This is a genomic window from Nesterenkonia sp. AN1 (assembly GCF_000582475.1).
Taxonomy (GTDB): Bacteria; Actinomycetota; Actinomycetes; order Actinomycetales; family Micrococcaceae; genus Nesterenkonia; species Nesterenkonia aurantiaca.
In genome coordinates this window covers 280,549-337,655 of record NZ_JEMO01000001.1, presented here as the reverse complement: position 1 = coordinate 337,655, position 57,107 = coordinate 280,549, and the positions used below count along the sequence as shown (strand labels likewise).

Below are 57,107 nucleotides of genomic sequence, written 5' to 3'. Positions count from 1 at the left end.
AGTTTCGAGACGAATACCCTCTTCTTCGTAGCCCGAGTGAGAGGCCTCCTGGTGAGTGAGCCGCCACTCAGACGCCCGCGATCCGACGTTCAGCAGGGATAACAACGACCGCTGAAGGACAGGAGGATAAGCTACGGCGCTCTAAGCCGACCGCTGTTCGGAGAAATCGCAGACCTTTACCTCGGGCCTTCCACCCGTGAGCGGCTATCAGACATCTACACTGTGCAATCCGGGTCACGGTGCAGGATCCAGACCGCGGAGGTACACGAGATCAACCGATCCGACGGATGAGCCTCCAGCTCACCGAAAGCGCTGAGAACTCGCCCAGGCCCCGCTCTCCGCGGCAGAGCAGAGATCGCGGCCTGGGGTCACGATCACCGCCCAGACTCAGTCGGCGGTGAAGAAGTCCGTGAGCTCCGCGTCGCGACCATCGAGCTCAGCCCACGGCTTGTGCACCTGGAACCGGGCGAGACCGGCCGGCGGCCAGGACCCGGCCATCTGGATCACCGGATCCTCTTGGGAGTGCGCAGAGGCCAGGTCCATGCTCAGCTCCTGGACCCCCGGCATATGAGCGACCACCAACAACGTGCGCACTGTCTCGGGAACCTCGTTGATGATCGAAAGCATCGAACGCGGCGCCGCCAGGTAGAGCCGGGAGTCCAGGTACGGCGTCGGCGACTTCTCGCCCAGCTCATGATTGACCCAGATACAGGTCTGCCGGGTGCGCATCGCGTCGGAGCAGACCGTGTTATCCGGCAGATTCCCCGAGCTCACGAGCCAGCGGCCGACGGCGCGCGCCTGTTGCTGCCCGTGGCGCGTGAGGGTGCGGCCGTGGTCGTCCCCGGAGAAGGAGTGCCCAGATTCCCCGTGGCGCAGGATCAGCAGTTCAGGCACGGACGGCTCAGATCGAGTATTCCGGGGCCGCCCAGACGGTGACCTCGGGGTGCTCGTAGAAGCGGTAGCCCTGTCCGCGGACCGTGCGCACGGTGTTCGCCAGGCGTCCCAGCTTGGAGCGCAGCCGGCGGATATGCACGTCGATGGTGCGCTCGTTGGGCATCTGATCGGGATCCACGCTGCGCCAGAGTGTCTGCAGCAGCTCTTCGCGTCCCACGGTGCGAGACCCGTTGTCCACCAGGTAGTTCAACAGCTCGAACTCCTTGAAGGTCAGGTTCAGGCCTTCGCCGTCGAGGCGAACCTCACGGCGGGACAGATCGATCAGCACACCGGAGCTGGTCGGCGCCGGCGGGGCGCTGATCGGAACCTCGATGCCGCGGTGGGTGACGGTAGGATCGCCCAGCGCCTGCCGAACGACCTCCAGGTTGCTGCCCTCATGGGCGGCCGAGGCCAGAGCCATCGCGATGTGCACCTGGGCATCGGCGGCGATGTGCTCCACGTAGTCGCGCAGCTCCGTGGCAATCTTGTGCAGCGAGGTTCCCGCCGCGCTGGCCGCGTCCTCGTCGAGGCCGACATAGACGACGAAGCCGCGGGTCACGATATCGGGCTGGACCATCTGCGGCCCTCCGCCGTTCTGCGCCACCACCGGGACCGGGGCGGTGCGCGGATGGGCACCGCTGGAGTCGTCGGTGGCGTTGGCCGCGCGGATGCGGCGCGCCATCTCGGCACGGCGGGCGGCGTTGCGCACCGAGACATGGACGTAGCCGGGATTCTGTGGCTGACTCAGGTGTGCGGACATCGGTAGCAACTCCCCCGCTGCAGGTGGATTGGCGTATCCATTACAGCGTGTGCGTCACATTTGGAATCCGCAAGTAACAAAAGGGGGGATCTTCCACATAATGAGACGAGTAGACCATTTTGTGACCGGGATCACATGGATTCGTCTCGCGAAAGCCTTGCCTGTTCCCCAGAAGAGATGCAAAGGCACACGGCTGGAGGTGCCGTGAGGGCCTCCGAGGCCTACTGGGCCAGGCCGTAGAGCCGGTCGCCGGCGTCGCCGAGCCCGGGGACGATGTAGGACTTTTCGTTGAGCTTCTCGTCGATGGCGGCGAGATAGAGCTCCACCTCGATGTCACCGACCTTCTCGCGCAGCCGCTCGATGCCCTCAGGAGCCGCCAGCAGGCAGATGCAGGTGATCTTCGCGGCGTTGGCCTTCTTCAGGAACCGGATGGCCTCGGCGAGGGTGCCGCCGGTGGCGAGCATCGGGTCCAGCACGAAGACGTGGCGCCCGGTGAGGTCATCGGGAAGCCGCTCGGCGTAGGTGATGATGTCCAGGGTCTCTTCGTTCCGGGCCATCCCGAGGAAACCGACCTCGGCAGTGGGGACCATGGCGGTCATTCCGTCGAGCATGCCGAGTCCGGCGCGCAGAATCGGCACCACCAGCGGTTTGGGGTCCGCCAGCTGGGTGCCGGTCATGGTGGCCACGGGAGTCTGGATCTCTACCGGCTCGGTGGCGATGGAACCGCTGGCCTCGTAGGAGAGCAGCATGACCAGCTCGCGAGTCAGTTCACGGAACTGGTTCGAGGCGGTCTCCACCCGTCGGAGCTGAGTGAGTTTATGGGAGATCAGTGGGTGTTCCACAACCTGTACGCGCATGGTCTCAAAACTACCAGCAGGGTTGCAGCTCAGTCCCCGGAGGATCATGCCCCATAGGCTTGGGTGGTGACCGAAAACCTGAAGCCCCCTGCCTCGTGGTCCCCCCGGGTGCGAGCCGATCAGGAGAGCGCCATAGGGCGCTGCCTGGAGCTGGCCGCCCTGACAGGCGGCTCTGCGGACGTACCGGTGGGCGCCGTCGTGTTCTCCGCCGAGGGCCAGCGGCTCGGTGAGGGGTTCAACACCCGCGAGCGCGACGACGACCCGGCCGGTCATGCCGAGATCAACGCGCTGCGAGCCGCCGCGGCGACGCTGGGGACCTGGCGGTTGGACGGCTGCGTGCTCGCGGTGACGCTGGAGCCGTGTCCGATGTGCGCCGGTGCGATCTACCAGTCTCGAATCGGACAGGTCATCTTCGGCGCCTGGGACGAGAAGGCCGGGGCCGCCGGCTCTGTGTTCGAGATCCTTCGTGAGCCCCGGTTGAACCATTGGGTGGAGGTCCATCCCGGTGTGCGCGCCCAGGAGTGCGCGGCCGCGCTGCGGACCTTCTTCGAGCAGTTCCGCAGATAGGCTTGCGGGCGTGTTCTCACCTCCTTCTCCGCAGCTGTCCACGCCCTCGCCTGAGCGGCTGGCGCATGCCCAGTCGCTGTTCGCGGTGACCCCTGACTTTCCCGAACCAGGCGTCCTCTTCCAGGACATCTCCCCCGTGCTGGCGGATCCGGCCGCGCTGCGCACAGTGGCCGAAGGACTGCTGGCGCCCTTCGCCGGCAACTTCGACATGGTGGCCGGGATCGAAGCTCGCGGCTTCACCCTGGCAGGGATGATCGCTGCCCTGACCGGCACCGGCTTCATGCCCATCCGCAAGGCCGGGAAGCTGCCCGCACCGGCCGGACGCGTGGAGTACACCTTGGAGTACGGCACCGCCGTGATCGAGGCCCCGGATGTGCTCAAGCCAGAGCATCGCGTGCTGATCGTCGATGACGTGCTGGCCACCGGCGGCACCCTGGCCGCGACCCGGGAACTGATCGCCCAGCTGGACTGCCAGGTGGCCGGCGCCGCCGTCGTCCTGGAGATCGAAGCTCTCGGCGGACGCGAGCTCTGCGGGCAGGTGCACGCCCTGTTCCAGGGCTGAGACGATCCGCGGGGCCGGGACGTGGCACCTGCTTTTGGGTGAGCGTGAGATGTTTGCGTATACTCAACGGGCCTGGTGACGTGTCCGAGCGGCCGAAGGTGCAGCACTCGAAATGCTGTGTGCGGTTACCCCGCACCGTGGGTTCAAATCCCACCGTCACCGCCAACCGAGAACCCCGCTGATCTGCAGTTCTGCAGCCGGCGGGGTTTTCTGCATCCAGCGGCACACCGGGAGTCTCCTGCGCGGGCGCCTCGTCCCACCTCCCCCGATCGCGGGCCCAGGCCCAGGCCCAGCAACCGCGGCGGCGTAGTAGTGCTCAGCAGGCGATGAAGCCGGCACCCATGCCGAGGATCCCCGGATAGTCCCCGGTCACCGGCGAGTACAACGGTCCCTGCCAGGTTACTGTGAGCACAGACTCCTGCTCCCCCGAGCGAGTCTGTCACTCGAACTTGATGAGGTTCCCCTGATGTCACGTCCCTCCCCGGGGCAGCGCCCCCTGCCCGGAAGCGCCGCCCGCAACGATCTCACCAAGCCCAAGGCTTGGCAGAGGTTCAAGCGCCTGCCGATGATCGTGAAGATCCCGGCCATCGGCTGCGGTGGGCTCCTGGCTCTGATCGCGCTTCTGCTCGTCATCGGTCTGGTTGCAGTGGCAGTCGACCCCGACGGGGGTGAAGAACGAGCGGCCGACCGCGAGGACCAGGAGCTCGCCGTCGTGGAGTCTGCGGAACCGGAGGAGTCCGAAGAACCCTCCGAGGAGCCCACCGAGTCGGAGACACCTTCGGCGTCACCGACCCCAACGCCGACTCCAAGCCCGACTCCAAGCCCGACGCCGACCCCCACCCCGACACCGTCACCCTCGCCGACCCCGACACCGACACCGACGCCCACCCCGACCGTGGATCCGAATGAACACTCCGCCGTCGTGGTGCGCATCATCGACGGAGACACCGTGGAGCTCGATTCCGGAGACACCGTGCGGGTCAGCGGGATCGACACGCCTGAACGCGGCGAGTGCCACTTCGACACCGCCTCCGCTCGGATGAGTGAACTGGTGCTGGGCAAGACGGTCACCCTGACCCGAGATGGTGAGGACACCGATCGCTATGACCGGATCCTGCGCTATGTGGACGTCGACGGCGCCGATGCCGGAATCACGCTGATCCAGGAGGGCCTCGCCACCGCGCGCTACGACTCCCGGGACGGTTACGGCTTCCACACCCGCGAGCCGGACTACATCTCCGCCGACGACGGCGCACCGCTGCAGACCTGCGCTCCAGAGCCCGCTCCAGCCCCGGCGCCGGCCCAGCAGGGCGCGAACTGCGATCCCAACTACACCCCCTGCATCCCGGTCTTCCCGCCGGACATCAACTGTGGCGATCTCGACGTCTCGGTCCGAGTCATCGGCGTGGACGTCCATGGCCTGGACGGCGATGGCGACGGCTTCGGCTGCGAGGCCAATGGCTGAGGCACTATCGAGCTGACGTGGCACAACGGCCCACATCCAGCCAGAATCAACGCGTGGAGCAGTTCACCGCTGACCCAGCTTCGCTCGAGCGGGCCACCGGCGGAAGGTTCTGGACAGGATGGCAGAGTGCGGTCGCGATCATGGGCATCCCGCTCATCGCGTGGATGTACTTCGCCCCCCTCGGGGCTCCAGCTGACACCGGTCTGGTACCTGGTGTCCTGGTGGCGATCTTTCTCGTCGCCACCATCGCGGGACGGGTGCGTCGACGCTTCTGAGCCTCAGTCCCGTCGCATCGGCACGTGCGGGATGCCGTCTTCCAGGAACGGCGCCCCCGACCGGGCGAAGCCGAAGGACTCATACCAACCCTGCAGCGGGGCCTGCGCGTCGAGCGTCACCGAAGACTCGGCCGACTGCGCGGAGCAGAGCTCCAGCGCTCGACGCATCAGCTCGCCCGCCACCCCGGTCCCGCGCACCGCAGGACTCGCCACGACACGTCCGATCCGGAAACCCTCCGGCTCCCGGAGCACCCGCAGCGTGGCGGTCGGCGCGCCGTCGTCGTCGGCTCCCTGCTCACCAGGCGTGTCTCCGATCGCCCAGAGCATCACAGCTCCCGGCTCGAGGTCCCGGCCGTCGAGCTCCGGGTACGGGCACTGCTGCTCGACCACGAACACGTCGGTGCGCAGCTGCAGGATCCGATAGAGCGTGATGGGATCCATCTGGGCCACCGGGGCGGCGTGAAACGAGGCAGGCATGGGTTCCATCCTAGGGTTGCCGGTAGTCTCGGGCGTATGAGCATCACTGCCCTGGCCATCGGCAAGAAGCACGAGAAATGGGCCGTGGAGGGGATCGAGCGCTACTCCAAGCGGCTGCGCAAGCCCTACGACCTGGACTGGAAGCTGCTCCCGCATTCCTCCCGCGAGCATGATGCCGCCCGGCAGGAGGAGTCCGAGCGGATCCTCGCCGCGCTCAAGCCCCAGGACCACATCATCCTGCTCGATGAGCGCGGCAAGAACATCAGCTCGACCGGTTTCGCCGAGCACCTCCAGGGCAGCTTCGACGGTGGGCATCACGTCGTGGTGATCATCGGCGGGGCCTATGGGGTCACCGATGAGCTGCAGCACCGCGCCGACTTCGTCTGGTCCCTGTCCAAGCTCGTCTTCCCGCATCAGCTGGTGCGGATGCTCCTGGCCGAACAGGTCTACCGCGCCCAGGAGATCTCCGGAGGGCGGTCCTATCACCATGTCTGAGACGCCCGCGACGGTCGGGATCCTCGGGGCTGGACGCGCCGGCACAGCCTTCGCCCGGGCCCTGCTGCGCGCCGGGATCACGGTGGACATCGCTTCCACCCGACCACCCCGCGCGCTGCAGCATCATCTGAAGATCTACGCCCCCGGCGCGGTGCCGGTGTTGGCTGAGGACATCGCCGAGCGCGCGCGGGACTCCAGCGGCCTGGTGATTCTGGCTGTCCCGCAGGAGGAGCTCGATGAGGTCGACCCGGCCTGGGTGGCCGGGACCGTGCTGATCGATGCCACCAACACCTGGCAGGACGAGCTGCTCCCGAGCTGGCTGCAGGCCGCAGTGGATGAACAGCTGCCCACCTCGATGGCCCTGGCCGGCCGGTTCGGCTCCGCCCAGGTGGTCAAGGCGCTGAATCACATCGCCCACTCCGAGATCGACGACGCCGCCAGGCCCGACGCCGAGCTGTCCCAGCGCCGCGCACTCGCCGTGGCCGGAGACGACGACGCCGCCCGCGGACTGGTCATGGGGCTGCTGGTCCGCATGGGCTTCGACCCGGTCTCGCTCGGCGCGCTGGCGGCGGGACGGATCATGGAGCCCGACGGGCCGCTGTTCAACCGACCGCTGCGCCGCGAGGACCTGCTGCGCTTCGCCCGCTGAGCCGAGAGTGTTCGTGAGTGTTCTTGGTCCCCTCACCGGGGGCGACGGGTGAAGATCAGGTGCACGACTCCGCTCGGAGACGGGGTCGCCTCCATGTCGAAGCGCGCTTCGATGCCCTCCAGCCCGTCCCAGAGCCGTTCGCCGCGGCCAAGGATGATCGGCACCAGGACCAGGTGCATGAAATCGACCAGATCCGCCTCGAGGAACTGCCGCAGCGTGGCGACTCCGCCGCCGATCCGCACGTCCAGGCCCCCGGCGAGGTCGCGAGCCTGGGCCAGGGCGGAGACCGGGTCGGCGTCCACAAAGTGGAAGCTCGTGCCGCCGTCCATCTCGAGCAGCGGCCGCGGATGGTGGGTCAGCACCACCACCGGGGTATGAAAGACCGGGTCCTCACCCCACCAACCCTGCCATTGCAGGTCCTCCAGGGGCCGCGCTGCGGACCGAACTTATGCCGTCCCATGATCTCGGCACCGACCCGTGTCCCCCACTGGCTGGCGAACGCCTCGTCGACCCCGCGGGATCCCTGGGTCATCCCCGGCAGACCCATCTCCCGGAAGGTCCTGGTCTCGAAGGCCCACTCCATCAGACGCGTCCCGGCGTGGCCGAAGGGCGTCTCCAGCGCCTGGCCTTCGCCGGTGCCGAAGCCGTCCAGGGAGATCGAGAAGTTGTGCACGCGGACCAGGGACATGGAAGCCTCCGAGCTTTCTCTCGTGCGTGATCGCCTGCCGGTGATCACGGAGGATTTCTCGAGCCCCAAGCTACTCGCGGGCAGGCGCGGATGACCATGCTGGGAATGCTGGCAGATTGCGGGCAGCTCACACTGGAATGGACGCTCCGGTGAGCGCGCACTCGACCGCATCTGAACCGATCGACGTGGTGCGAGATGCGTCAGGCGATGTCCGTGGCGGCCTCTAGAGTTAGACCATGACCGCCCTGGAACCTTTCACCGAGCCCACCCGGCGCTGGTTCCAGGCATCCTTCGGGCAGCCCACGTCCGCGCAGGCCGGCGCCTGGGACGCGGTGGCGCGGGGCAAGAACGCGCTGGTGGTCGCGCCCACCGGTTCGGGCAAGACGCTCTCGGCCTTCCTGTGGTCGATCGACCAGCTCTTCGCCGCTCCCACCGCGGGCACCTCGGTGCTCTACATCTCCCCGCTGAAGGCGCTCGGCGTGGACATCGAACGGAACCTGCGCAGCCCGCTGGTCGGAATCGCACACACCGCCCGCCGGCTCGCCGCCGAGGGCGCCGCCCAGGAGCCGCCGGAGATCACGGTAGGGGTACGCACCGGTGACTCCACGCCCAAGGAGCGCCGGGACCTGGTCCGGAAGCCCCCGCAGATCCTGATCACCACACCCGAATCGCTCTACCTGATGCTCACCTCGCAGGCTCGCAGCACCCTGGCCGGGGTCAAGACCGTGATCCTGGACGAGGTGCACGCCCTGGCCGGCACCAAGCGCGGCGCCCACCTGGCGGTCTCTCTGGAGCGGCTGAACAACCTGTTGGAGACCCCGGCCCAGCGGATCGGGCTCTCCGCCACGGTGGAGCCCCGAGAAGAGGTGGCCCGCTTCCTCGGCGGCACCGCAACGGTGGAGATCGTGGCGCCGAAGTCGGAGAAGACCTGGGACATCACCGTCTCGGTCCCGGTGGAGGACCTCGCCTCCCCCAGCACCGCGCCGCCCGAGAGCGCCATGGCCGTCTCCGGCGCCGCCGCGAACGGGCGCGCAGAGCCCGAGCCCGCCACGGAGATCCCCGCCCTCGCTGCTGGAATCGACCTCCCGCCGGAGGACGCCCTGGCCAGCGACCAGCCGCTGCAGCCCAGCATCTGGCCACATGTGGAGCACCGAGTGGTGGACCTGGTCACCGAGAACCGCTCCACCATCGTCTTTGTGAACTCCCGCCGGCTCGCAGAGAAGCTCACCGGCCGGATCAACGAGATCTGGTCCGAGCGCCAGCCCCCCGCCGCTGCCCACTCCGACGCCCACGCGGAGGCCGAGGCCTCCGGGGGCGAGTCGGAGTCCCAGGAGCCGGCCCCGCTGGCCCGGTCCCACCACGGCTCGGTCTCGAAGGAACAGCGCAAGCTCACCGAGGAGGCGCTGAAGTCAGGCCAGCTGCGCTGCGTGGTCGCCACCTCCTCGCTCGAGCTCGGCATCGATATGGGCGCCGTGGATCTGGTGATCCAGGTGGAGGCACCCTTCGCGGTCTCGGCCGGCCTGCAGCGGATCGGCCGCGCCGGGCACCAGGTGGGTGAGGTCTCGGTGGGCTGGTTCTTCCCCAAGCACCGCGGAGACCTGGTGAGCACCGCCGTCATCGTGGAACGGATGCTCGCCGGCCAGATCGAAGCGCTGCACATCCCGCGCAACCCGCTGGACATCCTGGCCCAGCAGACCGTGGCCGCCGCCGCGATGGACCCGTTGGATGTGGAGTCCTGGTTCGAGACGCTGCGCCGCAGCGCCCCCTTCGCCACCCTGCCGCGCTCGGCCTACGAGGCCACCCTGGACCTGCTCGCCGGCAAGTACCCCTCCGACCGGTTCGCCGAGCTGCGCCCCCGAGTGGTCTGGGACCGCGACGCCGGCACGGTCACCGGGCGCCGGGCGCGCAGCGGATCGCGGTCACCTCCGGCGGCACCATCCCCGACCGCGGGCTCTTCGGGGTCTACCTCGCCGGCGGAGAGGACTCCGGCTCGGCCCGCTCCGGCGGTCGCCGGGTCGGGGAGCTCGATGAAGAGATGGTCTACGAGTCCAGGGTCGGTGACGTCTTCGCGCTGGGGGCCACCAGCTGGCGGATCCAGGAGATCACCTTCGACCGGGTGCTGGTCGTCCCGGCCTTCGGGCAGCCCGCCTCGCTGCCGTTCTGGCGCGGGGACGGCTTCGGCCGCCCGGCCGAACTCGGCCGCGCACTGGGCCGGTTCACCCGCGAGGTCCACGCCGGAGCCGCCGAGCCGACCGCCGAACGGCTCACCGCGCTGGGCATGGACACCTGGGCGCAGGAGAATCTGCTGCGCTACTTCACCGAGCAGCAGGAGGCCGCCGGGGTGCTCCCCAGCGACACCACCCTGGTGGTGGAGCAGACCAAGGACGAGCTCGGCGACTGGCGGATCGTGCTGCTCTCCCCCTACGGACTGCAGGTCCACGCCCCCTGGGCACTCGCGGTCGGCGAGCGCCTGCATGATCGGTTCGGCCTCGACGGCTCGGCCATGGCCAGCGACGATGGAATCGTGCTGCGGGTGCCGATGATGGACGAGGATCCGCCCGGCGCGGAGCTCTTCGCGTTCGACCCCGATGAGCTCGAGGACCTGGTCACCGGCCAGGTCAGCTCCTCGGCACTGTTCGCCGGCAGGTTCCGGGAGGCCGCCGCCCGGGCCCTGCTGCTGCCCAAGCAGAACCCCGGTCAGCGGACCCCGCTGTGGCAGCAGCGCCAGCGGTCCTCGCAGCTGCTGGAGGTCGCCTCCGGATATCCCGACTTCCCGGTGATCATGGAAGCCATGCGGGAGGTGCTGCAGGACGTCTACGACATGCCGGCGCTGCTGGAGCTGCTGCGCAGCATCGCCCAGCGCGGGGTCAAGATCGTGGAGACCACCACCTCCAAGCCCTCCCCCTTCGCCCAGTCGATCCTCTTCGGCTACATCGCCCAGTTCCTCTACGAGGGGGACTCTCCGCTGGCCGAACGCCGGGCCGCTGCGCTCTCGGTGGACCCCGCGCTGCTGGGTGAACTGCTGGGCCGGGTGGAGCTGCGCGAGTTCCTCGACGCCGCGATCATCGCGGAATCCGAGGCCTACGCCCAACGGCTCCTCCCCTCCCGGCACCTGCGCGGAGAAGAGGGCGTCGCAGACCTGCTGCGCCTGCTCGGTCCGCTGACCTCCGAGCAGCTCGCCGCCCGGCTCGAAGACGGCGAGCCCGCCGAGGATCACGCCGAGGCTCTGGTCTCGCGCCAGCGCGCCTTCCGGGTCATGTGGCGCACCGGCACAGCCGAGGTCGGGGGGTCCCAACAGGACCAGACCGAGCAGCGCTACGCCGCGATCGAGGACGCCTCCAGACTGCGCGACGGGCTGGGCACCCCGATGCCGGTCGGCATCCCCTACGCGTTCCTCGATCCGGTGGAGGACCCGCTCGGGGATCTCGTCGGCCGCTACGCCCGCACCCACGGCCCCTTCCTGGTGGAGGAGGCGGCCGCCGAGCTGGGGCTCAGCCGCGCCGTCGTGGTGGACACACTGAACCGCCTGGTCCGTGAGCATCGGGTGGTGGAGGGGTTGTTCCGGCCCGACCGGGTCATCCCCGCCGACGCCCGGCCCGGCACGGTGGAGTACTGCGACACCGAGATGCTGCGCAGGATCCGACGCCGCTCCCTGGCGGCCCTGCGCGCCCAGGTGGAGCCGGTGCCCACCCCCGCCTACGCCCAGTTCCTGCTCGAGTGGCAGGGCATCACCGCCGCCCGGGGGAAGGGCTCCTCGGCCTCGGGCGTCTCCGCGGTGGCGGAATCTCTGGCCCAACTCTCTGGTGCCGCAGCCCCGGCCAGCGCCTGGGAGTCCTATATCCTCCCGGCCCGGATCCCCGACTACCGCCCGGGAATGCTCGATGAGCTGCTCTCCGCCGGGGAGTTCCTCGCCGTGGGCAAGGGTGCACTCAGCGGACATGACGGTTGGCTGGCGTTCTACCCCCGCGAGGACGCCGAGGCGCTGTTGAACCAGCACGGCAGCGCAGGACTGGGCAGCAACGGTGAGGACTTCAGCCCCACCGCGCTGCAGGCCGCGATCCTCGAGGTTCTGACCCGCGGCGGCGCCTGGTTCGTCGAGGCGCTGCATGAGCAGCTCGACCCTGAGCTCACCGGCTCTCGAGAGAGCACCAAGAACGCGCTGTGGGAGCTGTTCTGGGCCGGTCGGGTCGCCCCCGACAGCTTCGCCGCGCTGCGCCGCTTCATGTCCACCGGGACCACCGCGCACAAGAAGCAGCCCACTCCTGCCCGGCCGAGGCACAGCTCCAGGCGGATGGCGCTGCGCCGGGCCACCGAATCCCACCGCTCCCGGATCGGCGGGTCCGCCGCCTCCGGGCCGGGCGGGGCGGGCGGCCGCTGGCAGCTGGTCCCAGCCGGTTCGGTGGACGCCACCGTCGCCGCGCACACCCGCGCTGAGATCCTGCTGGATCGCTACGGGGTGGTCACCCGCGGCTCGGTGATGTCCGAGCAGCAGTCCGGGCTCGGCGCATCCGCCAAGGGCGGTTTCGCGGCGGTCTACAAGGTGCTCTCGGCGGCCGAAGACTCCGGACAGATCCGGCGCGGCTATTTCATCGAACGGCTCGGCGCCGCCCAGTTCACCTCCTCGGCGACCATCGATCAGCTGCGCTGGATCTCCGAACGCCTCGAGGAAGCCGCCGAGCAGGCCCGCGCAGAATCGGACCCCGGGTCCACCCGTGCGGGGACCTCCGGCGCTGCGCGGTCGGGCACCGGAACCTCGGGCACCGGGAAGCAGCAGGATGCCGCCGTGGTGCTCGCGGCCACCGACCCGGCCAATCCCTACGGGGCGGCCCTGGACTGGCCGGAGCTGGAGAACTCCACGCACCGGCCCGGACGCAAGGCCGGCGCCGTCGTCGTGCTCTACCGCGGACAGCTGGTGCTCTACATGGAACGCGGAGGCCGCACCCTGCTGCTCTTCACCGAGGAGGAGTCCACCATGGACCTGATCTCCCGGGCCCTGGTGCCGGCGCTGCGCGCGGCGAAGACCGGTCGGATCGCGGTGGAGCGGGTCAATGGTGACCGGATCCTGACCCACCCGCTGGGGCAGCTGCTGCGCGACGCCGGCTTCAACTCCTCCCCCTCCGGCCTGAGATTCGCGCCATGATCACCGCCCCGGAGCACCGCCATGCCAGCTCACCCGCGCCGAGCCCGGTCACCGAGAACCCAGGATTTCCGGCTAGGCTGAAGCCATGACTCTTTGCATTCCGTTTCTGATGTTCCAGGGTCAGGCCCAAGAAGCGATCGACCACTACCTCGAGGTCTTCCCGGACGCTGAGCTGCTGGAGATCGTGCACCACCCCGAGGGCACCGAGATCTATGACCCGACCCCACCGGCCTCCGCCGAGGACCTGGGCGACGCCGAGGCACTGGACCTCGCCGAGGCGGAAGTCCCAGAGGACTCCGAGGCCGGGGAAGCAAGCCGCGCTGCAGCAGAGTCCGGGCCGATCGACACCGGGGATCTGCCCGAGCCGACCCAGCAAGACTCGGGCGAACCCGAGTCCACTGAGACCACACTGATCACGGTCGAGCATGCCGAGGCCGCGTCCGATCACGGCGAGGTCCCGATCGCTGGGGCGCCTCTCGTGGCCACCGCGCAGCTGAAGATCGGCGGGCAGGTGCTGATGATCCAGGACAGCCTGATGAAGCACCAGTTCAGCTTCACCCCCTCGATCTCGGTGGCCGTGGTGGTGGATTCCACCGCAGAGTTCCATCAGATCGTGGACAGCCTGGCTCCCGGTGGGGAGTTCCTCATGGAGCCCGGCGACTATGACTTCGCCGCCAACTTCGCCTGGATCAAGGACCGCTTCGGCATGTCCTGGCAGGTCAATCAGCCCCTGGGCCAGCCCGAACCCACCGCCCAGGCCGAGGCGCCGGTCTGGGGCTGAGCCGCCCCGGCTCGCCGACCTGCACAGACCCTGACGTGTGACGCAGAAGTCTCCTCTCCCCGTGCGCGACGGCGTCAATGCCACGCGCCTGCGGGTCCCGCTGACCGGGCCCTGGCCCACCGTCCATGACTACGTGCTGGAGACCTTCGGGCACATCGACCACGGTGGGATCACGCAGCGCTTCTACGACGGCGACGTGGTCGATGTCCATGGCGCGCCGCTGAGCACCTCCACCCCGCTGGGGGACCTCGAGTTCCTCTGGTATTACCGTTCGGTCAGCCAAGAGGTCCGGCTCCCGGTGACCGAGGAGCTGATCCATCAGGACGAACACCTGGTCGTGGTGGACAAGCCGCACTTCCTGCCCACCACGCCCGCAGGACGCTACGTCCAGGAATCGCTGCTGGTCCGGCTCCGCAACACGCTGAACCTCCCGGACCTGGTGCCGATCCACCGGCTGGACCGGGGCACCGCCGGCGTCGTGCTGTTCTCCAAGCAGCCCGACACCCGTGGGGCTTACCAGCTGCTCTTCGAGAACCGGGTGGTGCAGAAGTCCTACGAATGTGTCAGCGCCATCCCGGCAGGGATGAGCCCCGAGACCATGGCCTCACGGTTCCCTCTCACCGTGCGCAACAAGATCGAGAAGACCAAGGGCGTGGTGGTCTCCCAGCTCGCCTCCTATGCCCCGGAGCACTCCGGGAAGCGCCCGCATGACCGCACGGCCCGGCAGGGCAAGCGCCGCACCGAGGCCATTCCCGGGGCGAACTCCTCCTCCCAGATCGAGCTCCTGAGCACAGGACGCAGTCCCTCTGGGCACGACGTCGGGCATTTCCGGCTCAATCCGCATACCGGTAAGACTCATCAGCTGCGCATCCACATGGCGCTGCTCGGTCTGGGTATCCTGAATGATCGTTTCTATCCTGAGCTACTTGATGATGCCCCTGATGAGTTCGACAAGCCGCTCCAGCTGCTGGCCAAGACGCTTGACTTCACCGATCCGCTGACCGGGGTGCCCCGCAGCTTCACCTCCTCTCGAGCCCTCCAGGAGTCCCCGCAGTGACCCACCCTCCGATCGCCTTCGGCATCAATGACCTCGGCGATCCGGCGCTCTACCAGGAGTGGGGGCTGTACTACTTCGTGGTCCTGGCAGTGGCGGTGGCGTTCACCGCGATCGTGCCGCCGTTCCCCTCCGAGGTCATGGTGATCGCCTCCGGCACGATGGCCGCCGAGGAGATCTTCCCGCTCCTGATGGTCCTCGCTGTGACCTTCATCGGCTGCCTCACCGGGGACATCGGGGTCTACCTGCTCTTCCGCTATAAACTCATCCGGCTGCTCTACCGGTGGCGATGGGGACGTCGGCTGCACCGAAAGATGCTGCGGATCTCGCTGCGCGCCGGGGGCGCATCGACCTGGGCGGGCCTGCTGCTCATCCGAGGAATCCCTGGGGGTCGCTCCGCCTCGATGGCCACCGCCGGGATCATGCGGCTCGGCGGCCGCTCGATCGTGGCGCTGTGCCTGTTGGGCGCGCTTACCTGGAGCCTGTGGCTGGTCGGATTAGGTTACATTACGGGAACAACTACCGGGCTCCCACCCTGGGCGAGCACGGCGGCCGCCATCGTTGTGGGTACCCTGGTGGGGTTGGGAATCACTGTGCTGATGACCCGGCAGCGTTCGCGTCGGGGGGCCGAACGCGAGTCGGTCGCCCGTTGACCAGCAACGATCCGGATACCGGGCTCCCGCACCGACTACACATGCCAGCCATGACCTAGAGGAGGAACACGGGCTTGACCGAGAAGTCCCAGGACGAGTCCGTCGAGACGCTCGCCGACGCCAAGGATCCAGGCGCCGAGACCGAGAACTCAGCTGCGTCCACCGAGGACAGCTCCGCCGCGGACCATGCGGCCGAGCCAATAGCCCCTGCCCGGAAACCGGCCGCCGCACCCGCACCCGCGCGCGAGTCGCGTGCCGCTGACGCATCGGCATCCCCTGAGCCGCCCTCACTTTCTGCGTCCTCGGCACCGTCTGAGTCGTCCGCACCCTCTGAGTCGTCCGCCCCGTCCGAGTCGTCCGCACCGTCGAAGCCGTCACGGCCGTCGGTGCGCTGGAGCCGACCCACGCCGGCCCGGCCCACTCCATCCAAGACCGACGTCCCCAAAACGGATCTCAGCAGCTTCTTCGACGACCTCGACGCGAAGTTCCTGGGCGCGGCCCGCCGAGTCGGTGCCGCCTTCCGCCGGCCCCCCGCTCCTAAGCAGCCCCGTCCTGAAGGTCAGCCCAGTTCCCAGCTCGGCCGGAACGGCCTCCACACGACGGGCCAGCACCCGTCGCCACCCACTGAGAACGTGGACAGCGCCCCGTTTGCCTTCGTGCACCCCGCGCCCGGGACGGAGTCTTCCCCACTGAGTCTTCCTCGACCTCGACGCGGTCTGGACGAGCAGCGACAGCGCGAGGTGATCCTGGAGAAGGCGGCAGCGATCGAGGCGGCCACCGCGTGGAACCAGCAGCCCACCGACCGTGAACTCCTCGAGTCTGCTGACGACGAAGAGGACCTCTTCACCTACATCCCGCCCTACAACATGCCCTCCAGAGATCCTGATCCCGCACCGGTGCGCAGCGATCTCTACCGTCAGCTCTTTGTCACCACGGGGGCCCTGGCCGCACTGGCCTCGCTGGTCTGGATGTTCGGGCTCTTCCCGGCGTCCCCGGCCATCTTGGGCGGCAACGCACTCGACGAGCTCACAGGCGGCTGGTACTCCGGCGGACAGGCACTGCTCTCCCCGAACGCGAACTTCTACTGGCTCTGGCCGATCATCGTGCTGGGCCTCCTCGCGCACGCAGTCCACCAGTGGACCACCACCCAGATCTCCACTCCGCGGCAGCGCCGCTCCGGCTGGCGGGTCGGCTCGGCCTCACTGTTCATGCTCCTCTGGACCTTCGCGGTGCACCAGGACATGCTCACCCTCGCGGCGCTGGCTTCGCTCGCCGCGGCACTGGCCCTGATCGACGCGATCCGGCAGTTCACCTTCCGCACTGCCCGAACCGGCATGGAACGCCGCTTCTCCGACACCACCACCGGGCTCTTCACCGGTTGGGCGATGGTCGCCGCCATGTCTTCGCTCTCCATCTGGCTGACCGCCATGGGCTGGCGAGTCCCGGGCATCCCGGCTGTGCTCTGGGCGCTGCTCGGACTGGGGATCTGCATCTGGGCCGCGGCCTACTACGCAATGACCGAACGCGGCAGGATCGCCGTGGCCCTCGGTATGGGCTGGGGCATGTTCTGGCTGATCTTCCCCCGCCTGCTCTCCGAGGTCACCTCCGTGTGGGTCGCGATCTCGGCAGCGATGGGCGCATTCGTCGTCATCCTCGCGACCGAATCTCGACGACACAAGATCAACCACGCGGAGCGACGCGCCGCCATGGGACGCCCGGTCGAAGACATCATCTGACCCAGCCCGGCGCGATCACCGCACAGACTGGACCACCGCACAGGAGGCACGATGAGGCACCCGCACCCAAGCCAGATCACCGCACTCGGAGCAGCCACCCTGCTCCTGCTCTCCTCCTGCGGCTCCCCCGAGGGAACCCAAGACCCCGCTCCCGCCGAGGACACGCAGCAGGTCGACCAGTCCACGCCGTCGCCGGAATCCGACCCGTCCGACCAGCCGGACGAGACGGATGAGCCTGAGGCGTCCGAGGAGTCTGAACCGGCGGAGGAGTCCGAGACTCCGGCACCGGCCGAGGACCAGGAGCCGGATCAGTCCGAGGACGCCGCCTCCCTGGACTTCCGCACCGACGCCCAGGAATCTGATGGCTTCCCCGCAGAGTTCACCCGCGGCGAGGACCCCAACCATCTGATCGACGTCCGCTCCGGCGTCCATGAGGCTACGACCGGGTGGTGTTCGAATACGCCGGCGACGGCGTCCCCAGCTGGCGCGGAGAGTACACCGACTCTGCGGCGGAGCTGGGGCGCGGCGAGCCCATCGAGGTCGCCGGCGACCACATCCTGGAGATCAATGTCAACGGGCCATCCTGGGCGCCGGAAGACCCGCCAGAGGATGAGCTTCCCTCACAGGAATACTACGAACGCGCTACCGGCGGCGCCTTCGAAGAGATCTTCATCCAGGGCCCCTTCGAGGCTCACTCGCAGTACCTGATCGGCCTGGACCAGGAACGACCCTTCCAGGTCCAGCTGCTCGAGGACCCGACCCGGCTTGTGGTGGACATCGCCCACGACGAATGACCCGTCGCTGAGCCCTGATCGGCGGTGTGCCCCGTTGTGGTGCATGATGGGACTATGAGCATTCGAACCCCAGATCCGAACCCCGGATGGTTGAACGAGGATGACCTCTACGAGGCGCGACGACGGCTCCCCATGGTCTACGTCGAGGCGATCCCGGTCCGGCTGGATCCCCTCGGCTGCATCACCGAGCTGGGGCTCCTCTACACCGCAGACGCCGAGGGCCACTTCTACCGCACCGTGGTCTCAGGACGGGTGATCTACCGCGAGACCATCCGCGCCGCGCTGCTGCGCAACATCGAGAAGGATCTCGGGTCCATGGTGATGCCGCAGATCCCCGCCTCGCCGGTGCCGTTCGCCGTGGCTGAGTACTTCCCTTACCCCTCCGAGACCGGGCTGGTCGATGACCGGCAGCATGCGGTCTCCATGGCGTATATCGTGCCGGTCTCCGGGGAGTGCTCCCCGCGCCAGGACGCCCTGGAGCTCAGCTGGATGACGCCGGACCAGGTGCTCAGCCCAGATGTGCAGGCAGAGTTCCTCGGCGGCCGTGAGAAGCTCATCCGCCAGGCCCTGGCCCACCTAGGTCATACCGGCTGACCCCACCAGCTGCGGCCGGTAGAATCAGGCCAATGACCACTCCCGCCCCAGAGAAGTCCGCCCGCCGCAGAAGGCCCTCCCGCAAGCAGGACACTTCATCCCGTCCGGTGCTGCGGCTCGGCCTGGCCGGGTGGATCGTCTCCTGGCTGGTGCCCACTGCCGTGATGGGCGGCCTTCTTCTGGCACTGGGCTTCCTCCCCGGCCTGAATGACGAAGGCTTCCTGGCCCCGCTGATCCCGCTGATCGCGGCCGCGGCCGTCGTCGTGGGCATCCCCGGGACCCTCCTGGTGAGCTGGCTCTACCGGCACCAGCTGCGCCCCACCGTGCATATCCTCGGCTACGTCCTCGTGGGACTGCTCTATGGTCCTGTGGTGCTTGTGGTCGGGGCCGGAGGACTGATCCCGATGCTCATCCCGCTGATCGGCTTCCCGGCCGGCATTCTGCTCGGAATCGGCCGGTGGATGGCGCAGCCGCTCGCCCGGGTGGAGAACCCCGATGAGGCCCCTGAGCACCTCGCGACCCCCGAGACTAAGGACCCTGAGCATGCCTGAGACCACTGCGCAGCCAGCGATGACGTTGAGCATTGCCGGATCCGAAGCCACCGGCGGCGCCGGGGCACAGGCGGATCTGAAGACCTTCCAGGAGCTCGGCACATTCGGCATGGTCGCGCTGACCTGTATCGTGTCCTTCAACCCGCGTGACGAGTGGAACCACCGGTTCATCCCGGTGGAGACCCAGGTGGTGCAGGACCAGCTCGAAGCGATCTTCGGCACCTACGGGCCCGAGGTCCTGGACACCGTCAAGCTCGGGATGATGGGCTCGCCCGCCATGATCTCCACCGTGGCCGCCGCGATGGCGGCACGGAAGCCTGGACATCTCGTGCTGGATCCGGTGCTGATCTGCAAAGGCCAGGAGCCCGGTCACGCGCAGGACACCGATAACGCGCTGAAGGCCGAGCTGCTTCCGCTCGCCACCTTCGTCACGCCGAATCACTTCGAGACCGAACAGCTCTCCGGAATGAAGGTCGAGACCCTGGAGGACCTGCAGGCGGCGGCCGCGGAGATCCACCGCCTCTCTGGAGCGGCGGTGCTGGCCAAGGGCGGGGTCCGGCTCGCCGGAAGCGAGGCCGTGGACGTCTTCGTCGACGCGGAGGGCATCGAGGTGCTCAGCGCGCCCAAGATCGGTGAGCACGCGGTCTCCGGGGCAGGCTGCTCCCTCGCCGCCGCTGTCACCGCGGAACTGGCCAAGGGCAGCTCAGCCCGAGAAGCCGCACGCCGGGCCAAAGAGTTCGTCACCGCGGGCATTCGCCAGCGCGTGGCCGGCAATACTCCGTTCGACGCGCTGTGGCAGGGCGGCCTGCGCGGCTGAGCCGATGATTTCCAAGCAATAATCTCTGGGCGATGACTGCTGTGCGCACCGAACCCCGCACGATCTTCGTCTTTGGTCCTAGCCTTCTTGGCCCTCTTCGAGCTGCGGCTCGATCAGCCCCAGCTGGGTCGCACGGATCAACAGCTGAACCCGGTCTCGCACCCCGAAGCGCACGCAGAGCCGGCCTAGGTGCGCCTTGACTGCGCCTTCGGTCAGCACCATGCGGAGCGCGATCTCCCGGTTGCTGAACCCTCGTGCCAGAAGGTTCAGTACTTCCGTCTCCCGGGGTGGTATCCGCGGAAGATAGTCAGAACCGGCCAGGGCCGCGGAGAACTCTTCAGCCTCACTGACTTCATTGAACTCGAGCTTGCGAGCCACATCCGGAGAGATCGGCACCGAGCTGCCGTGCACCTGACGAACCGCTTCCAAGACCTGCTCAGCCGTGGCGTCCTTGACGATATAACCCTTGGCTCCGGCATTCAGGGCCTGCAGAGCATGCCCCTCTGAGCTGAACGTGGTGACCGCCAAGACCGAGGTTTCTGGGGCGATCGCCATGACCGCAGCCGTTGCCTCAACCCCGCCCATCACCGGCATCTTAAGGTCCATGATGACGACGTCGGGATGCTCCTCCCGCACCCGTTCGATGACTTCGACCCCGTTCTGCGCTTCGCCCACGCAGACCATATCGGGGGCGGAGTCCACATAGGCGCGCAGGGCCGCACGCATGATCGGATGATCGTCTGCAACGACAAGACGGAGCATGCTGAACCTGTACTTTCTCGGCCTGGGACACCTGGCGCGGCCTTCTACCTTACTCCGAGCAACACGCCGGTCTCGCGCTTCAAGATCCTTCTGGGCGAGAGAGGTGCCGAAAAAGAGAAGACCCCAGTAAATTAGCTACTTTAGTCCACTATGTCCAAATTTGGACACAGGTTAATATAACTATACACGTTCAACTTGTTGCAGTACACCCCTGAAAGGAACAAAAAATGTCTCTCGCTTTGTTTGCCTACCGAATCGCTGTAGTTTCTACTTTAGTTCTTACCACCATTCTTGGATTCTTTGACATATCAGGTACGGTCGAGGTTGAAGGTTTCCTTCGTTCGTTCTTCTGCGCAGCCTTCCCCAGATCTTCATCCTGCTAACCTCTCCCCGGTCCAGGGCGTCAGGACGTATCCTTGAGAGTGACTTTTTCGAGCGATGTAGCGCCAAGCCGCCGAGTCTTGAGCGTCCTCACTCTCGCCACCCTCGGCGGAATCTCCGCAGACGTCGGTCTGGCTCTGATCTTCGACCCCGAATACGCCAGTCCGACACTCCAGTACGGGTACGTGATCTGGATCCTCGCGGCCTCCTTGTTCTGGCTGCATCCCGCGACAGGAGCGTTTGTGGCCCTGCTCGGCGCGGCCATCGGGACCACAGTGCTACCGGGACCTCCGCTCGAAAGCGTCATGCTGATCGCGTTGTTCAGCGGCCTGTGTGCGCTGTACTGCTCACCCTGGGTTCGACACCTCTATCTGGTGATGAGCCTGTTGATCGCCATCAGCGTGGGCCTCTCAGAAAGCGTTCGGGTACTCGCCGTCGGTTTGAGCCTGACATCCGCGGTATTGATGGTTCTGTCCTACCTGGCCGGTCGAGCCACCCGGAGACACCTCGCCTCACGCCTAACGGCTGAGCGCGAGCTCGGCGATCTGCGCGCAGCACACGAGGAGGCGCTCTCCGGGGAGCGACGTTCCATCGCAAGGGACCTCCACGACATCCTGGCCCACGACCTCACCGTCATCTCTATGCAGACTCAGGTTGCGACAGCCACCGGGACCCCGGAATCGCGCGCTGCGGCACTGTCCCAGATCTCCCAGTCCGCCAGCGCCGCGCTCCACGACCTGCGTCGCGTGCTGCTGGTGCTGCAGCGTGAGAACATCATCGGCTCCGGCCCGGGCGATGCGCCCGAGCTCGATCTGGAGTCCGGCCTGCAGCGCTTCACGGGGCGCCTGCAGGACCTCGGATTCTCGGTGGACACCTCGGTGCACGGGGATCTCAGCTCGATCCCGCAGTCTGTGGAGGCCTGCCTCTACCGGATTCTGCAGGAGTGCACCACGAACGTGGTCAAGCACGGAGCTCGCGGCCATGCCATCAACGACTGCAGCATCGAGCTTGAGGTCAAGGAGGCCACCGTGGACCTTGCCGTGACGAACCGGACCGACCCGAGTCAAGCACCGGCCCCGAAGTTTGCCACCTCAGGAACCGGACTGATCAGCATGGAGGACCGCGCGGCCACCTTCGGGGGCACGATCGAGGCAGGCGCACCTGCTGACGGCATCTGGAGCGTGCAGGTCACCGGAATCCAGATGCGGCTGCCGCGCTGAGGCAAGCCACCGTCGGGCTGTTGCTGAACGAAAAAGCCGTCAGACACAGAGAGGCTCGGGCGGTGCCGTTCCCACCGCCCGAGCATTGACATCAGCCGAGGTCCTGCTCCGAACCCTTGCACCGTAACTCGGAGCGCCTCAAGGCCGATGCCCTCTCCCTGAATCATGCACCTGTGGTGCACGTCCAGTTACTATTCTCCGGGCGCTGAACCCACGGCGTAAGTGGACTTATGTCTACAGTTTGCAAGTTCAACTAAGCTCCCACCGCTTGTGACTATCGAGTAACATGTGTGCCATGACACATCACGCTCCCGATGCCACCGTTGATCCGATCTACGACGTCTCCACCGCGCAAGATCTCGACTACTACGGGGTCTTCGATGACCTTCCCGCCGCGGACCGGCAGTGGTGGACCCGCGCCCGCGAGTTCTCCGCCGGCCTGGAGACTCGGATGGCCCAGCACTGGGAGCATGCGGAGTACCCCGTGGACCTCGTGCGCAAGGCTGGCGGCCTGGGACTGCTCACCGACGGCGTCGACGTCTCCGAGGCCTCGATGGAGACCCTCTCCCCGATGGCAGCCGGGCTGGTGAACATGGAGACCTCCCGAACGGACGGCTCACTGGGCACAGCCCTGGCAGTCCAGGGCGGGCTGGCGCTGCGCACTCTGGCGCTCTTCGGCTCGGCTGACCAGAAGGCCGAGCATTTCACCAAGCTGGCCACGGCGCAGACGCTGGGGTCCTTCGCACTCACCGAGCCCACACACGGCTCAGACTCGGTCTCACTGGAGACCACCGCCCGGCTCGTCGGCGACGAGGACTCCGGGTATTACGTGATCAACGGGGCCAAGAAGTGGATCGGCAACGGTGCCTCAGGCGGGCTCACGTTCACCTGGGCCCGGGTGGCCGGCGGCGTCCACGACGGCAACGTCCGCTGCTTCATGATCGATCAGGACACTCGCGGCTACCGGGCCGAGGTGATCCAGGGCAAGGCCTCGCTGCGCGCGATCCACCAGGCGCTGATCCAGTACGAAGACGTCGAGGTCCCCGCCCACGCCGTGCTGCCGGGGGCAAAGACCTTCAAGGATGCCTCCAAGGTGCTCTTCGCGACCCGGCTGGGAGTGGCCTGGTCCGCCGTCGGCCATGCCTCGGCACTGGTCGAGGCGGCGCTGAGCTACTCCAAGCAGCGGGAGCAGTTCAGCCGTCCGCTGGCCAGCTTCCAGCTGGTGCAGGAGCGTCTGACCTGGATGGTCTCAGAGCTGACTTCCATGCAGCTGCACGTCCGAGCGGTCACCGAACGCGACATCGCCGGGACCCTGACCGGGCCGCAGGCCTCGCTGGCGAAGTATCACAACACCCGCAAGGCCCGGGCGATCGCCCAGGTCGCCCGGGACATGCTCGGCGGCAACGGGATCCTGCTCAAGAACAAGGTCCCGCGCCATATGGCCGACATCGAGGCGATCCACACCTATGAAGGCACTGAGTCCGTCCAGAGCCTGATCATCGGACGCGACCTGACCGGGTATTCGGCCTTCGCCTAGGCCTGGTGTGCGGCGGCGCCTACGAGGCGGCGCCGCACGACTTCCCCCTGAGGCTCAGCACTCCACGACGTTGACCGCCAGCCCGCCCAAAGCGGTCTCCTTATACTTCGAGGACATGTCCTTGCCGGTCTCGCGCATGGTCACGATGACCTCGTCCAGGGAGACCCGGTGGTCGCCGTCGCCCATCAGCGCCATCCGGGCGGCGTTGACCGCCTTGGTCGCGCCCATGGCGTTGCGCTCGATGCAGGGCACCTGCACCAGCCCGCCGATCGGATCGCAGGTGAGCCCGAGGTTGTGCTCCATCGCGATCTCGGCGGCATTCTCCACCTGTTTCGCGGTGCCGCCCAGAACCTCGCAGAGCCCGGCGGCGGCCATCGAGGCGGCCGATCCGACCTCACCCTGACACCCGACCTCGGCACCAGAGATCGAGGCCTGTTCCTTATAGAGGACCCCGATGGCGGCGGCTGTGAGCAGGAACCGCACGGCGATGTCCTCACGGTCCTCCTCCCCCGCGTAGCTCGCTCCGGGCCCGTAATGGGTGGCGTAGAACCCGACGCAGGAATGATCCCGGCGGCACCATTGGTGGGCGCTGTGACCACCCGTCCGCCGGAGGCGTTCTCCTCGTTGACTGCCAGCGCCACGAGGTTCACCCATTCCTGCCAGTAGGCGTGGGTGCGGCCCGGGTCGTCCTTCCACATCCGGGCGTGCCAGTCGGGGGCGCGACGTCGGACCTTGAGTCCCCCCGGCAGGTGCCCCTCCCGCTCCAAGGCGGAGTTCTTGCACTCCTCCATGACCTGCCAGAGGTGCAGCACCTTGCTGGTGATCTCGGCTTCGGCCGCTTCCGCGGTGCCGCCGTGGCGGGCGCGGTGCAGGGCGCGCTCGTTGGCGAGCATCACCCGGGAGACCGGAAGACCTGAACGGGCACAGTGCTCCATGAGCTGCGCGGCCGTGGTGAAGGGGTAGGGCACCTCGGCATCCGGGTTGGCGAGCGCCTCCCCCAGCGAGGCGTCGGAGGCCACCGCATCGGATTCAGAGAGCACGAAGCCGCCACCGATGGAGTAGAAGATCTCCTTCGCGACCTGGCCTCCCTCGGCATCGAATGCGGTGAGCGTCATGGCGTTGGTGTGCCGGTCCATGACCGTGAGCGGGCGCTGGATGAAGTCCTCCACCCGCAGCCGGGTCTCCCTGCCGGCCTCCTGCGCAGGATCCTGCGCCGGTTGCCCGCCCGCGGAACCGGACTCAGCGCCGTCGTGCTCGCGCCGGGCTCCCAGCTGGACCATGCCGGAGGCCTCCATCGCGGCAAGCCGCGAGTCGACCTGCTCGGGCAAGATGGTCTCCGGGTCCCAGCCCTCCAGACCGAGCAGCACCGCGGTGAAGGTGCCGTGACCGCGTCCGGTGGCCGAGAGCGACCCGTAGAGATCCACCTGCACCGTCTCGGTCCGGGCCAGCGCCTCAGGACTGCCGAGCTGCTCGGTCACGAAGCGCCGTGCGGCGCGCATCGGTCCCACGGTGTGCGAGGAGGAGGGGCCGATGCCGACCCGGAGCAGATCGAAGATGCTGATGGTCATGGTGAGTCTCGAATCCTGTCGCGCTCAGCGGGCGCGGCGGTAGAAGGGCAGCGGGACCACTTCGAAGGGCTGGGGCTTGCCGCGCAGATCAATATCGAGCCGGGTGCCGGGCTCGGTGTGCTCGACCTCGACGTAGGCCATCGCGATCGGGAAGCCCAGGGTCGGGCTGGGCAGCCCGGAGGTCACCGCGCCCACGGTCTCACCGGCTGCCGCTCCCTCGACGGCGAGCACCGGGTAGCCGCCGCGGCCGGCCCGCTTGCCCAGACCCTTGAGCCCGACCAGCCGCTGACCCGAGGTCTTGCCGCGACCCTCGGCCTTGGCCGCCTCCAGGGCGGCGCGACCTGTGAAGTTCTCCTGCTTGCTGAAGGAGACCACCGGCAGCCCGGCCTCGAAGCTGACCCGCTCGGTGGAGAGCTCGTTGCCGTAGAGCGGCATGCCGGCCTCCAGGCGCAGCGAATCCCGGCAGGCCAGTCCGCAGGGCACCAGAGCGTCGTCCGATCCGGCCTCCAGCAGCGCCAGCCACAGGGCGTGGGCCTTGTCGTTGGGCAGGAACAGCTCGAACCCGTCCTCCCCGGTGTAGCCGGTGCGGGCCAGCAGGATCTCGTCGCCGCCGATGCTCACCGTGGTGAACGCGTAGTAGCCCAGCTCTTCGACCAGGAAGGTCTCATTCGCGCGCACCACGGAGCTGATGATCTTCTGCGCGACGGGTCCCTGCACCGCGATCAGGCTGATCCCCTCGGATTCGTCCCAGACCTCGACGTCGAAGCCGGCCCCCTCGGGTGCGGCGCTGTCGGAGGATGTGGGGCTGTCGGAGGATGTGGGGCTGTCGGCGGATGCGGTGTTGCCGGCCGGGCCCGCGGCGGCACGCTCGCTGAGTGCAGCGGCGACCACCTCGCGGTTCGAGGCATTGGGCACCAGCAGGTACTCGTCCTCATCGATCCGGTACGCGATCAGATCATCGAGGATCCCGCCGTCCTCGCGGCAGATCAGCGAGTACTTCGCCTTGCCGATCTTCACCGCGGCGAGGTTGCCGACCAGCGCGGTGTTCAGGAAGGTCGCAGCATCGGGGCCGACGATCCTGATCTCTCCCATATGGGAGAGGTCGAAGAGCCCGGCGGTGGTGCGCACCGCGTGGTGCTCCTCGAGTTCGGAGCTGTACTTCAGCGGCATCTTCCAGCCGCCGAAGTCGGTGAAACTGGCGCCCAGTTCGGCGTGGGCGGCGCTCAGCGCGGTCTCTCTCATGCGGTGCTCTCCTCGAGCTCGAAGGCCTCCGGCGGTGGGCAGGAGCAGACCAGGTTGCGGTCCCCGTGGGCGCCGTCGATCCGGCTCACCGGCGGGAAGTACTTGTCCTGGAGCAGGTTGCGCACCGGGAAGGCCGCCTGTTCACGCGGGTAGGCCCGGTCCCAGGTGTCGCCGGCGACGACGGCGGCAGGGTGCGGAGCCAGACGCAGCGGGGATTCCGCCGCGCTGATCTTCTCCTCGATGATGTCCTGGATCTCGGCGCGCACTCCGATCATCGCGGCGATGAACCGGTCGATCTCGGCCAGATCCTCGGACTCGGTAGGCTCGACCATCAGCGTCCCGTTCACCGGGAAGGCCAGGGTGGGTGCGTGGAACCCGTAGTCGATCAGGCGCTTGCAGACATCCTCGGCGGTGATCCCCGAGGTCTTGGTGAGCTCACGCAGATCCAGGATGCACTCGTGGGCGATCAGCCCGTGCTCCCCGGTGTAGAGGATCGGGAAATGCTCCTTGAGCTGCGCAGCGATGTAGTTCGCGCTCAGCAGCGCATGGGCGGTGGCGCTGGTCAGGCCCTCGGAGCCCATCATGGCCAGGTACGCCCAGGAGATCGGCAGCACACCGGCGGAGCCGAAGGGGGTGGCGGTGACCGGGGCGCCGTCGCGACCTTCTCCCTCATGCTCCCCGGTGGCCCAGGAGGCACCCACGGAGGTGCTGGGCAGGAACGGCTTCAGGTGCTCGGCCACGGCCACCGGGCCGACGCCGGGTCCGCCGCCGCCGTGCGGGATGCAGAAGGTCTTGTGCAGGTTCAGGTGCGAGACGTCGCCGCCGAACTCGCCGGGCTGGGCGAGCCCGACCAGGGCGTTGAGGTTCGCCCCGTCGATGTAGACCTGGCCGCCGGTGGCGTGGATCTTCGAGCAGACCTCACGCACCTCGGTCTCGTAGACGCCGTGGGTGGAGGGATAGGTGAGCATGATCGCGGCGATCCGCTCCGGGTGCGCGGCGATCTTGGCCTCCATATCGGCCATGTCGATGGTCCCGTCCTCCGCGGTGGCGACCACGACGACCTGAAGTCCCGCGAGCACCGCCGAGGAGGCGTTGGTGCCGTGGGCCGAGGCCGGGATCAGGCAGATGTCCCGCGCGGCGTCGCCCTGGGCGAGGTGGTACTGCCGGATGGCCAGCAGCCCGGCGTATTCACCCTGGGAGCCGGCGTTGGGCTGAATGGAGACCGCGGCGTATCCGGTGACCTCGGCGAGCCGGGACTCCAGGTCCGCGATCATTTCGCGCCAACCGGTGGTCTGCTCCGCCGGGGCGTAGGGGTGAATCCCGGCGAACTCGGGCCAGGAGATGGCCTCCATCTCGGTGGCGGCGTTGAGCTTCATGGTGCAGGAACCCAGCGGGATCATGGTCCGGTCCAGGGCGAGGTCCCGGTCCGAGAGCCGGCGCAGGTAGCGCATCATCTGCGTCTCGGAACGGATCTCGTGGAAGATCGGGTGGGTCATGAACTCGGAGGTGCGGGTCAGGGACTCGGGGAACGCGAAGCCCTGGTCCTGGGCGGCGGACTCTGCCTGCGCGGCGGATGCGGACGGATCCGCGACCGGCAGGGCATCCTTGACGCCGAAAGCCTGTGCGACGGCGGCGAGCTGCGCCGGCGTCGTCGTCTCGTCGGTGGAGATGCCCACGACGTCCTCGCTGACCCGGCGCAGGTTGACCCCGGCGGCTTCGGCGGCGGCGATGACCTTCTCGGCCTGATCGTGGGAGTCCAGCCGGACCTGGACCGTGTCGAAGAAGGACTCGGCGATCAGCTCCTGACCGGCGCCGCGCAGCGCGGTCGCCAGGGTGCGGGCGTGGCCGTGGACCCGCTTCGCGATCCGGGTCAGGCCCTCGGGGCCGTGGTAGACGGCGTACATCGAGGCCGCCACGGCCAGCAGCGCCTGAGCGGTGCAGATGTTCGAGGTGGCCTTCTCGCGGCGGATGTGCTGCTCGCGGGTCTGCAGGGCGAGCCGGTACGCGGGGCGGCCCTCGGCGTCCTTGGAGACCCCGACCAGCCGGCCCGGGAGCTGACGCTGCAGGCCGGACTTCACGGCCATGAAGGCCGCATGCGGGCCGCCGAAGAACAGCGGCACGCCGAAGCGCTGGGAGCTGCCCACCGCGATGTCGGCACCCTGCTCGCCGGGTGAGGTGATCAGGGTCAGCGCGAGCAGGTCCGCGGCGATGGTGACCATCGCTCCGCGCTCTTTGGCCTCGGCGATGACCGCGCGGTGATCGACGACGGCGCCGGAGTTGGCCGGCTGCTGCAGCACCAGTCCGCAGATCTCCCCCTCGGGCAGGCCTTCGGCGGCGATGTCCACGGTCTGGAGCTCGATGCCCAGCGCCTCGGCGCGGCCGGCGACCACGGCGCGGGTCTGCGGGAAGATGTCGGCGTCGAGCACGATCTTCGCGGTGGCGCGCTTCTTGTTGCCGCGGCGCATCAGCAGGATGGCCTCGGCCACCGCGGAGGATTCGTCCAGCAGCGAGGCGTTGGCGATGTCCAGACCGGTGAGGTCGGCGACCATCGTCTGGAAGTTCAGCAGCGCCTCGAGTCGACCCTGCGAGATCTCCGGCTGGTACGGCGTGTAGGCGGTGTACCAGGCGGGGTTCTGCAGCACGTTGCGCAGGACCACCTGCGGGGTGTGGGTGTCGTAGAAGCCCTGCCCGATCATCTGGGTGTGGGGCTGGTTCTTCTCCGCGTAGACGCGCAGCGCCTGCAGCGTCTCGGCCTCGGTGAGCGCCTCGGGAAGGTTCAGCAGTTCGGGCTGGCGGATCGCCTCAGGCACCGCGGCGTCGACCAGATCGGTCAGCGAGTCGTAGCCGAGGGCGTCGAGCATGGTGCCTGCGGTCTCGGTGGTGGGCCCGATGTGCCGGGCGGAGAACTCGGTGGCATCGGGGGCGAGGGTGGAGCTGCGACGGACGGATGTGACGGTCATAGAGGAACCTTCCAGGCATGGAGATGGCGCGGGTTCCTCCCCCGCTCTGTGATGGACCTGAGAGATTCACCGGTCACCGCTCCCGTCAGACGGGGCAGAACCGGCTTGCACCTTCGGTGAGCCAGCCAGGACATCGTCCTGACGTGCTGCTTTCCAGAGTTGCCACCCCTGCACGGTACTGAGTGCCTGAGAGATTCCCGGGGAGGATATTGCTCCTTCGGCGCCGGATCCGCGCCCAGGGCTGCAGTGCGAACACTGCTCTGGGCGCCAGCCGGACTCTCCCACACAGGGGACATGGCGATGATTCGGTTTCCCCTCATTGTGCCACAGCAGTGTTTTCGGCCACGTTTCGGAATGCCATCATCGGGATCCGCCGAGAGGGGTGCGCACATGTTCCGGAAGCAGACCGACCCCGACGACCCGGGCCAGGATCCGACGCAGCACAGGTGAGCCCAGCCGCAGCAGTCTCACCGCGCCCAGGGAAAGCACGCGTTGCCCAGCGGTGGCACGCGCGATCACCCGATGCCCCCGGCCCTGAATGGCCTGCATCACCTTCACCGGGCGCTCCCGACGGGCCTGAACTTCAGCCAGCGTGCGCTCCGGGACCACACCCTGCCGCAGCTGCGGGGTGATCGCATTGGCGAGCGCGACCGCATCCTGGATGGCGTAGTTCACGCCCACTCCGAACATCGGGGACATCGCATGGGCGGCGTCGCCGATCGCGATGAATCCGGGCCGGTGCCAGCGCAGGAGCCGATTGATCTGCACCGTGAGCAGCTTGATCTGCTCCCATTCGGTGAGGGTGTCCGCGACCCCGGCGAGCACCGGAGCCGCCGCCACAAGCCGGGTGCGGAACTCGGTGATCCCGATCTGCTGCATCGCGGGGAATGCGCCCTTCTTGATGATCAGGCCGGATTGGTAGGTGTCGCCACGATCGATGGTCAGCACCATGCCTGCCGAGGAGACATAGGCCAGGGTCGCCGGTGGCGGATCGGAGGGCTTTGGAAGGCTGAACCAGAGCACGTCGATGGGCACCCCGGACTCCACCGCTCGCAGCCCGGCAGCTTCGCGCAGCGCAGAGGTTCTGCCATCTGCGGCCACCGTGAGCCGGGCATGAATCTGCTGATCACCGCCAGCTGAGCGGACACGCAGACCGAGCACGGCCCGGGCGCTGTCAGTTCCCTGAGCATCTTCCCGCCCCGGATCCTGGTCCAGGGGCGCACGCAGCAGACCAATGGCTTCGGTGTCCATCTGCAGGTCGAAGCCCGGCAGCGTCCTTGCTTCCTGGGCGAGGAAGTCCAGGAAGTCCCACTGCGGGGCCAAGACCAGGAAATTGTCCGGTGCGCGCAGCACCCCGAAGTCCACCAGGGTCATCCGCTCACCCTCGATGACGGCGTCGAGGGTGCAGAGCTGAGTGACGGGCAGCGCCAGAAACTTCTCGCGCAGCCCGAGCTCGGCCAGGAGCGTGATCGTGGAGGGGTGGACGGTGTCACCGCGGAAGTCACGGAAGAAATCAGCGTGCTTCTCGACCACGGTGACCGCCAGCCCGGCGCGGGCCAGCAGGTAGCCCAGCATCATCCCGGCAGGCCCTCCCCCGGCGATCACACAGTCACGCTGTGGCTGGGTCATCGGTATCGTCTCCCATGGTCACCTCATCCGAGCACCAGGCCTGCAGGGTCCCGGCCCCGCATCCGTGGCCCACTCAGGCAGGAGCCGGCCGGACCGGTTGGACCACAGAGGAGCTTGCGGGGACACCGTGCCAGATCACCGCGGTCTCTCCGCTGCGAATCTGCTCCTGGAAGTCCCGAAACATGATCGGCACGCCCTGGGCCGAGTCAAGGTCAAGGCGGTCCATGGCCTGGAGATGGATATGTGGCTGAGTGGAGTTTCCGCTGTTGCCGCATTCGGCGAGGATCTCCCCAGAGCTGAGCCGCTGGCCGGTGTGGACCCGGATCGAGCCGCGGCGCAGGTGCACCAGTGCGATGAAGCGCTGACTCTGCGGATCCTCGATGATCACGTGGTTTCCCGCCACCGCAGCCGGTCCCTGGCGGACCCGGGAGGGCTGCCTCAGCATGTAGGGGATCAGGCTCAGCTGCGAACGTCTGGCCGAGTGGTCCTCCTCGCCGTCGTGGATCACCCGCACGGTGCCCTCACACGGCGCCAGCACCGTCTTTCCGAAGCCGAAGAACAGCTCCGGCTTCTCGGAGGCAAGGACGCTGCGCCAGCTCCGCGAGTCGGCGGACCGACCGCGGGAGTTGACGGCGACGAAATCGATGGCGTAGCGGATGCCGAAGAGGTCGGTCCCGTGGCTCGGAACGTGTGAGGCCGGGCTGTTCTGCACCATCCAGCTACCGGTGAAGGGCAGGGAAAGCTCCAGGGGGTGCGACGCAGAGGACGCGGACCGCAGCGGCATGGTCCAAGCGTAGACCCGCAAGGGTCTGGTGTCTCCAGCATCTGACCCGCTCGATCTCTCGATCGTGTTCCACGATGACGCCCCTTGTCAGGAGGCCAGACTCTGCGAGAATCGCGTCATGACGCTCAATGACTTCGTCCCTGCGGCGAACCAGGGCGGTGACCCGGCCGGCTATGAGCTCGAGAACGGCGCGATCGATCCGCAGGGGACGCTTTGGGAGGCGCTGCGACGAGCCGCGGACTGGCGGCACAAGGTGCTGGTGGATCTGGGCTGCGGCGCGGGCTACTGGCTGCCGAAGTATTCCGAGGCGGAGAAGACCATCGGGATCGAACCCGACAGCCGGCTCCTGGAGGCCGCCCGGGCCCGCACCCGACGCGCCGCGGTCTTCCAGGGCTCGGCCGAGCATATTCCGCTGGCAGATTCCAGCGTCGACGTGGTCCACGCCCGCCTCGCGTACTTCTTCCCCTCCGAGTTCTTCGACCCCGCGGCCGGGCTGAAGGAGGTCGCTCGGGTCCTGCGGCCCGGGGGCAAGCTGGTGGTGATCGACAACGACCATGCGCTCGGCGAGTTCGCCGCGCTGCTGCGCGCGAGCGCTCCCGCTGCCGCGCAGGGCCGGGACAGCTATCCCTCGGTCTGGTGGCAGGAACAGGGCGCGCGCACCACCGCGGTGATGAGCCGCTGGCAGTTCCACCGCCGGAGTGACTTCGAGCGGGTCCTGAACCTGGAGTTCCCCACCGAGGTCGCCGAGGATTGGCTGCGACGCCACCCGGATCGACTCGGCCTGTCCTATGGCTGCCTGCTGCACATCTGGACCAAGCCCTGAGCGCCCGACCTGCGCAGAGTCGGTGCAGGCCCGCAGGACCCGAGTCCATCCCACGGCCGCGGGTCATAATTCGGAATCGGAGAGTCCCGACGCCGCTGAGCACGCTATCTTTCAGAGCAGGGCACCGAGCCCATCACCTTTGAAAGGCCCCACGTTGACTCGATACCGCGTAGCTCTGACCCTGGAACGCTCCCTGGATGAACAGGAGATTCTGAACCTCCGCGGGCAGCGCAGCGAGTCGATCTCGGACTACGAGATGGATGGCGAGAACGTGGTCCTGGCGAGCCTCGATGCCGCAGACTCGCTGGCCGCTCGTGACACGGCCGAGCTGCAGGTGTCTCGCGCCACCGGGGTCGCGATCCACGCGGCGCAGCTGATTCCCTGATCGTCACAGCGCCGGGCGAGATCGCCGATCCCGCGGCCCGGGACCAACACCTTCCGGCGGCTGCGCGGGGTTGAGGGGCCCCAGCCCGAGCCCGGTGCCTTCCCAGCCCCCACCCGGTGCCTTCTCAGCCCCGCCGCGGAGACGTTCTCGGAGTCTGGTAGATCAGACCCAGCGTCAAGAGTGTGACCGCCGCTGAGAGGTGCAGCAGCAGCCCCATCAGCGGAACCAGCCCAGGACCGATGCTCTCGCTGGGCATGGCGCGCAGGAGTGCATCGCCGCCGATGAAGAGCACTGCGGCCAGCAGCGCCACCCCACCCAGGAACACCCGAAGGATCCTGCGCAGCGAGGCCAGGTACAGCGCGTAGAGCGTGCAGATCGCCGCGGCGAGGGACCCGGTCCCGGCCACGAGGCTGAACTGCTCGTAGCTGAGGATGAAGAATGCGAGCAGCGAGAAGGCCACGGCCGGCAGCAGGTTCAGCGCCGCGGCGATCAGCAGCAGCGCGCGCGGTCCCCGGCCGGCCGCCGTCGTCGTCTTTGGCCTGGTCCCGGGGCTCGCCATCGCTAGCGCGCCTGGCGCTGGGACAACCGGTAGTCCAGCAGCACCAGCACCAGCACCACGGCGAACCCTGCGGCGCCCAGTCCCAGTGCCAGTCCGAGGTTCTCACCCGGGCCCAGCAGCCCGCGGCCCTCGTCCTGCCAGGGCCACAGCGTGCGCAGCGCACCGACCATCACCCCGGCGAGCACCACCATGGTGATCCGGTGCCGGTGATCCAGCAGCCACTTCAGGCCCTTCACGATGGAGATCACGCCGAGCGCGAGGCCCAGCGCGAAGATGCCCAGGTAGGCGAGGTCACGATCGGCTGCGGCGCGCAGCGTGGGCTCGTAGAGCCCGAAGGTCAGCAGCAGGAAGGACCCAGAGAGTCCCGGCAGCAGCAGTGCCGAGACGGCGATGGCGGCCGCGGGAAGGATCACGTACCAGGTGGGCTCCACCGCGGTGGGCGGCAGCGAGACCAGCCAGAAGGTCAGACCGGCGGCGGCGATGCCGGCCAGCAGGTGTGAGGCCTTCAGTGGTCCCGAACGGTCGAACCAGGCCATCTGCAGCGGCACGAAGATCGAGGCGAGCACCATCCCGAAGAAGGTCGCCCGGGTGAGCTCGGGGTAGGCCTCCACGGCCTCGGACATCGGCCCGGCGAGGGTGAACACCGCGATGATCATCCCGACCATGACCGGCAGGACTACCTTCCACTCCACCAGGCGAAGGTGACGCATGAAACCGGCTCCCCGATCCGGCCCGGTGATCAGCGCCCGACCGGCGGAGACCACATGGGAGGCCGAGTCGATGAGCTGCCGGTAGATCCCGACCACCAGCGCGACGGTGCCTCCGGAGACCCCGGGGACGGTCTCCACGGTGCCGATCATGGCACCCCGGATCAGGTTCCCCGGCAAGGAGGTGCGACGAGCCGGAGGCGGGCCGGCGGCGTCCTCGCGTGCGACCGAAGGCGCGGCGTCGCCCCGGGGGCTGGTCTGGGAGGCGGAAGACTCGGCAGGGATGATGGACTCCTCGGTCAGGAAGGTAGGGGAAAGCGGGTCTGATGACCGCACCGGGGCACCACGACGTCGGTCATTATCTCACCGAGTGCTAACGGCACCCAGCGTCTCGGGGTCCACCGCCTGGAAACGCACCTCGGCGCCGGGTGAGAGCTGCGCAGCCAGCGAGAGATCCTCACGCACCACGACGCCCAGCACCGGGTCGGCACTGGTCACCGGATGTTCCGCCAGCGCCACCGAGGGCTGGCCGGATGCGGCGATGCTGATGGCGCCGCGCAGCAGCGGTTCCGCCGGCAGCGCCTCGGGCTGGGTGCGCGTGAGGGGATCGTCGCCGTCGAGCAGCAGGCTGGACCGGTTGGACCCGGTCATGACCTCCCAGGGCTGTCCCTCGAGCCGGGACAGGCCGGCGGCCCCGGCGCGGCGGGTGCCGAAGTACTCGACCCGAGGGCCGGGCACGTAGCGCAGCACGGTGGCCTCCCCCGGCAGCGGCAGCGGGGTGGGCGCCACAGAGGCGATGCCCACGAAGCGCGAGGCCGCGCCGGCCAGCCCGAAGCGGTCCCCCACCTGCACCGGGGCCGGTCCGATCCCGGCCACCGTGTCCGTGGCGCAGCTGCCCAGGACCACCGGCGCCTCCAGGCCGCCGGAGATCCCCAGGTAGCTGAAGACCCCGCGACGCGGCGGCCCCAGGTGCAGCACCTCGCCGGGGAAGACCCAGAACGGGGCGCGGCCCGGGGCTGTGCGGCTGCGCTGGGTGGTCTGGGCCACCTCGGTGCCTCCCCGGGAGATCGGCACGGGTTCCTGCGTGAGGATCTCCAGGGGGACCTCGGCCCCGGTCACGGCGAGGATCGAGGTCTGGCACAGGCGCACGCTGAGTCCTCCCCCGCAGATCTCCAGGACCGCAGCGGAGTCGTCATTGCCGATCAACCGGTTCGCCTGGCGCGCGGCGGAGAAATCGGCCGGTCCCGCGCGGCCGACGCCCAGGCCGCCGAAGCCATAGCGACCCAGGTCCTGGACCAGGACCTGGCCCGGAGACTCGCAGGTCGCGTTGGGCAGCACCTCCACCACGGCCTCGCGCTCCTGGGGCTGCAGGCCTCCGGCGTAGGACTGCGGGATCTCGACGGCCGGGTCCTCGCCTCCCACGGTCTCCTCGGGCACCTCCCCGTCAGCTTCCTTGGCGGTCGAGCCGCTGGAAGCAGCAGACCTGCGCCGACGCAGCTTGAGCCGCTTGGCCTGCTTCAGCGCGGTCTGCGCGTCACGGCGTCGGCGGAAGTCCACCAGGACCGTCCGGACCCCGGGAATCGCGTCCAGCTGACCGGAGAAGGGCTGCCCGGCCAGGTGCGTCATCAGAAGAGAGAGGTCTCCCTCCGCGGTGACCTCGATGAGCAGGGCCCGCTGCCCTACTTCCCGGACGCTGTGAATCATCCCCCCAGCGTGCCATACCCCGGCGGTCATCCCCTGACCTGGATCATGAGCCAGAACACGCGCTCCGGCGGTCGTTTCCCCTGCGAACCATGAAACAATCGGGCTGTGATCGCCGCCAAGAAGACTGCCGCTGAGCCGAAGGAGCCGCTCTTCACCAAGGACTTCCTGCTGGCGATCGTGATCAACCTCTTTCTCGCGATCGTGTTCTTCGTCCTGGTCACCGGTCTGGCGGTCTACGCCGCCGAGGAGTTCTCCGCCGGAGAGACCGCCGCCGGGTTCGCCGCCTCCGCCTTCGTGGTCGGCGCGCTGGCCGCCCGGATCTTCGCCGGAAAGTACGTGAACTTCCTGGGCCGGCGCCGCACCGTGCTGGCCTGTCTGGTGGTCTACGTGCTCGCCGGTCTGGCCTACCTCGTGGTGGACAGCTACGAGATGCTCATCGCGCTGCGCGCGGTGCATGGAATCTCTTTCGGCTTCGGGCAGACCGCGCTGAATGCCGGGGTCTTCGCGATGATCCCGCGCACGCGCCGCGGCGAAGGCGCTGGCTACTACCTGCTGGCGAACTCGCTGCCACCGGCCATCGGCCCGCTCGCCGCGATCCAGCTGACCCAGCGCTACGACTTCTGGGCGATGTTCCTCGCGGTCACCATCGTCTCGGTGATCGCCCTGATCTTCGCGCTGTTCCTGCGCCTTCCCGAGGACAAGCCCTGGCGCACCAGCCTGATCGAGAAGCTGACCCTGCGCCCGCGAGACATCATCGAACCCCGTGCGTTCAAGATCTCCCTGGTGGCGATGCTGCTGGGCATCGGCTTCGCCTCGGTGATGACCTTCCTCAACGGCTACGCGCGCAGCCTCGACATGGTGGACGCCGCTTCGCTGTTCTTCGTGATCTACGCCGGTGCGGTGCTGGCCTCGCGGCTGTTCATGGGCAAGGTCCAGGACCGCTTCGGGGACAACGCGGCGGTGTACCCGGCGGTGATCTTCTACATCATCGCCATGGGGCTGCTCGCCTGGGCGCCGAACCAGGGGGTGCTGCTCACCGCCGGGGTGCTGGCCGGCTTCGGCTTCGGCTCGCTGCTGCCGGTGCTCCAGGCGATCATCGCCTCGGATCTTCCCGCGCACCGGACCAGCATCGGGATCTCGACCTTCTTCATCATGCTCGACGCCGGGTTCGGGTTCTCCCCGCTGCTGCTGGGTCCCCTGGTCAGCTACGCGGACTACCGCTTCATGTACGCGATGTGCGCCGGCGTCGTCGTGCTCTCGCTGGTGCTCTACTGGCTGGTCCATGGCCGCCATGACGTCCACCAGGGTGTGGCTCGCCGGATCCCCCGCTCGGGCCCGCGGGGCAAGGACGCCGACGGCGCCGGGGCCGGTTCTTCGAGCAGCTGACCCACGGTTCGGCGCACCTGCAGAAAGAGCTTCGCGGAGGCGTCAGGGTGTGGGCGTGCCGCCGTTGGCGTTGAGGGTCTCACCGCTGACGTAGCTGGACTCCGGCGAGGCCAGGAAGACGAAGGCCGGCGCCATCTCCACCGGCTGTCCCGGGCGGCCCAGCGGCGTGTCGTGGCCGAACTCCGGGAGCTTCTCCTTGGGCTGGCCCTGAGTGGGCTGAATGATCGTCCAGACCGGACCCGGGGCCACGGCGTTGACGCGGATGCCTCGGGGGCCGAGCTGCTGGGCCAGACCCTTGGTGAAGTTGTTGATCGCGGCCTTGGTGGCGGCGTAGTCCAGCAGCATCGGGTTGGGCTGGTAGGCCTGGACCGAGGTGGAGTTCACGATCGTCGAGCCCGGGCCCATGTGCTTCAGCGCCGAACGGCTCAGCGTGTACATCGACTTGATGTTGATCTGGAAGGCCTCGTCGACCTGTTCGTCGGTCAGCTCCTCGAGGGAGTCGTTGACGATCTGCTTTCCGGCGTTGTTGACCAGGATGTCGAGTCCGCCCAGCTGCTCGGCGGCAGAGTCGACCAGGCCCTCGCGGTACGTCTGGTCCATCAGGTCACCGGGCAGCGCGACCGCGGTGCGCCCGGCATCCTTGATCGCGGCGATGACGCGCTCGGCGTCCTTGCCCTCAGCGGGGAGGTAGGCGATGGCCACATCGGCGCCCTCGCGGGCGAAGGCGACGGCGGTGGCCGCACCGATGCCCGAGTCACCACCCGTCACCAGGGCCTTGCGGCCCTGCAGCCGACCGAGTCCGCGATAGGACTCCAGGCCGATGTCCGGGACCGGCTCTGCGTCCACCTCGAGGCCCGGCTCGGGCTGGTCCTGCTTCGGCGGGGAGATCTTGCTGTGGCGGGTGGTCGGATCGTCGAAGGCCAGCTGAGTGCCTGCAGCTCGCTGGCATCGGGGAAGGAAGCGGAAGTGGAATGAGTGCTCATGATTTCGACCCTATGGCTGAACCCGGACGACCCGCAAGGACCGTCATACGCTGAAGCTCATGAGGTTTCCCACACCCCGATCGGGAATCAAGCTCCTCTTCAAGACCTGCGCCGGCGCAGCCAACCCCGGGGTCGACTGCGGCTCAGGGCACCTGGAGCGCGGTGTTGGGCAGGTCGGTGATCAGCATGTGCCCGGGGGCATGGCTGATCGCGAACTCCGGCCGGGACTCCATCACCGCCGCCTGTGGGGTGACCCCGCAGGCCCAGAACACCGGGGTCCAGCCGGCGGGGATCTGTACCGGGTCCCCGAAGTCCGGTGCGCCGAGATCGGCGATCCCCAGGTCTGCGGGGCTGCCGATGTGCACCGGGGCGCCGTGGACCCCGGGATAGCGCGAGGTGATCCGGACCGCGTCGGCGATCAGGTCAGCGGGCAGCGGGCGCATCGAGACCACGAGGGGTCCGCTGAGTTCTCCCGCCGGTGCGCAGCGAAGTGCCGTCTTGTACATCGGCACGTTCACGCCCTGCTCGATGTGCGCGATCGGGATGCCAGCCTCGAGCAGCGGGGCCTCGAAGGTGAAGCTGCACCCGATCAGGAAGGCCACCAGATCCTCACGCCAATGCTGCCTGGCGTCATCGGGTTCCGCGACCAGCTCGCCGTCGCGGTACACCCGGTAGGCCGGGATGTCGGTGCGCAGATCGCCCTGCGCCAACAGCGGACTCGCCGCACCGGCGTCGTGAAACTCTCCGGGCTCGAACACCCCGAGCACCGGGCAGGACTTCGGGTTGCGCTGCGCGAAGAGCAGCATGTCGAAGGCCAGCTCTCGGGGCAGTGCCAGCAGGTTGACCTGGGCGAAGCCGGGGCTGATCCCGCTGGTGGGTCGCCGCAGCCCGGCACGGAACTGCGCGCGGGCTGCGGCGGGACTCAGCTGGGCCGTTGAACCTGGGGCGTGGCTCATCCTTCGGTCCAGAGGCTGGCCAGACCGCCCAGCGAGCTATAGCCCATGAAGATGGTCAGCAGCCAGACCAGGACGCCGAGGATCAGCAGCCACTTGGGGTACTTATAACCCTGGAGCAGGTCGCGGCGGCGCCAGGCGGCGTAGAGGATCACGGCGAAGCCCAGCGGCAGCACGGTGCCGTTGAAGGCGCCGGCCATGATCAGCAGGGTCTGGGGTGCCTGGCCCAGCATCAGGAATGCTGCGGTGGTGATCACCAGGAAGCCCAGGAAGTACCAGTTCTTGGTGCTGTCCTTGGTGTTCTTCGTGGTCAGGAAGGACACGGTGGTGTAGGTGCAGCCCAGGACCGAGGTGATCGCGGCGACCCAGAAGACCGCTCCGAAGACCCGCAGGCCGATCTCGCCGAGCGCCACGGAGAACGCATCGGCGGCGACGTTGTCCTCAGCCAGGACCACACCGGTGGAGACCACTCCGAGCACGGCCAGGAAGAGCAGGAAGCGGATGATGGTCGCCACGACGATCCCCAGGATGGAGGTCTGCGAGATCGCCTTGACGTTCTCCACCCCGGTGTTGCCGGAGGCGATGAGCCGGTGGGCGCCGGCGTAGGTGATGTAGCCGCCGACGGTGCCGCCGATCAGCGTGGTGATCACCAGGAACTCCACCTGGTCCGGCACGAAGGTCTGGCGCAGCGCCTCGCCCAGCGGCGGGGCGGTGGTGACGGCCATGAAGATCATCAGCAGGATCAGCACGGCGCCACAGGCGACGACGATCCGGTCCAGCGCGACTCCGGCCTTCTTGGAGAAGAAGATCAGCAGCGCGAGGATCACCGAGAGTCCGCCGCCGATGCGGGCGTCCATGCCGGTCATCGCGTTCAAGCCGAGCCCGGCACCGGCGATGTTGCCGATGTTGAAGACCACGCCGCCGAAGAAGATCAGCGCCGCCAGCGCCCAGCCGAGGCCGGGCAGGATTCGGTTGCCCAGGGTCTGCGCGTAGAGCCCGGAGACCCCGAGCACGCGCCAGACGTTGAGCTGGACCGCGATGTCCACCAGCACCGAGATCAGGATCGCGAAGCCGAAGGCGGCCCCGAGCTGATAGGTGAAGGTCGCGGTCTGAGTGATGAAGCCCGGGCCCACCGCGCTGGTGGCCATCAGGAACATCGCGCCGAGCAGCGCCGTGCGGCGGGTGCGGATCAGCACCGGGCCCTGGGGGTCCGCGCCGTTGGAGTCCCCGCCGTTGGAGTCCCTGCCGTTGAAGTCCGGGCCATCGGCCTCGGGGCCTCCGGCGCCTGAAAGGTCTGCGTGCTGTGAGCGTTCTTGGTCCTTCGGGCTGCGGGGTGCATCCGCAGACGATCTGGGGGTAGAGGCGTCAGCCACAGGAGCCCTCCATGGGTGAGTAGGGGGAACATCGCCGACACCGTGCGCAGTGCACATGTGACGTACGTCTATTCCGTGGATCACAGCTCACAGTACTGTTGTTCAACAATCCAGGCAAGGGATTGTGGAACAATCGGCCCACGTTTTACATGCTCTTCACATACGCCGGCCTCAGGTGCCGGCGAGGATCCACCGGTTGACGTCGTGTCCGAAGCCGAACCAGACGAGCGTGCCCCCGATCGGGAAACCGACCAGCACGATCACCCAGCAGACCCGCAGCACCGGCGGCAGCCGGGGCTCCCGAGCCACCTGGATCAGCGCGATCACGATGAAGCCGATGATGGCGGCCACGGCCGCCGCTCCCAGGAGCATGAACAGCATGGACAGCATGGACAGGACGCTGACGTTCATGCCCGTGACCCTACGGCGACGGCGGGGTCACGCTCAAGGGTCAGCTGACCTGCAGTGACGCGGCGGTTCGGAATGCGAGTAGCGTTGAATCGGTTGTGGCCTGTGGGCTCGACGGTGCCGTCGCAGCCAGCCCGGCATCACGGAAGATCTTGGGGGTTTGTGCGTGAGCATGGAACGCGCGGCATGGGGCTCGCTCTACAGCATGACCCACGCGAAGAAGGACTATCGGCCGTTCAACCGGGAGACGCTGAGCCGCATCGGCCGGTTCGCCCGCCCGCACCGGACCCGGCTGATCTGGTTCCTGACCCTCTCGGTAGTCACCGCGGCACTCGCCGTGGCGACCCCGCTGCTCGCCGGTCAGGTCATCAACGCGATCACCAGCTCCGCGGAGGTGGCGGTCGTGGTCCGACTGGCCGTGCTGATCGCTCTCATCGCCGTGGCCGATGCCGGGTTCAGCATCCTGAGCCGCTGGCTCTCCTCACGGATCGGCGAGGGCCTGATCCTGGATCTGCGCACCGCCGTGTTCGACCACGTGCAGAAGATGCCGATCGCGTTCTTCACCCGCACCCGCACCGGCGCGCTGGTGAGCCGGTTGAACAACGACGTCATCGGCGCCCAGCGCGCCTTCAGCGGCACCCTCTCCGGCGTCGTCGGGAACCTGGTGATGGTGCTGCTCACCATCATCGCGATGCTCTCGCTGTCCTGGCAGGTCACCCTGTTGGCCCTGGTCCTGCTTCCGGTGTTCGTGGTGCCTGCTCGCCTGATGGGCGGCCGGCTGGCCAAGCTGCAGCGCGAGGCGGCGAACCACAACGCCACCATGGGCACCCAGATGACCGAACGCTTCTCCGCCCCGGGCGCCACCCTGATCAAGCTCTTCGGACGCCCCGAGGAGGAGTCGGTGGAGTTCGAGCGGCGCGCCCGCCGGGTACGGGACATCGGGGTCAAGACCGCGATGCTGCAGTCCACCTTCATCACCGCGCTGACCCTGGTCTCCGCGCTGGCCCTGGCCCTGGTCTATGGCCTGGGCGGGTTCTACGCGATCCTCGGCGAGCTCGAGGCCGGCGCCGTAGTCTCCCTGGCGCTGCTGCTCACCCGGCTCTACGCGCCGCTGACCGCCCTGGCCAGCGCCAGGGTGGAGGTCATGAGTGCGCTGGTCAGCTTTGAACGCGTCTTCGAGGTCTTGGACCTCAAGCCGTTGATCACCGAGAAGGAAGACGCCGAGCCGCTGCCCGAGGGCCCCACCGCCGTCGAGTTCGAGAACGTCACCTTCTCCTACCCCTCCGCGGAGAAGGTCTCCCTGGCCTCCCTCGAGGAGGTGGCCACACTGGACCAGCGCGGCGGCGAGGAGGTCCTCCACGGCATCAGCCTGCGCGTGGAGCCGGGCCAGACCGTGGCCATCGTGGGCTCCTCCGGGGCCGGCAAGTCCACCATCGCCGCGCTGCTGGCCCGGCTCTACGACGTGGACTCCGGCGTGGTGCGCATGGCGGGCATGGACCTGCGCGACACCACCTTCGCCTCGCTGCGGGCCACCCTCGGTGTGGTCACGCAGGACGGACATCTGTTCCACGACACCATCCGGGCCAACCTCACCCTGCCGGCGCCAGATTCCACCGATGAGCAGGTCTGGGATGCGATCCGCCGGGCCCGGCTGGAGGCGGTGGTGCGTTCCATGCCCGATGGCCTCGACACCGTGGTGGGGGAACGCGGCTACCGGCTCTCCGGCGGCGAGCGCCAGCGGATGACCCTGGCCCGGCTGCTCCTGGCCCAGCCTCAGGTGGTGATCCTCGACGAGGCCACTGCCGCGTTGGACTCCACCTCCGAGGCCGCCGTGCAGGCCGCGCTGACCGAGGCGCTGGTGGGCCGGACCGCCCTGGTGATCGCCCACCGGCTCTCCACCGTGCGCGCAGCGGATGCGATCCTGGTGGTCGAGGCCGGGAAGATCGTCGAGCGCGGCACGCACACCGAGCTGCTCGCGGCCGACGGGCGCTATGCCGAGCTCTACCGGACCCAGTTCGCCACCGAGGACTCCTGAGCAGCTCCCTGCCCAGGACGGACATTCGATCAAGGAGAGACCCCGCATGAGCGCAAGGTTCGAAGAGCTCGACTGGCAGCAGACGCCGATGGGCGAGCTGATGCTGCGCCGGCGCGCCGAGCCCGGCACCGGCACCGGCACTCAGATCTATGAGGTGAAGCTCGGCGAGGAGTTCCTCATGTCGAGCCTGTTCACCGTGGCAGAGGAGCAGATGTCGCTTCTGGGCCTCGCCGCGGCCAGAGGCGAGAAGCTCGACGTCGTCGTCGGCGGTCTCGGCCTGGGCTATACCGCGGTCACGGCGCTCGGTGACGCGCGGGTGCATCGGCTCGAGGTCATCGATGCGCTCCCGGCCGTCATCGACTGGCACCAGCGCAAGCTGCTGCCGGTCTCCGCGCAGCTCGTCGAGGACCCCCGGACCACCCTGCGCCAGGATGACTTCTTCGCCGTGATGCGGACACCCCCGGCACCGGAGGCCCCCCGGCACGACCTCATCCTGCTCGACGTCGACCACTCGCCCCGGCACACCCTGCACCCCAGTCATTCGGACCTCTACACCACCGAAGGGCTCACCGCGCTCGCGGCGCACCTCGCCGATCGCGGGGTCTTCACGCTGTGGTCCGACGACGCCCCCGATGAGGAGTTCATGGCCACGCTCGCCACGGTCTTCGATGACTGCCAGGCTCACGTCGTGGAGTTCGCCAACCACCTGACCGGCGGAGTCTCCTCGAACACGGTCTACGTCGGGACCAAGCCCGCGCACTGAGCAGGCAGGCACCGCGTCATACGCCGTAATGTGTGATCAGCGGCACGCTGGGGCTTCCAAAATCGGGTTCCACGGGCGAAGATGGCGGTGAGCGAGAGCTCACTCACCCTCTGCACCGCAGCGATGCGGCGCCGACACCGTTCAGGAGATCAGCGATGACTGAGAGCACCCGACCCGAGAGCTCGAACCCCGGCGGCAACCAGCCCCACCAGATCGGCGATTGGGCCGATCTCGGCCAAGAGATGTGGTCCTATCTCACCGGCCGGGGCGCCGCGGTGAACTACACGCTCCAGGACATGACCGTGGAGGTCCCCCGCGACATCGGACCCGACGCGCCGCGGGCGGTCTGGAAGTTCGATGGCACGCTGCGGGTGACCACCAGTGACGACGCCAGCTGAGCGTGATCGGCTGCGGTGGAGACCGGAGGAGCCATGCGCCTAGACATCGACCTCGCCTTCAGCGTCAGCCAGGTCGAGCCGGACGGGACCCCGTCTGAACCGATCAACGCGACCATCACCGCGGCGGGCCGGCACATCGAGGTCCGCACCGAGGACTCCTCGCTGCTCGACGGGATGCCGCGCTCGATCACCCGCGCGGCCGACGCCTTCGCCACCCAGTTGGCGGCGCAGGATCTGACGCTCACCGTGATCGGTCCGTCGGGAGAGATCGTCTCCCTGGGTGCGGTGAAGACCACCGTGCTGAGCCGAGCGCTGACTCGGTCGAAGCACATTCGGCTGGGTTCGCTGAAGTCGCTGCCACGCTTCGCGGGCAGCGGTTCATCGGACGCCAAGGGGTCCGGGTCGCTGATCCCTCCGGAGACGCCGTGGCCCCCGGCGCCGACGTTCAACCGGAAGATCCGACGTCGGGTCACCACCACCCATGCTCCGCGCGGTGCCGGTCGCCCGCGGCTGGTGATGAGCCGCACCGATCAGCCCGGTGCCGGCCCGCTGGAGTTCAACCTGGTGGCTGATCGCACGCTGATCGGCAGTGACGAGTCCTCCGATCTGCTGCTCGCGGGTCTGGAGCCGCTGCACGCGGAGATCCTCCACGACGAGTTCGATGAATTCGTGATCGTCCGTCACGGGTCCATCGGTGGCAGCCGCAGTGCCGAGCCCGGGGCGCCGGTCACGCTGCGCACCGGATCCCGGATCGACCTCGGGGTCTGGCGGCTGGTGTTCCTGCGCGCGGAGTATGCCGATCACGGCAGACCCTATGGGGGACGCCAGGGCGGGGAGTACTCATATCAGAAGCCGCAGTACGATCCGTATCGGCAGCGAAGCTGATCCGTCGGCGACAGCCACCGCGCGCTGAAGGATCAGGGACAGGCTCGGTCGGGTCTGGCCCTGATCCTGTTTCGCGGCCTAGCCGCCCAGATGTTCCAGCAGCTCGGCCTCGGCGGCATCGAGGTAGCGCAGCAGGTGAATCTCCGCGGCGTGCCGGTCCCCCAGCGCGAGCAGTCGAGCCAGTTCCCGGTTCCGGTCGATATAGGCGTGATGGAAGCTGGGCTGCTCGGACTTGGCATAGAACGCCAGACGCATCCGCGCCAGCACCTGTTCCATGAGCGCGTCGATCATTGCGCTGCGCACCTGCGCGGCGAGGGTCCGATGGAAGACCTGATTCGCCTGGGCCATCGCGGGGATGTCCCCGCGCTCCCGCGCCAGCTCCGCGGCGGAGACGATCCGGTGCAGGTGCTCGAGCTCCTCGGCAGGAAATGCTGCGGTGCGCACCGCGCCGACCTCCAGCACCCGGCGCACCCGGTAGACCTCGGCGATGTCTTCCGCGGTGGGCTGGTGCACGAAGACTCCGCGGTTGGGATGCCGCTCCACGAGCCCCTCTGAGGCCAGGATCTGGAATCCGCTGCGCAGCGTGTGTCGCGAGATGTCGAGCTGGCGGGTCAGTTCGACCTCGGGGAGCTTGGTGCCTGGCCTGATGGTTCCAGCGGAGATCGCCCCGCGCAGCAGCTCCGCGACGCGTTCCGGGACCTGGGCATGCTCGCTGAGGCCCTTGGGGGATAAGGAGCTCCACATCACGTCGGTCATGACATCAATCTAGCCGACATCGCAAAACTGCACCTCAACCTGGCATCACGCGAGTCATTCGATGGTGCCCAGCGCCTGGCCGGCTCGCAGCGCCGCACCGGGGGCCAGGTCCTCACGCCGGAAGCGGCCGTCGCGCGGCGCGGCCACGGTGGACTCCATCTTCATCGCCTCCACCACCGCAACCGGGTCCCCTGCGGAGACCTCGGCGCCGTCCTCCACCGCGAAGTTGACCAGGCTGCCGGCCAGCTTCGTCACCACGGCGCCGGGGGCGGCCTCGGCCGCAGCGTCGCCGGCGGCGTCATCGCTGGCGTCGTGGCCGGCCCCGGCACCTGAGCCGTTGCCGAGCAGGTTCAGCAGGGCGGCGGGCAGTCCCAGACTCACCGCGCGACCGTCGATCTCCACGGTGGTGCGGCGCATCCGCTGCTCCCGGTGGCGCAGCGCGGCGGCGAGGTGCTCGGAGTCGACCATGGACTCCCCGTAGGCTTCCTCGAACTCGGTCTCGATCCAGCGGGTGTGGACCCGGAAGCTGTCCGCCCCCTCGGCGGCGAGGAAGTCCCCGGCCTCGAGCACCTGCCGGTGGAAGGGCAGCACGGTGGGCAGACCCTCGATGCGCATCTCGGCCAGGGCCATCCGGGCCCGGCGCAGCGTGGTGTCCCGATCGGGTCCGGTGACCACGAGTTTGGCCAGCATCGAATCGAAGGCGCCGGAGATCTCATCCCCGCTGCGCACCCCGGTGTCGACCCGGATGCCGGGGCCGGTGGGCGGGGCGAAAAGCGTCACCGGGCCGGGGGTGGGCAGGAATCCTTGGGCCGGCTCCTCGGCGTTGAGCCGAAACTCGATAGAGTGCCCGCGCGGCTGCGGGTCTTGGGTGAGGCGCAGCGGCTGCCCTTCAGCGATGCGCAGCTGCTCGGCCACCAGGTCCACCCCGGAGGTCTCTTCGGTGACCGGGTGTTCCACCTGCAGCCGGGTATTGACCTCCAGGAAGCTCAGCAGGCCGGGCGTCTCGCCCTGGCCGGGGCTGAGCAGGTATTCCACGGTGCCGGCTCCAAGGTATCCGGCCTCGGCGCAGATCGCCCGGGCGGAGCGGTGGATGTCGGCGCGCTGGTCCTCGCTGAGGAACGGCGCGGGAGCCTCCTCCACGAGCTTCTGGTTCCTCCGCTGCAGCGAGCAGTCTCGGGTGCCGACGACGACGACGTTGCCCTGGGCGTCCGCGAGGACCTGGGCCTCCACGTGCCGGGGCCGGTCCAGGAACCGTTCCACGAAGCATTCTCCGCGGCCGAAGGCGGATTCGGCCTCGCGCACGGCCGAGGCGAAGGCCTCATCGATCTCGGACTCTTCGCGCACGATGCGCATGCCGCGGCCCCCGCCGCCATGGGCGGCCTTGATCGCCACCGGCAGTCCGTGCTCGGCCACGAACTCGCGGATCTCCTCGCCGCCGGAGACCGGGCCGTCGGTGCCCGGGACCAGCGGGGCGCCGACCTTGACCGCCAGCGCCCGGGCGGTGACCTTGTTCCCGAGGGCTTCGATGGTCTCAGGCTTCGGGCCGATCCAGGTCAGTCCGGCGGCGATCACGGCGCGGGCGAAGTCGGCGTTCTCCGAGAGGAAGCCGTAGCCGGGATGGATCGCGTCGGCGTCGAGCTCGCGGGCGGCGGCGAGGAGCTTCTGCTGGTCCAGGTAGGTCTGCGCCGGGGTGGTGCCGTGCAGCGCCACCGCCGCGTCGGCCAGCTGGACGTGCAGCGAGTCGGCGTCCTGGTCGGCGTAGACCGCCGCGGCGCTGTAGCCGGATTCGCGGGCGCTGCGGATGATGCGGACGGCGATCTCGCCACGGTTGGCGATCAGGATGCGCTTCATGATGAGGGCTTCTTTTCTGCGTCAGGGGTCGCGGTGGTCTGGGGCAGCGGGGTCAGCATGTCGGGGTCCACAGGGACCAGGGTGACCTGGTCTCCGGGGGCGAGCTGGGCGGCACGCGGGAGGTCTTCGTCGATGACGACGCCGATCACGGGGTATCCCCCGGTCACCGGGTGATCGTTGAGGAAGAGCACCGGCGTGCCGGCAGGCGGCATCTGCAGCGAACCGCGGACCACACCCTCACTGGGAAGCTCCCCCTCCTTGATCCGCCGCAGCGGACGCGGGGAGTTCGGTGCGGGAGTCTCCGGCTCGGGGACCTCGAGCCGGATCCCGATCCGGTTCGAGGACTGGGACACCGCCCAGGGCTGGGCCGCCAGCCGAGCGGCCTCTTCGGGGCTGAACCAGTCGGCCCGCGGACCGTAGGTGAAGCGCAGCGCGGTCGGCAGCTCAAGGGTGGGCGACTCAGCCGCGGATCGGTCAGACCCGGGTTCGGCGACGGCGCCGGTGGCGACCCCGGCGGTGTGCAGCCGGTCTCCGGCCGCGAGCGGAGCCGGGCCCAGCCCGGACATGGTGTCGGCGGAGACGCTGCCGGAGCACCGGCGTGGCGGCGATGCCCCCGCGCAGCCCGATCACGCTGCGCAGTCCCCTTTCGGGTGCGCCGAGGCTCAGGGTCTCCCCCGCGGCAAGGGCGAAAGGGGTGCGCAGCGGGGCGCGCCGGCTGGAGCCCTCGGGGGCGGTGATTCTCAGCGGCGCCTGTGCCCCGGCGACCGCGAGCACCACGGTGGCTTCGGCGTGCAGGCTCAGGCCGCCGTGCAGCGCTTCGAGCACTGCGGCCTGTGGGGGGTTGCCGAGAAGTCGGTTCACCTCTCGGGCGGCGGCCTCATCGGCGACGCCGGCGCGGGAGACACCGAGGTCGCTGAGTCCGCTGCGGCCGAGGTCCTGGATCAGGGTCTGCAGACCCGGGTCCAGCACGGTGAGCGCGAGGCCCCCGTGGCCGTGGGAGTCCTCGGTCGCAGCGTCCGCGGTCGCAACGTCCTGCGGGTTCTGTGGGTTCTGCGGATCCTGCGGATCCTGCGGGTCCTGCGAGTTCGAGGGTGCACCGCGCGCGGTGAAATCAGTGGTCACCGCGCGGGCCGCGACGGGCTTGTACCGCACCGAGTCCCCCGGGCGGACCAGCGCCGGGGACTCACCATGGGCTTCTCGGGAGAGGTCCCACATGGTGGCGGGGGTGTGACCGATCAGCTGCCAGCCGCCTGGCGAGACCCGCGGGTAGATCGCGGAGAACTCACCGGCCATCGCCACGGCACCCGCCGGCACCGTCGTGCGGGGGCTGCTGCGGCGCGGCACATCGAAGGGGCCGGCGGGGCCGGGTCCAGCCGCACCGGAATCCTCGCCGACGGTGTGCTGTGCGGACTCCCCCGGGGCCGGAACGGGCACGCAGTAGGTGAACCCGGGGGCGAATCCGCCGAAGGCTCCGGTCCACGACGTGGAGCTGTGCCAGTCGATCAGCGCCTCGACGCTCATGTGAAGGTGCGAGGCCAGCTCCTGGAGGTCCTCGCCGTCGTAGATGACCTCCAGCTCCACGTGGCGAGAGTCTGCGGTCGAGAACTCCCCCAGCTCCAGGCTGGGCAGCCGGGTCCGGGCTTCGCGCAGGGCAGGGCGGGCCGTGAAGCGCAGCAAGATGGTGCGGGCCGCCGCCACGGCCTCCACCTGACCGGGCAGCGGGTCTCGGCGCAGCTGCTGATGGCAGGTCAGCACCTGGTCCAGGGTCTCGAACTCCAGCAGCAGCGCGCGGGGGCCGGCCTCTCGGATGGCGCTGATCATGCGAAGCTGCGGATCTCGACTCCGGCACCCTCCAGGGCGCTGCGCACCGCCTGGGCCATCGCCACCGCACCGGGCGTATCGCCGTGGGTACAGATGGATTCTGCCTGGGTCTCGATCCGGGTACCGTCGCGGGCGATCAGCACCGACTCCTCGGCCAGGCGCAGCATGTTCTCCACGATCTGCTCGGTGTCATGCAGCACGGCGTCGGGCTCGCGCCGGGAGACCAGGGTGCCGTCCGGGTTATAGCTGCGATCGGCGAAGGCCTCGGATATCCCGCGCAGGCCGGCCTCGGCGGCGTAGTCCAGAGCGATCGATCCGGGCAGCAGCAGCACCGGGAGGTCGCGCCCGGTGCTCTCGCGGTAGGCCGCGATGGTGTCGATGACCGCGTGGGCGTGCCCGGTGTGGGAGATCATCGCGTGATACAGCGCGCCGTGCGGCTTCACGTACCGGATGTGGGACCCCAGCCCCAGCGCGATCCCTTCCAGGGCGCCGAGCTGATAGAGCACGTCGGCGGCGAGCTCATCGGGGGAACACTCCAGGTGACGGCGACCGAAGCCGGCGAGGTCGCGGTAGCCGATATGGGCTCCGATGACGACGTCGTTGGCGACTGCCTCGCTGGCGGTGGCCCGGATGGTCAGCGGGTCCCCCGCATGGAAGCCGCAGGCGATGTTCGCGCTGGAGACGGTGCGCAGGATGGCGGCGTCGTCCCCGCTGGTCCAGTTGCCGAAGGACTCTCCGACGTCGCTGTTCAGGTCGATCTGTGCCACGTGAACCTCCTCGAGCCGATGTTGCCCACGTCTCAGTGTGAGCTGAGTCAAGAATGCCTGACTCGAGAGGATTGTTCAACAATCCGAGCAAGATCCATGGTTAACTTCCCTGCCCAGGCCAGCGCTCAGTCCTGGCGCGAGTGCCGTTCCAGGAACTCATAGACCTCGGTGGTGTCCACTCCGGGGAAGGCGCCCTGGGGCATGGCGGCGAGCAGGTGGCTGTTGGCGCGCGCCGCTGGCCAGGCCTGACCTTCCCAGCGGGCGGCCAGCGCCGCCGGGGGCTGACGACAGCAGGTCGGGTCATCGGGGCAGCGCGAGGAGGACCGTGACGTCGTGTCGGAGCCGCGGAACCATTTCACGTGCTCGAAGGGCACCCCGATGGAGAGCGAGTAGAGCCCGGAGGAATGCGCCTCGGTCCGTGCAGTGCACCAGAACGTGCCGACCGTGGTGTCGGTGTACTGGTGGAAGGACCGGAACTTGTCGTCGACCTCGAAGACCTGCCGCGAGGTCCATTGCCGGCAGATCGTCTGGCCCTCGATGGCCCCGGAATGATCCGCCGGGAAGTTCACGCCGTCGTTCTCGTAGGCCTTGTGCAGAATCCCGGACTCATGCACCTTCTGGAAGTGACAGGTGATGCCCAGATGCTCCGTGGCGAGATTGGTGAACCGATGGGCGGCCGACTCGTAGGAGACCGCAAAGGCGTCGCGCAGATCCTCGATCGCGATCTCCTTGCGCGCCTTGGACTCCTTCAGGAAGCGCACCGTGGTGGCCTGGGGCATCAGCAGGCTCGCGGCGAAGTAATTGGTATAGACCCGCTGCCGCAGGAACTCGGAATAGTCCTGGGGCTCGGTGTGGCCCAGCACCTGATGGCCCAGCGCCTGCAGCAGCACCGAGCGGGCGTCCCACTGCCGCGAGGTGCCCTGGGTCAGGTAGATGATCCGGTTCTTCTGATCCGTGACCGAGCGGGTGGATTCGGGCAGATTCTTCACGAAGCGCAGCGAGAACCCCAGGTGCGCGGCGATGTCGGCGGCCACATGGTGGGACAGCGGCCCTTCGCGGTGGTCCACCGCGTCCAGCAGTCCTTGCGCGGCCGCCTCGATCTCGGGGTAGTAGTTGTTCTTGGCGCGCATCTCCTCGCGCAGCTCGGTATTGGCCCGCCGCGCCTCCTCCGGAGTGGCGGCCTGCTCCTCCAGCTGACGGCGCAGCTCTCGCTGCAGAGCGACCAGTGATTCCAGCACGTCCATGGGCAGCCGGTTGCTGATCCGCACCGCAGGCAGGTTCAGGGCGGCGTAGAGCGGTCCCCGCTGAGCCTTCTCCAGCTCGATCTCCAGGGCTGCGCGCTTCGAGGGCGGCTCAGCGCCGAAGAGGTCATCGAAGCTGACCTCCAGCGCCTTCGCCAGCTGCTGCAGCTGGGAGAGCTTGGGCTCGCGGCGGCCGTTCTCCAGCAGTGAGAGCTGGCTGGGCGCGGTGCCCAGTGCCTCGGCGAGCGCGTCAAGGGTCATTCCAGCCTGTTTGCGCAGGTGGCGCACCCGTCGACCGAGCGCGATCAGGTCGAATCCTTCATCCTGGGATTCCCCCGAGGCGCGCTCGATGGAGCGCAGCTGGGTGCGGTGGGACGCTTCCCTCGCCGTCGAGGTTTCTCGTACTGTCCGCATACCTGTGGAGCATACCGCCCGAAGTCACATGGCCGGTGATGCGCACCACTGCTCACAGTCCGCGAGTAACGTGGAATACACCGCCGCATTTGACATGGCGAAATCGCACGTTAACAGGTTGTAAACAGGTTATATGCGGCTCCTGGTAAGGTCGAAGACCACCACTTCAACGGGAGAGAATCTTGAATTCCAGCACCACCGAGCCCGTGGTCCGAGCGCGGAATGTGTACAAAGCCTTCGGCAAACGCCCCGATGAGATCGTGCGGCGCATCAAGGATGGCGCCGATCGTGAGGACGTCAAGGACCTGGGCACCGCTGCGGTCATCGACGCGAGCTTTGACGTCCATCCCGGCGAGGTCTTCGTGGTGATGGGCCTCTCCGGCTCAGGAAAGTCCACGCTGATCCGCATGGTCAACGGCCTGCTGCCAGCCACCGCAGGGAGCATCGAGGTCGGCGGTGAAGACATCGCCCGACTCTCGGCCAACGAGCTGCGCCGGGTGCGCCGCGAGAAGGTCTCCATGGTGTTCCAGCACTTCGCGCTGCTCCCCCACCGCACGGTCGGGCAGAACGCCGCCTATGCACTGGAGGTCCAGGGCCTCAACCGCTCGGATCGGGAGCGCAAGGCCGAAGAGGCCCTGCAGATGGTCGGCCTCGACGGCTGGGGCGGATCCATGCCGGACGAGCTCTCCGGAGGCATGCGCCAACGAGTCGGCCTGGCCCGCGCCCTGGCGGCCGGCACCGACGTGATGCTCATGGACGAGGCCTTCAGCGCACTGGATCCCCTGATCAGGCGGGAGATGCAGGACCAGCTCGTGGAACTCCAGGAGCAGCTGGGCAAGACCATCCTGTTCATCACCCATGACCTCAACGAGGCCATGCGGCTCGGCGACCGGATCGCAATGATGCGCGACGGCCGCACGGTTCAGATCGGCACCTCGGAGCAGATCCTCAATGACCCGGCCAACGATTACGTGGCCCAGTTCGTCCAGGACGTGGACCGCACCCGGGTCCTCACCGCAGGGGCCATCATGGAGCCTCCCGTGGCGGTGCTCGGCACGGAACAGGGTCCCCGCACCGCGCACAAGCTGATGCGCGAGCATCAGACCAGCGTTTTGGCCGTCGTGGACCGTGGAAAGAAGCTGCATGGCTTCGTCCACGAGGCGGCGGTCGCGGCAGCCGTGTCGCAGGGCGCGAACACTCTCGAGGGACTCTTGCAGCCGGCACCCTCGGTGCACGCGGAGACTCCGCTGGCCGAGCTGATGACCCAGGCCGCGCAGAGCGAAGCAGGGCTGGCAGTGATCGATGATGCCGGCCGGTTAGAAGGGATCATCGCCCGCGTGACCCTGCTCAATGCCCTGGCGGAGCCGAAATACACCGGCCACGACGCCTCAGAGGAGGTGGGCACCCGATGATCACCACTGCTCAAGAGACTGAAGGAGCCGGGGTCCCCCGGTTGAACGTCGGCGAATGGATCGAGACCGGCTTCGGCTGGGTCAACGACAACCTCGGTGCCCTGTTCGACCTGATCAGAACCGTCGTCTCAACTCTGACCAGCGGCCTGGACGACCTGCTCAACACTCCGGACGCGCTCCTGCTCGCTGTGGCGTTCTCTCTCCTGGGGTGGCTGGTCAAGGACTGGAAGCTGGGTCTCCTCTCGATCGTGATGCTGGTCTTTGTGATCAGCATCGATCAGTGGGAGAACGCCATGACCACGCTGGCCCTGGTGGCCGTAGCGGCCGGCATCGCCCTGGTGATCGCGATCCCGCTCGGAATCTGGGCTGCCCGGTCAGACCGGGTCAGCGGGGCGATCAGGCCGGTGATGGACCTGATGCAGACCATGCCGGCCTTCGTCTGGCTGGTTCCCGTGGTGACGCTGTTCAGCATCGGTGTCACCAGCGGTGTCGTCGCGACCATCATCTTCGCGCTTCCACCCGGGGTGCGGTTCACCGAGCTGGGCATCCGCGGAGTCGACCCCGAAGTGGTGGAGGCAGGCCACGCCTTCGGCAGCACCCCCGGGCAGATCTTGCTGCGCATCCAGCTTCCGCTGGCACTGAAGACCATCATGGCCGGGGTCAATCAGGTCATCATGCTGGCGCTGTCCATGGCCGTCATCGCTGGCCTCGTCGGCGCCGGGGGCCTCGGCGGGGAGGTCATGCGAGCCATCGGCAGCCTGGACATCGGCCTGGCGTTCGAGGCCGGGCTCGCCGTCGTCGTCCTGGCCATCTATCTGGACCGCGTCACCTCCGCCATCGGTCACGGCGGCATGGCCGTGGGACGGATGTCGAAGCTGCTGCGTCGGGGCCGTCCTCGACGAAGCCCTGAGCCCGCCGCCACGAAGGCCGCCTGATCCGGCCTCGCTCGCCGCGCGAAGCCACACCCGAGACCACAGACCAGACACCGCACCCGCACCCAACAGAATGAGGCACATCATGAGTACACGAACTGGCACAGCATCGAAGTTCATCGGCCTGACCGCCGCGGCGGCTCTCGCGCTGACCGCCTGCGGCGGAGGGGACGACGCCGCAGAGAACGGGGACGAGGCCGAGGCCTCCGGCACCGTCACCCTGGGCATCATTCCCAGCTGGACCGATGGTCTGAGCATGGCTTACCTCTGGCAGGGCATCCTCGAGGACGAAGGCTACGAGGTCGAGATCGAAGAGATCAACGATGCCGCCCCGCTCTACACAGGTGTGGCGCAGGGCGACCTCGACGTGTATCCCTCCGCATGGCCGGAGGTCACCCACGCCGAGTACATGGACGAATACGGTGACGACCTCGAGGATCTCGGCGCGTACTACGAGGGTGCTGTGCTGACCCTGGCGGTCCCCGAATACACCGAGATCGACTCGATCGCTGAGCTTCCTGACAATGTCGAGGACTTCAACGGTCAGGTCATCGGCATCGAGCCGGGCTCCGGTCATATGGGCGTGACCGCCAACGACGTGTTCCCTGCCTATGAGTTGGATGCAGACTTCGAGCTCGTCGAATCCTCCACCGCGGCGATGCTGACCGAGCTGGGCTCAGCCATCGACGACGAGGAGGACATCGTGGTGACCCTGTGGCGTCCGTTCTACGCCTACGGCGACTTCGACCTGAAGGATCTCGAGGACCCGGAAGGCGCGCTGGGCGAGCCCGAGACGCTGAACTTCATCGCCAACTCCGAGTTCTCCGAGGAGTTCCCCGAGGTGGCCGAGTGGATGGGCAACTTCACGCTCTCCGATGAGGAGTACGCGGAGCTCGAGGACATGATGGTCAACGAGTACGCGGACAACGAAGAAGAGGCCGCTCAGGTCTGGATGGAAGAGAACGCCGAGCTGATCGACTCGCTCAAGGAGTGATCTGCGGACGTTGATCAGCGACTGCTGATCAGGGCCCGATGACAAAGACCCCCGGCCCCACGGCGAGTCATGGACTCGATCGTGGGACCGGGGGTCTCTGTCTGTCTTGCGGAGGCCAGCCGCGGTTCAGCGGGCCCGCTTCTGCAGCAGGACCGCACCGCCGGCGTCGTCCTGCTCGGCGCTGAACGTGATGGCCCGGATGGTGCCGGCCGGGAGTCCGACCAGCTCCTCAGCCCGGGTGAACATCTCCTGCCAGATCTCCAGCTCCTCTTCACCCTCGATGCCGAGCAGCGAGATGAACGGAGCCCTGCCCTCCGAGACCAGGCGGCGCGCCCGACGCTGGATATGCAGCGCGAAGTCGACCAGCCCTGCCGAAAGCGGCTGCCCGTTCGAGAAGATCCGGTCCTCGGACCGGGTCAGTCGCCGGGGAGTCGCAAAAGCGGCGGGAGGTTCCACCAGGTACCGCTCGACCAGCGCCTTCCAGGAGGCCTCGGCCTCCTCCGCACTTCCGCGCCGCCCCGTCGGGCTCGGCGCGAAGTTCCGCTGCGGCTGGAGCTCCGGCGCCTGAAGTTCGGCGATACGTGTGCCGAATTCGCGGTGCAGGGTGCTCAGGAAGGTCAGCGCATCCGCGGTGAACACCTCGTTCTGCCGCGGTGCCCGCGGTGCCGTGAGGGTGATCCCGTTGATCGTGATGCCGCTGCTCACACTGGCCTCGGTCGGATCGGTGACGCTTTCATTCCGGGGTTCGGTGCTGGAGTGCAAGGATGTGCTGGTCTGGGCGTTCATGGCTGACTCCTTTGTCAATGCCGGTGGATCAGTGGAATTGTCCTGCTTCGGTGGAACCCTTATAGGCCACCGTCGAGGACTCGGGGTTCAACGTGGTCGAGATGGCATCGAAGTATCCGGTGCCGACCTCGCGCTGGTGCTTGGTGGCCGTGTAGCCGTCTGCTTCGGCTGCGAACTCCTTCTCCTGCAGCTCCACATAGGCCTTCATCTGGTTGTCCTTATAGCCGCGCGCCAGCTCGAACATCGAGTAGTTCAGCGCGTGGAAGCCGGCCAGGGTGATGAACTGGAAGGTGAAGCCCATGGCGCCCAGCTCGCGCTGGAACTTCGCGATGGTCTCGTCGTCGAGGTGCTTCTTCCAGTTGAACGAGGGCGAGCAGTTATAGGCCAGCATCTGGTCCGGGAAGTCGGCCTTGACCGCCTCGGCGAACTGCTTGGCGTACTCCAGGTCCGGGGTGCCGGTCTCCATCCAGATCAGGTCCGCGTAGGGTGCATAGGCCTTCGCCCGGGAGATGCAGGGCTCGATGCCGTTGCGCACCTTGTAGAAGCCCTCGGCGGTGCGCTCCCCGGTGATGAAGGCCTGGTCGCGCTCGTCCACGTCGGAGGTGATCAGCGTGGCAGCCTCGGCATCGGTGCGGGCGATGACCACGCTGGGGGTGTTGTGCACATCGGCGGCCAGGCGGGCTGACTGCAGCGTGCGCACGTGCTGGCCGGTGGGGATCAGCACCTTGCCGCCGAGGTGTCCACACTTCTTCTCCGAGGCGAGCTGATCTTCCCAGTGCACACCGGCCGCGCCGGAGGCGATCATGGACTTCATCAGCTCGTAGGCGTTCAGCGGTCCGC

The 57,107-nt window shown here is 68.1% G+C and carries 48 protein-coding genes, 1 tRNA gene, 4 pseudogenes and 1 riboswitch (1 of these 54 running past the window's edge); of the genes and pseudogenes, 28 read left to right on the top strand and 25 right to left on the bottom strand.

The window, feature by feature from the left end; translation table 11 throughout:
• Positions 1–387: 387 nt before the first annotated feature.
• From BG28_RS01635 to upp, 3 genes are all read right to left on the bottom strand, one after another.
• Positions 388–894, bottom strand: coding sequence for a histidine phosphatase family protein (locus tag BG28_RS01635; RefSeq protein ID WP_036473383.1), 507 nt, complete (start codon positions 892–894; stop codon positions 388–390).
• A gap of 7 nt (positions 895–901) precedes the next feature.
• Entirely contained in the window at positions 902–1,693 is a 792-nt protein-coding gene (locus BG28_RS01630) for a winged helix-turn-helix domain-containing protein (RefSeq protein WP_036473379.1), read from the bottom strand.
• 221 nt (positions 1,694–1,914) lie between these two features.
• Positions 1,915–2,550 carry a uracil phosphoribosyltransferase gene (upp, locus tag BG28_RS01625; RefSeq protein WP_036473377.1) on the bottom strand — a complete coding sequence of 212 codons (636 nt, stop codon included), beginning with the start codon at positions 2,548–2,550 and terminating at the stop codon, positions 1,915–1,917.
• Positions 2,551–2,682: 132 nt separating this feature from the next.
• Between upp and BG28_RS01620 the strand changes: the two genes are divergently transcribed.
• The 5 genes from BG28_RS01620 to BG28_RS01600 all read left to right on the top strand — a co-directional run bounded on the left by BG28_RS01620 (position 2,683) and on the right by BG28_RS01600 (position 5,419).
• Positions 2,683–3,117, top strand: a complete 435-nt coding sequence (locus BG28_RS01620; protein ID WP_036473619.1) for a nucleoside deaminase — start codon at positions 2,683–2,685, stop codon at positions 3,115–3,117.
• 10 nt (positions 3,118–3,127) lie between these two features.
• Entirely contained in the window at positions 3,128–3,679 is a 552-nt protein-coding gene (locus BG28_RS01615) for an adenine phosphoribosyltransferase (protein ID WP_235180910.1), read from the top strand.
• Positions 3,680–3,753: 74 nt separating this feature from the next.
• Positions 3,754–3,844, top strand: a tRNA-Ser gene (locus BG28_RS01610).
• A 301-nt stretch (positions 3,845–4,145) separates the two neighbouring features.
• Positions 4,146–5,144, top strand: a complete 999-nt coding sequence (locus BG28_RS01605; RefSeq protein WP_036473375.1) for a thermonuclease family protein — start codon at positions 4,146–4,148, stop codon at positions 5,142–5,144.
• A gap of 53 nt (positions 5,145–5,197) precedes the next feature.
• Positions 5,198–5,419 carry a hypothetical protein gene (locus BG28_RS01600; RefSeq protein ID WP_036473371.1) on the top strand — a complete coding sequence of 74 codons (222 nt, stop codon included), beginning with the start codon at positions 5,198–5,200 and terminating at the stop codon, positions 5,417–5,419.
• Between the two features lie 3 nt (positions 5,420–5,422).
• On the opposite strand, the gene BG28_RS01595 is transcribed toward BG28_RS01600, so the two are convergent.
• Positions 5,423–5,896 (bottom strand): GNAT family N-acetyltransferase, encoded by a 474-nt coding sequence (locus BG28_RS01595; RefSeq protein WP_036473368.1) that lies wholly within the window; start codon positions 5,894–5,896, stop codon positions 5,423–5,425.
• Between the two features lie 36 nt (positions 5,897–5,932).
• Here BG28_RS01595 and BG28_RS01590 point away from each other — a divergent pair, with 36 nt between their 5' ends.
• A complete protein-coding gene (locus tag BG28_RS01590; RefSeq protein WP_036473367.1) occupies positions 5,933–6,391 on the top strand; it encodes a 23S rRNA (pseudouridine(1915)-N(3))-methyltransferase RlmH in 459 nt (152 codons plus the stop codon).
• On the top strand, positions 6,384–7,040 hold the full coding sequence (locus BG28_RS01585) for an NADPH-dependent F420 reductase (RefSeq protein WP_036473366.1): 657 nt from the start codon (positions 6,384–6,386) through the stop codon (positions 7,038–7,040). The genes BG28_RS01590 and BG28_RS01585 overlap by 8 nt, the downstream gene beginning before the upstream one ends.
• Before the next feature lie 32 nt (positions 7,041–7,072).
• On the opposite strand, the pseudogene BG28_RS01580 reads toward BG28_RS01585, so the two are convergent.
• A pseudogene (locus BG28_RS01580) lies at positions 7,073–7,728 on the bottom strand (dihydrofolate reductase family protein).
• A 236-nt stretch (positions 7,729–7,964) separates the two neighbouring features.
• Between BG28_RS01580 and BG28_RS01575 the strand changes: the two are divergent.
• The 9 genes and pseudogenes from BG28_RS01575 (at position 7,965) to thiD (ending at position 19,848) form a co-directional block, all read left to right on the top strand.
• Positions 7,965–12,868 (top strand): annotated as a pseudogene (locus BG28_RS01575) (DNA glycosylase AlkZ-like family protein).
• An 85-nt stretch (positions 12,869–12,953) separates the two neighbouring features.
• Positions 12,954–13,649: a VOC family protein gene (locus BG28_RS14035; RefSeq protein WP_084479303.1), complete on the top strand. Its 696-nt coding sequence runs from the start codon at positions 12,954–12,956 to the stop codon at positions 13,647–13,649.
• 37 nt (positions 13,650–13,686) lie between these two features.
• A complete protein-coding gene (locus tag BG28_RS01565; protein WP_036473365.1) occupies positions 13,687–14,706 on the top strand; it encodes a pseudouridine synthase in 1,020 nt (339 codons plus the stop codon).
• Complete coding sequence (locus tag BG28_RS01560; RefSeq protein WP_051500798.1) at positions 14,703–15,356, top strand: DedA family protein; 654 nt, start codon at positions 14,703–14,705, stop codon at positions 15,354–15,356. Before BG28_RS01565 ends, BG28_RS01560 begins: the two co-directional genes overlap by 4 nt.
• A gap of 74 nt (positions 15,357–15,430) precedes the next feature.
• Positions 15,431–17,092 carry a hypothetical protein gene (locus BG28_RS15250; RefSeq protein WP_152539175.1) on the top strand — a complete coding sequence of 554 codons (1,662 nt, stop codon included), beginning with the start codon at positions 15,431–15,433 and terminating at the stop codon, positions 17,090–17,092.
• Positions 17,093–17,538: 446 nt separating this feature from the next.
• Positions 17,539–17,886, top strand: coding sequence for a hypothetical protein (locus tag BG28_RS01540; protein ID WP_051500797.1), 348 nt, complete (start codon positions 17,539–17,541; stop codon positions 17,884–17,886).
• A gap of 54 nt (positions 17,887–17,940) precedes the next feature.
• A complete protein-coding gene (locus BG28_RS01535; protein WP_036473357.1) occupies positions 17,941–18,480 on the top strand; it encodes an NUDIX hydrolase family protein in 540 nt (179 codons plus the stop codon).
• Between the two features lie 32 nt (positions 18,481–18,512).
• Positions 18,513–19,031 carry a hypothetical protein gene (locus tag BG28_RS01530; RefSeq protein ID WP_036473356.1) on the top strand — a complete coding sequence of 173 codons (519 nt, stop codon included), beginning with the start codon at positions 18,513–18,515 and terminating at the stop codon, positions 19,029–19,031.
• Positions 19,024–19,848, top strand: a complete 825-nt coding sequence (gene thiD, locus BG28_RS01525) for a bifunctional hydroxymethylpyrimidine kinase/phosphomethylpyrimidine kinase (protein ID WP_036473354.1) — start codon at positions 19,024–19,026, stop codon at positions 19,846–19,848. The genes BG28_RS01530 and thiD overlap by 8 nt, the downstream gene beginning before the upstream one ends.
• 78 nt (positions 19,849–19,926) lie before the next feature.
• Here the strand turns inward: thiD and BG28_RS01520 are convergent, their stop codons facing one another.
• Positions 19,927–20,610, bottom strand: a complete 684-nt coding sequence (locus BG28_RS01520) for a response regulator transcription factor (protein ID WP_036473352.1) — start codon at positions 20,608–20,610, stop codon at positions 19,927–19,929.
• A 461-nt stretch (positions 20,611–21,071) separates the two neighbouring features.
• Between BG28_RS01520 and BG28_RS14030 the strand changes: the two genes are divergently transcribed.
• Both BG28_RS14030 and BG28_RS01510 read left to right on the top strand, forming a co-directional pair.
• Positions 21,072–22,211 (top strand): sensor histidine kinase, encoded by a 1,140-nt coding sequence (locus BG28_RS14030; protein ID WP_051500796.1) that lies wholly within the window; start codon positions 21,072–21,074, stop codon positions 22,209–22,211.
• A gap of 295 nt (positions 22,212–22,506) precedes the next feature.
• Complete coding sequence (locus tag BG28_RS01510) at positions 22,507–23,748, top strand: acyl-CoA dehydrogenase family protein (RefSeq protein ID WP_051500795.1); 1,242 nt, start codon at positions 22,507–22,509, stop codon at positions 23,746–23,748.
• 54 nt (positions 23,749–23,802) lie between these two features.
• On the opposite strand, the pseudogene BG28_RS01505 reads toward BG28_RS01510, so the two are convergent.
• The 5 genes and pseudogenes from BG28_RS01505 to BG28_RS01485 all read right to left on the bottom strand — a co-directional run bounded on the left by BG28_RS01505 (position 23,803) and on the right by BG28_RS01485 (position 31,931).
• Positions 23,803–25,316, bottom strand: a pseudogene (locus tag BG28_RS01505) (L-serine ammonia-lyase).
• Positions 25,317–25,340: 24 nt separating this feature from the next.
• Entirely contained in the window at positions 25,341–26,558 is a 1,218-nt protein-coding gene (locus BG28_RS01500; protein WP_036473350.1) for a glycine cleavage system aminomethyltransferase GcvT, read from the bottom strand.
• Positions 26,555–29,518, bottom strand: a complete 2,964-nt coding sequence (gcvP, locus tag BG28_RS01495; RefSeq protein ID WP_036473349.1) for an aminomethyl-transferring glycine dehydrogenase — start codon at positions 29,516–29,518, stop codon at positions 26,555–26,557. Before gcvP ends, BG28_RS01500 begins: the two co-directional genes overlap by 4 nt.
• A gap of 163 nt (positions 29,519–29,681) precedes the next feature.
• Positions 29,682–29,812: riboswitch (glycine riboswitch) on the bottom strand.
• Between the two features lie 66 nt (positions 29,813–29,878).
• Entirely contained in the window at positions 29,879–31,147 is a 1,269-nt protein-coding gene (locus BG28_RS01490; RefSeq protein ID WP_036473347.1) for an FAD-dependent oxidoreductase, read from the bottom strand.
• Positions 31,148–31,220: 73 nt separating this feature from the next.
• Positions 31,221–31,931, bottom strand: coding sequence for a M23 family metallopeptidase (locus tag BG28_RS01485; RefSeq protein ID WP_036473345.1), 711 nt, complete (start codon positions 31,929–31,931; stop codon positions 31,221–31,223).
• 118 nt (positions 31,932–32,049) lie between these two features.
• Between BG28_RS01485 and BG28_RS01480 the strand changes: the two genes are divergently transcribed.
• Positions 32,050–32,754, top strand: a complete 705-nt coding sequence (locus tag BG28_RS01480; RefSeq protein ID WP_036473343.1) for a class I SAM-dependent methyltransferase — start codon at positions 32,050–32,052, stop codon at positions 32,752–32,754.
• Between the two features lie 154 nt (positions 32,755–32,908).
• Positions 32,909–33,139 (top strand): hypothetical protein, encoded by a 231-nt coding sequence (locus BG28_RS01475; RefSeq protein ID WP_036473341.1) that lies wholly within the window; start codon positions 32,909–32,911, stop codon positions 33,137–33,139.
• 124 nt (positions 33,140–33,263) lie between these two features.
• Here the strand turns inward: BG28_RS01475 and BG28_RS01470 are convergent, their stop codons facing one another.
• The 3 genes from BG28_RS01470 to BG28_RS01460 are packed head-to-tail and all read right to left on the bottom strand — an operon-like array spanning position 33,264 to position 36,109.
• A complete protein-coding gene (locus BG28_RS01470; RefSeq protein WP_036473340.1) occupies positions 33,264–33,698 on the bottom strand; it encodes a hypothetical protein in 435 nt (144 codons plus the stop codon).
• A 2-nt stretch (positions 33,699–33,700) separates the two neighbouring features.
• Complete coding sequence (locus BG28_RS01465; RefSeq protein ID WP_235180908.1) at positions 33,701–34,741, bottom strand: DUF368 domain-containing protein; 1,041 nt, start codon at positions 34,739–34,741, stop codon at positions 33,701–33,703.
• A gap of 27 nt (positions 34,742–34,768) precedes the next feature.
• Complete coding sequence (locus tag BG28_RS01460; protein ID WP_051500794.1) at positions 34,769–36,109, bottom strand: biotin-dependent carboxyltransferase family protein; 1,341 nt, start codon at positions 36,107–36,109, stop codon at positions 34,769–34,771.
• A 105-nt stretch (positions 36,110–36,214) separates the two neighbouring features.
• Here BG28_RS01460 and BG28_RS01455 point away from each other — a divergent pair, with 105 nt between their 5' ends.
• Positions 36,215–37,495, top strand: coding sequence for an MFS transporter (locus tag BG28_RS01455; RefSeq protein ID WP_051500793.1), 1,281 nt, complete (start codon positions 36,215–36,217; stop codon positions 37,493–37,495).
• 42 nt (positions 37,496–37,537) lie between these two features.
• Here the strand turns inward: BG28_RS01455 and BG28_RS01450 are convergent, their stop codons facing one another.
• The 4 genes from BG28_RS01450 to BG28_RS01435 all read right to left on the bottom strand — a co-directional run bounded on the left by BG28_RS01450 (position 37,538) and on the right by BG28_RS01435 (position 41,215).
• Entirely contained in the window at positions 37,538–38,419 is an 882-nt protein-coding gene (locus BG28_RS01450; RefSeq protein ID WP_036473339.1) for an SDR family oxidoreductase, read from the bottom strand.
• Between the two features lie 202 nt (positions 38,420–38,621).
• Complete coding sequence (locus BG28_RS01445; RefSeq protein ID WP_036473335.1) at positions 38,622–39,434, bottom strand: putative hydro-lyase; 813 nt, start codon at positions 39,432–39,434, stop codon at positions 38,622–38,624.
• Positions 39,431–40,627, bottom strand: coding sequence for an NRAMP family divalent metal transporter (locus BG28_RS01440; RefSeq protein WP_036473600.1), 1,197 nt, complete (start codon positions 40,625–40,627; stop codon positions 39,431–39,433). The genes BG28_RS01445 and BG28_RS01440 overlap by 4 nt, the downstream gene beginning before the upstream one ends.
• Positions 40,628–40,975: 348 nt before the next feature.
• Complete coding sequence (locus tag BG28_RS01435) at positions 40,976–41,215, bottom strand: hypothetical protein (protein WP_036473334.1); 240 nt, start codon at positions 41,213–41,215, stop codon at positions 40,976–40,978.
• 163 nt (positions 41,216–41,378) lie between these two features.
• Between BG28_RS01435 and BG28_RS01430 the strand changes: the two genes are divergently transcribed.
• From BG28_RS01430 to BG28_RS15995, 4 genes are all read left to right on the top strand, one after another.
• Positions 41,379–43,247: an ABC transporter ATP-binding protein gene (locus BG28_RS01430; RefSeq protein ID WP_200869270.1), complete on the top strand. Its 1,869-nt coding sequence runs from the start codon at positions 41,379–41,381 to the stop codon at positions 43,245–43,247.
• A gap of 46 nt (positions 43,248–43,293) precedes the next feature.
• Positions 43,294–44,010 carry a spermidine synthase gene (locus BG28_RS01425; protein WP_036473330.1) on the top strand — a complete coding sequence of 239 codons (717 nt, stop codon included), beginning with the start codon at positions 43,294–43,296 and terminating at the stop codon, positions 44,008–44,010.
• 155 nt (positions 44,011–44,165) lie between these two features.
• Positions 44,166–44,408 carry a hypothetical protein gene (locus tag BG28_RS01420; protein WP_036473329.1) on the top strand — a complete coding sequence of 81 codons (243 nt, stop codon included), beginning with the start codon at positions 44,166–44,168 and terminating at the stop codon, positions 44,406–44,408.
• Positions 44,409–44,441: 33 nt separating this feature from the next.
• A complete protein-coding gene (locus BG28_RS15995; RefSeq protein ID WP_036473327.1) occupies positions 44,442–45,293 on the top strand; it encodes an FHA domain-containing protein in 852 nt (283 codons plus the stop codon).
• A 78-nt stretch (positions 45,294–45,371) separates the two neighbouring features.
• Here the strand turns inward: BG28_RS15995 and BG28_RS01410 are convergent, their stop codons facing one another.
• The 5 genes and pseudogenes from BG28_RS01410 to BG28_RS01390 form a co-directional block, all read right to left on the bottom strand.
• Positions 45,372–46,049: a GntR family transcriptional regulator gene (locus BG28_RS01410; protein WP_036473325.1), complete on the bottom strand. Its 678-nt coding sequence runs from the start codon at positions 46,047–46,049 to the stop codon at positions 45,372–45,374.
• A gap of 54 nt (positions 46,050–46,103) precedes the next feature.
• Positions 46,104–47,900 carry a biotin carboxylase N-terminal domain-containing protein gene (locus BG28_RS01405; RefSeq protein WP_036473324.1) on the bottom strand — a complete coding sequence of 599 codons (1,797 nt, stop codon included), beginning with the start codon at positions 47,898–47,900 and terminating at the stop codon, positions 46,104–46,106.
• Positions 47,897–49,721: pseudogene (locus BG28_RS01400) on the bottom strand (carboxyltransferase domain-containing protein). The gene BG28_RS01405 and the pseudogene BG28_RS01400 overlap by 4 nt, the downstream one beginning before the upstream one ends.
• Positions 49,718–50,488: a LamB/YcsF family protein gene (locus BG28_RS01395; protein WP_036473323.1), complete on the bottom strand. Its 771-nt coding sequence runs from the start codon at positions 50,486–50,488 to the stop codon at positions 49,718–49,720. The pseudogene BG28_RS01400 and the gene BG28_RS01395 overlap by 4 nt, the downstream one beginning before the upstream one ends.
• Positions 50,489–50,613: 125 nt before the next feature.
• The gene (locus tag BG28_RS01390) at positions 50,614–52,143 is read right to left on the bottom strand and encodes a helix-turn-helix domain-containing protein (RefSeq protein ID WP_084479301.1); all 1,530 of its coding nucleotides are present in this window, start codon (positions 52,141–52,143) and stop codon (positions 50,614–50,616) included.
• Positions 52,144–52,325: 182 nt separating this feature from the next.
• Between BG28_RS01390 and BG28_RS01385 the strand changes: the two genes are divergently transcribed.
• From BG28_RS01385 to BG28_RS01375, 3 genes are all read left to right on the top strand, one after another.
• Entirely contained in the window at positions 52,326–53,555 is a 1,230-nt protein-coding gene (locus BG28_RS01385; protein WP_084479300.1) for a glycine betaine/L-proline ABC transporter ATP-binding protein, read from the top strand.
• Complete coding sequence (locus BG28_RS01380; protein WP_036473322.1) at positions 53,552–54,490, top strand: proline/glycine betaine ABC transporter permease; 939 nt, start codon at positions 53,552–53,554, stop codon at positions 54,488–54,490. Before BG28_RS01385 ends, BG28_RS01380 begins: the two co-directional genes overlap by 4 nt.
• An 82-nt stretch (positions 54,491–54,572) precedes the next feature.
• On the top strand, positions 54,573–55,481 hold the full coding sequence (locus tag BG28_RS01375; protein ID WP_036473321.1) for a glycine betaine ABC transporter substrate-binding protein: 909 nt from the start codon (positions 54,573–54,575) through the stop codon (positions 55,479–55,481).
• 126 nt (positions 55,482–55,607) lie between these two features.
• Here the strand turns inward: BG28_RS01375 and BG28_RS01370 are convergent, their stop codons facing one another.
• Positions 55,608–56,267 carry a hypothetical protein gene (locus BG28_RS01370; RefSeq protein ID WP_036473320.1) on the bottom strand — a complete coding sequence of 220 codons (660 nt, stop codon included), beginning with the start codon at positions 56,265–56,267 and terminating at the stop codon, positions 55,608–55,610.
• A 28-nt stretch (positions 56,268–56,295) separates the two neighbouring features.
• A protein-coding gene (gene aceA / locus BG28_RS01365) for an isocitrate lyase (protein WP_036473319.1) crosses the window boundary here: on the bottom strand, positions 56,296–57,107 show its 3' portion. It continues 556 nt past the right edge of the window; the window shows 812 of its 1,368 coding nt (coding positions 557–1,368); the start codon falls outside the window, past its right edge; the stop codon is at positions 56,296–56,298.

What these genes read in the sequence shown, in the direction of transcription:
- BG28_RS01630 (WP_036473379.1), bottom strand. Translation starts at nt 1,693, where the DNA reads ATGTCCGCACACCTGAGTCAGCCACAGAATCCCGGCTACGTCCATGTC.
- upp (WP_036473377.1), bottom strand. Translation starts at nt 2,550, where the DNA reads ATGCGCGTACAGGTTGTGGAACACCCACTGATCTCCCATAAACTCACT.
- BG28_RS01605 (WP_036473375.1), top strand. Translation starts at nt 4,146, where the DNA reads ATGTCACGTCCCTCCCCGGGGCAGCGCCCCCTGCCCGGAAGCGCCGCC.
- BG28_RS01595 (WP_036473368.1), bottom strand. Translation starts at nt 5,896, where the DNA reads ATGCCTGCCTCGTTTCACGCCGCCCCGGTGGCCCAGATGGATCCCATC.
- BG28_RS01590 (WP_036473367.1), top strand. Translation starts at nt 5,933, where the DNA reads ATGAGCATCACTGCCCTGGCCATCGGCAAGAAGCACGAGAAATGGGCC.
- BG28_RS01585 (WP_036473366.1), top strand. Translation starts at nt 6,384, where the DNA reads ATGTCTGAGACGCCCGCGACGGTCGGGATCCTCGGGGCTGGACGCGCC.
- BG28_RS14035 (WP_084479303.1), top strand. Translation starts at nt 12,954, where the DNA reads ATGACTCTTTGCATTCCGTTTCTGATGTTCCAGGGTCAGGCCCAAGAA.
- BG28_RS01535 (WP_036473357.1), top strand. Translation starts at nt 17,941, where the DNA reads ATGAGCATTCGAACCCCAGATCCGAACCCCGGATGGTTGAACGAGGAT.
- BG28_RS01530 (WP_036473356.1), top strand. Translation starts at nt 18,513, where the DNA reads ATGACCACTCCCGCCCCAGAGAAGTCCGCCCGCCGCAGAAGGCCCTCC.
- thiD (WP_036473354.1), top strand. Translation starts at nt 19,024, where the DNA reads ATGCCTGAGACCACTGCGCAGCCAGCGATGACGTTGAGCATTGCCGGA.
- BG28_RS01520 (WP_036473352.1), bottom strand. Translation starts at nt 20,610, where the DNA reads ATGCTCCGTCTTGTCGTTGCAGACGATCATCCGATCATGCGTGCGGCC.
- BG28_RS01510 (WP_051500795.1), top strand. Translation starts at nt 22,507, where the DNA reads ATGACACATCACGCTCCCGATGCCACCGTTGATCCGATCTACGACGTC.
- BG28_RS01500 (WP_036473350.1), bottom strand. Translation starts at nt 26,558, where the DNA reads ATGAGAGAGACCGCGCTGAGCGCCGCCCACGCCGAACTGGGCGCCAGT.
- gcvP (WP_036473349.1), bottom strand. Translation starts at nt 29,518, where the DNA reads ATGACCGTCACATCCGTCCGTCGCAGCTCCACCCTCGCCCCCGATGCC.
- BG28_RS01490 (WP_036473347.1), bottom strand. Translation starts at nt 31,147, where the DNA reads ATGACCCAGCCACAGCGTGACTGTGTGATCGCCGGGGGAGGGCCTGCC.
- BG28_RS01485 (WP_036473345.1), bottom strand. Translation starts at nt 31,931, where the DNA reads ATGCCGCTGCGGTCCGCGTCCTCTGCGTCGCACCCCCTGGAGCTTTCC.
- BG28_RS01480 (WP_036473343.1), top strand. Translation starts at nt 32,050, where the DNA reads ATGACGCTCAATGACTTCGTCCCTGCGGCGAACCAGGGCGGTGACCCG.
- BG28_RS01470 (WP_036473340.1), bottom strand. Translation starts at nt 33,698, where the DNA reads ATGGCGAGCCCCGGGACCAGGCCAAAGACGACGACGGCGGCCGGCCGG.
- BG28_RS01460 (WP_051500794.1), bottom strand. Translation starts at nt 36,109, where the DNA reads ATGATTCACAGCGTCCGGGAAGTAGGGCAGCGGGCCCTGCTCATCGAG.
- BG28_RS01445 (WP_036473335.1), bottom strand. Translation starts at nt 39,434, where the DNA reads ATGAGCCACGCCCCAGGTTCAACGGCCCAGCTGAGTCCCGCCGCAGCC.
- BG28_RS01435 (WP_036473334.1), bottom strand. Translation starts at nt 41,215, where the DNA reads ATGAACGTCAGCGTCCTGTCCATGCTGTCCATGCTGTTCATGCTCCTG.
- BG28_RS01425 (WP_036473330.1), top strand. Translation starts at nt 43,294, where the DNA reads ATGAGCGCAAGGTTCGAAGAGCTCGACTGGCAGCAGACGCCGATGGGC.
- BG28_RS01420 (WP_036473329.1), top strand. Translation starts at nt 44,166, where the DNA reads ATGACTGAGAGCACCCGACCCGAGAGCTCGAACCCCGGCGGCAACCAG.
- BG28_RS15995 (WP_036473327.1), top strand. Translation starts at nt 44,442, where the DNA reads ATGCGCCTAGACATCGACCTCGCCTTCAGCGTCAGCCAGGTCGAGCCG.
- BG28_RS01410 (WP_036473325.1), bottom strand. Translation starts at nt 46,049, where the DNA reads ATGACCGACGTGATGTGGAGCTCCTTATCCCCCAAGGGCCTCAGCGAG.
- BG28_RS01405 (WP_036473324.1), bottom strand. Translation starts at nt 47,900, where the DNA reads ATGAAGCGCATCCTGATCGCCAACCGTGGCGAGATCGCCGTCCGCATC.
- BG28_RS01390 (WP_084479301.1), bottom strand. Translation starts at nt 52,143, where the DNA reads ATGCGGACAGTACGAGAAACCTCGACGGCGAGGGAAGCGTCCCACCGC.
- BG28_RS01380 (WP_036473322.1), top strand. Translation starts at nt 53,552, where the DNA reads ATGATCACCACTGCTCAAGAGACTGAAGGAGCCGGGGTCCCCCGGTTG.
- BG28_RS01375 (WP_036473321.1), top strand. Translation starts at nt 54,573, where the DNA reads ATGAGTACACGAACTGGCACAGCATCGAAGTTCATCGGCCTGACCGCC.
- BG28_RS01370 (WP_036473320.1), bottom strand. Translation starts at nt 56,267, where the DNA reads ATGAACGCCCAGACCAGCACATCCTTGCACTCCAGCACCGAACCCCGG.